This window comes from Shewanella sp. ANA-3, assembly GCF_000203935.1.
Lineage (GTDB): Bacteria > Pseudomonadota > Gammaproteobacteria > Enterobacterales > Shewanellaceae > Shewanella.
In genome coordinates this window covers 3,397,116-3,454,786 of the sequence record NC_008577.1, presented here as the reverse complement: position 1 = coordinate 3,454,786, position 57,671 = coordinate 3,397,116, and the positions used below count along the sequence as shown (strand labels likewise).

Below are 57,671 nucleotides of genomic sequence, written 5' to 3'. Positions count from 1 at the left end.
ATCTCGTCCTTCGGCCAGCTTCTTAGCTTGTTTCGCGCCAAGATTGGGCAGAGAAGAAAACAACGCCGCTAAGGTTCTGAAGGTTCGCAGCAACTCAGCCGCTGATTTGGGGCCTATGCCTGCGATACCGGGGATTTTATTACCGCTATCACCCGCCAGCGCCAGTAAATCAAGAAATTGGCTACGATCGACTCCGAGCTTTTGCTCAAGCTCTGTGATGTTGAGGTATTGCTGATTAAAATGATCCCATTGACTGATACGCGGATGATTGAGTTGGCTAAAGCCTTTATCGGTCGACACGATAACGGCTTCACCTTGGGCTTTGGCGGTTTTCATCGCAAGGGTGGCGATAACATCATCGGCTTCGGCGGCGGCATAAATTGATTGGATTTGTACGCTTTTAAGGTGTTCCTGCAGTGCAGGTAAGCCCGCGGCCAGAGGCTCTGGCATAGGTTTACGGCCCTTTTTATAATCGGGATAAAGCTGTTTTCGCCAAGACATCTCATCACCATCCCAGACGATAGTGACATGGGTTGGGTGGTGAATGCGCAGCAGTTTAGTGCAGGCGACACTCACACGCTCCGTTAAACTGTCCATATCGTTCTCATCTGGGATCGCCGCATAAATCCGGCGAACTAAGTTGAGACCATCGATAATTAAAAACTTATTCATTGGCGGTTATTGTTTTACTTCACTATTTGATAGCAGGGAATATAAGCGCTTCCCGGCAGTTTCATCCTATGTTGGGCGACAAAGGCCCCCAGCAAATTGTCCATCAGCTCCATTAAATGTGGGTCCCCTTTTATGTGGAAGGGGCCTAAGTGCTCAATCTGCTTGATGGTGTCTGATTTTACATTACCTGCCACGATACCCGAAAACGCTTTGCGTAAATTAGCGGCTAATTCCGCTTTATTCGCTTGAAAATGTAAATATAAGTTAGCCATCACCTCATGACTGGGGATAAACGGCAGTTGGAACTCGGGTTCTATCTTCAGTCCCCATTGATATTGATAGGCATCGCCGGTGGCGCGGCGATGGTTTTTCACTTGTTCCATGCCTTGCTTCATCACTCGGGCGACTTCGGCGGGATTGTCTATGATGATTTGATATTTTTGCTGCGCCTCGGCTCCTAAGGTGGCGGCGATAAACTCATCAATTTTAATAAAATAATCCGCGCTCTCACTGGGACCCGTCAGTACCAGTGGGAAGGGGGTTTCCTGATTTTCTTTATTGAGCAAAATCCCCAGAATATACAGTAGCTCTTCGGCGGTACCCGCGCCGCCGGGGAAGATAATAATGCCATGGCCTAAGCGCACGAAGGCTTCAAGGCGTTTTTCGATATCGGGCAAAATCACCAGCTCGTTCACAATTTGGTTAGGCGGCTCGGCGGCAATAATACTCGGCTCAGTAAGACCAATATAGCGGGCATTTTTAATCCGTTGTTTCGCATGTCCAATGGCGGCGCCCTTCATTGGGCCTTCCATCGCGCCTGGGCCACAGCCGGTGCAAATATCGAGTTCCCTTAGGCCGAGCTGATAACCCACCTCGCGGGTGTATTGGTATTCGACGGCATTAATACTGTGGCCGCCCCAACAGACGACCACATTGGGGTCTTTCATCGGTGCGATGGCGCGGGCGTTACGCAAAATATCGAACACTACGTTTGTAATGTGGCTGGCGTTGGTCAGATTGATATGTTTAAGGGTGTCGTACTTATCGCTGATGTAGAGGATATCCCGCAGCACCGAAAATAAGTGTTCTTGGATCCCGGTGATAATTTGGCCGTCGACAAAGGCTTGTTCAGGGGGATTGATAAGCTCTAGCTTAACCCCGCGTTCACGTTGCAACACATTGATATCGAAGCTCTGGTATTGCTCGAAAAGTGCTTTAGAATTGTCGGTCTTAAGGCCTGCGGCGAGTACGGCGAGTGAGCAGTTACGATACAGTTGATATAGGGCGCTCTTGGCGCTTTTTTTGAGGCGATCAACTTCGAGTTGTGAAAGCTGATCCATGCTGCCCTTTGGGCTGACTTTTACTATCATTTATCACTCCTTCGTCTCGACAGGAGTGATAAGAGGCGACGTATAGGCTGACTTTGTTATACGTCAATCACAACCCTGTCTCTGCTTTCATGTTTTGCTTTGTAGAGTGCTGCATCGGCGCGCTCGAAGGTTTCATGTATGAGCTCGTTCCCCATAACCTGCGCAGCCCCTATAGATACTGTAACTGTAATTCGCTGATTTTTAAATTTAAATGGAATATTTTTTACTTTTTCACGGACTCTGTTTAAAAGTTGAGCAATATCGCCGCCGTCAATTTCAGGCAGGATGAGCACAAACTCTTCGCCGCCGTAGCGAGCAACAAACTCGGTATCCCGTAGGGAGTTCTTTAATGCCATGGCGATAACCTGCAGGGTTTTATCGCCCGTGCTGTGACCAAAGCTGTCGTTGATGCTCTTGAAATGGTCGATGTCTGCTACTGCAATCCACAGCGGTGTTCTGTGGCGTTGGTAATTACGATACTCAAGCTCCATGCGCTCTTCGAGGGCGGCGCGGTTAGGCAGTTGAGTTAAGCTATCCAATAGATTGAGTTTTTGTTGCTCGAACAACCGTTCTTTATAGGTATTCGCTTCGCTACTGAGCTCATTCAGCTCTTTGCGCATGGTTTCCATTGATTTGCGCAGCAGGGCCTGCTCACGCTGTTCTAATGCTTCTTTACGGGCGAGGGCGGAGCGAATCGAGCTAAGCTGTTCGGTTAATTGTGCTTTAAGATCGACAATATCGTCGGTGTCGATAATGGCTTCACCTACGTTATCCACGCGCGAATTAATTTCCCGATTCAACTGAGTCTTCAGCTGGAAGCTGCGCTGATTGTGATTGTAGGATTCACTCACCACTTCACGCACCGCGGCTAAGGCATCGTTTAGTGCGTATAAAAATTCTTGCGAGGCCGATTTTTCGCGGGCGATGTTATCGAGCAGCAGGGATAAAATGGTTTGATAGGCTTCGAGCAGGGTATCGATTTCGACTTCTGAAGCGAGTAGCTCTTTAATGACCAGTACTTGGTCGCGTTGATCTTTACGGAACTCGATTTCCGAGATCATCTGCGCCAATTCGTGGGCGAGCTGCCTGTGTTTCGGTAACACATCGAGTTTTTCGGCTTCTTCAAATTGCTGCTGCAAAATGGTGTCATAGAAACCAATGATTTGTTTTACTTTAGGAATATATTCCCACACCGTATGGAAAGGTTTGGCGAGATCCTGCTTAAAGTAATTAACTTCTTTTTTGAGTTTATCTGGCGCTGAGTTTACCCGTTGAATTTGGCGAATGACTTGCGCAAGCCCAGTACGGCTCTCTTCAAGTTGTACCATCACATGGTGGTATTGACCCTTTAATAGGCGTTCAACATCGACTAATTCCGGCAACGCTTCATCGACTCGCTCAAAGGTATTTAAGTTATGGCGAAGTTTGGCGAGTTTATTATCCAGTTCTAAATTCTGACCTTTGCAGGCAAGACTTAAATGGCCAATAAATTGGAGTAAGGTTTGTAACTTAGCATTTCTATCTTCATTGACTTCATCGAGTGCCAACTTGGCAGAGTGAAGTTTCTGTTGGAGTAATGCCAGTTGTGAAACTGTCGTGTTGGAATCCTTCATCCGGAGTATTTTCCTAACTCAGCAGGGCTAAAAAGCATGACGTCCTCTGTCTAGATTAGCAGTTAACTCATATGCTACTAATGTTATAACAACGGCAGTGGAGTGCAAATCGGTTTGCCCATGTCCTTGTGATTAATAGTCGATATTGATCAAATATTTTCCAATAAATGCCTATCTTGGTTGTTTTCCCAGCAGGGCCAGGCAATCTGCTCCTTAGGTGCATCGGTGTCGACTCGAATAAGGCCGCGCTCAATCCCTTTCTCCAAGTGCAAGAATAGCGGGTTTGCAAAGAGTGTTGGCGGTACAAAATCCAAGGCCCTTAGGCACACATAATGGCTGGTATCATTCGGTAAACTTCGGGCACCCGCCAATGCCATTTGCACTGTTTCAAACAGTAATTTGGGGGCGATTTTAATTTCTGCTTTGGCTAGCAGAGGCAAATTAATCAAGCCAAGGTTAAAGCTATGGCTTAAGCCTTTGCCATCAAGGTATCTACGCAGCGTGTGTAATACTTGCTGCGGCTCTAGCGCCTCAGTAAATCTTACGGCAAATAAGCCTTGGCGGATCACATAGACGGGCATTAATAGACTATTGCCTATATGGTGAGTCAATTGTTGGGTAATAGCATTAGCAAAGTATTGGCCGTGATTCAGATCGGTATTGACGTGTTCGCCAAATTCAATCAAGGCGAGGGCAGTAGTGGACGCATTCGCAGGAGGCTGAGCCAGATCCTTTAAGAGTGCGGCATAGCCTTGATGCTGAGTAAAAGGCTCCTGCAAACTTACTGCGAGTAAGGCTGCGTTTTGGCGCCTCGTTTTACGGCGTTGATTTAATAGGATAACTATTCCCACTAAGAGTAGCGTGGCGATAAGACCACTCAAGGCAAGCAACTTGTTGGTATTTTTAGTGGTTTCAATCGCATCGTTCAGTTTGCCCTGTAGCATACTGAGCTCAAGTTTGAGTTGCTGCTCGGCCAGTACTGAGGAAGATACCGACGAGTCCTGCGCGGTATTTTCGGATGCTTGGCTTAATTCGATAATGCGTTTTTGTGTGCTTATCACCTTGGCTTGATCGTTAAGTTTTTCCGCCGACAGGGCGATTTGCGTCAGTGCCGACTTTTGCTCATCTTGCAATTTTAAATCGGTCGCTAGGGCCAAAGCGTTTTCGGCATGGCTCATCATCAGCGACCAATCTTCCTTAGCTTGGGCTATCTCACCGATCAGTAGCTCGTTATAAACTAAATAGTGATGACTTTGTTTTTCAACAAAGATTTGGTTCGCCATCAGTAAATATTTGAGGGCGTTTGCCTCGTCATCTAAGTGCGAATAGGCTTGGCCGAGATTATGGAAGTTCAACCCTTGAGCGATGTAGTTACCGCGTTTAGCATCGAGCTGCTGGGCATTGAGATAGTAATCGATGGCGCGGTTCCAATCCCCTTGTTCGCCATACACCATGGCGATGACCGTCATACAGCTGGACAGATAAGTGTCGTTGCCCAGTTTTTTAAAGCCAGCGGCGGCCTCATGGGCATTCTTTAAGGCTTCATCCCATTGTTTTAAATCCCGATAGACCTTCGCCAGTTGTAGCTGCAGATGGGTCTTCATCGAAGGATAATTGGAGCGATTAGATAGGCGAATCGCTTCGCTATAGTGTTGTAATGACTTAGTGAGTTGCTGATTTTTATTGTAATAATGCCCGAGCTTTGACTCGGCCGCCGCAATCAAATAATCGTTCCTGAGTTTGTAGGCGATATCGCGATAGGTATGAAAATGCATTAAGGCAGGCACATCCTGACGGATAACGAGGTGCAAACCGCCTAAGTGTTCATGAATTGTGTGCTTGAGCAGCATGGACTCGACATCGTAACTGTCGTTAATCCGTGTCAGCGCCTCATTATAAAAGGCGATGGCTTCTTGGTATTTTTGCTCGGTGCGGCCTATATAGCGGCCCTTTAACATGGCGACCGTGGCTTGCTCGAACGGCGTTTGCGCTATGCTTGCAAGCAATTCGATAAGGGTATTAGCGTCTTGAAACCCGACCTTAGATTTTACATTCGGCTCCATATTCAATCGCGCCAGTAGCTGCAAAATATGCTCGAATTCATCGCTGCTGTAGCCCTGCTCTTGGGCAGCACGTTCAAACTGTTCGCGGGTCTTAAAGGCGATAGGAAAAGAAAGGGATTGATTGAGCCTGTCGTACATCTTCTGTGGCGTTTCACGCAATTCTATTTCTTCGGCTTCGAGATCGGCAGCCTGTGTTTGAAACGAAATAGACATCAACAAGGTCACGAAAATAACAATGAATTTACGCATGTGTAGGTGGCCCTATATTCCCTAAGTCAAGGAACTTATTTTGTTAGCTTTTGTTAGCGCCTAATGAGGATGCTACATCGACTTGTTATACTTGGAAAAAATATAAGAAGCATAATAACAGAAGACGGAAGGAAGTCAGAGTGAAACCCAGTAGATTATCTGTTTTGATATTAAGTGCATTAGGTTCGACAACTGTTTTAGCCGATGTAGATTATAAAATTGATTTAAGCCAGCCAGAACATCACCTTGCGCAGGTGAGTGTGACTTTTCCCGAAGCTAACGCGGGTGAGTTAACGGTTAATCTTCCCGTGTGGCGTACGGGTAAATATCAAGTATTGCCCCTATCCGATGGTGTGCGTTTATTTACCGCGAAAGACAGTCAAGGCAACAGTCTTCCATGGAAACGTAGCGCCAGTGGCGAGTGGCAAATAGCCCTCGATAAACCCGCCAGTGTGACTGTTAGCTATCAATTATATGCTAATGAATTAGGTCAACGTGTGCGTCATATCGATGCGAGCCACGCTTATCTCGATGCCAGTGGCGTATTTATGTATAGCCCGCAATTTCGGACAGATCCAGTGGCCGTGCAGTTAACGGTTCCCGAAAATTGGCAGAGTTATTCCGGTATGTCATCGGGCAACGCGGCGCACTCTTTCGTTGCCCCCAATTATGATGTGTTGATTGATTCCCCTATCGAAACGGGAGTGAGTCTACACAAGCAATTCAGTGCCAACGACAAAGACTATGAACTCGTGTTTTGGGGCGAAGGCAACTACGATGCCGATAAGGTAGTGAAAGACTTAACCGCATTGAGTGGCCAAGCCAAGGCGATTTGGGATGGTTATCCCTTTGAGCGTTATGTGTATATGGTGCATGCCACCAGTGGTGCGGGCGGCGCGACCGAGCACTTAAACTCAACGGTTATTCAGCTGCCGCGCTTTAGTTTTCGTGAGCGTAAGGATTACCTACGCTTTATTAGCACGGCGTCCCATGAGTTTATTCATACTTGGAACGTTAAAGCCTATCGTCCGGCTGGTTTGGTCCCCTACGATTATCAGCATGAAAACATGACCGAACTGTTGTGGATTGCCGAGGGCTCTACCAGTTATTTCCAAGGTCAGTTATTGCTGCGTGCGGGCGTGATGACACCTAAGGAATTTTTAGAAGACCTCGCCAAACGCATCGAGAAGAGTGAGCTAACACCGGGGCGCGAAATTCAATCTGTGGCCGAGGCCAGTTTAGGGGAGTGGAGCAGCACGGGTGGTGATTATGCTATTAACCACAGTGTGAATATTTACTCCGAGGGTTATTTAGCCTCACTGGCGCTGGATTTCTCCCTGCTGACGGATTCGAAGCTCGCCCACTCGTACCGAGATGTGCACCGTAAGCTCTATCAGGATTACCGCGTGCCCAAGGGCTACACTGTGAGTGATGTAAAGCAGATCCTGAAGGACTTATCGGGTAAGGATTATGGGCCGTGGTGGCAGAGCCATGTGAATAGTCCGCTGAGCCTTGAGTTTTCAAGCCTGTTGTCTCAGGCGGGATTAGTGATGTCCTACGGTAAAGACTCCAAAGCTGAGCCATTTACTGGCATGACTTTAAGTAGCGAGCATGGCTCTTTAGTGCTTTCTCAAGTCTTGCGTAACGGCCCCGCTTGGCAGGCTGGTATTGTGGCAGGGGATGAGATCCTCGCGATTAATGGTTTAAAGGTCACGGCACAAGGTTTTGATAAACGCATTAAAGACTTTAAAGTGGGTGATAAAGTTGAAATCACCTTATTTAACAACGACAAAATCAAGCAAGTGGCGTTAACCTTAGGTGAGAAACAAAGCGGTAAGCTAGTGCTAAAAGGCGATGCAAAGGCGACTAAGCAGCAAAAAGCCTTCTTCAAAGCCTGGCTTGGCATTGATTGGCCGTTCGATAATAAAGGTGAGCTGCTGGCGAAAAGCTAGTTCGTTTGCGATTTGAGTGAGTGGGCTTTAGGTTGGCTCACTCGAATCGCTCCCTCGAATCGCTGCCAATGTGTTACTTCAGTTATAGAGTCTAAAAAGGCGCCGCAGTGAACTGAGTCCACTGCGGCGCCTTTTTACATTATTTCGCTTAGTTTCACTTAGGCTTGTTTGGAGCTTTAGCTAGGTGTTGCTCTGCTTTATCTGCTCACTTAAGACTTAAGCTTGAGTCTCTTCAAGGCCACCTAATGCCGAAACTAGTGCGTGCATTAGAGCTACTAACTCACTGCCCATTAAGGCAAAGTCGGCATCGAGGCGCGCCATTGGATCTTCATTCCCCAGCTCATCATTCCCCGCTCTAAATTCTTCGGAGAATTTTAAGCGTTTTACGCTGGCATCGGATTGCAGCAGTAGCGCAATCGATTGGCCAAAGTGCAGGGCGAGCTTGTGTACTTCTTTGCCTGTTTCGAGGTGGGCAAGTACTTCATCTTCTTTAAGATCTTGCTGCTTAAAGCGCACGATACCGCCTTCATCGGCGGCCGATTTCAACTCGGCTTCATCTTGCATTTCAAAGGGTAAGGGCGCGCTGCCATCCTTTAACCATTGAGTGAGGTTGGCTTCAACTGGCGCTTTAAAGCTTAATGGGATCACAGGCAAGCTGCCTAAGGCCTTACGTAATAAGGCTAACAATTCTTCGGCCTTAGTGGCGCTAGAGCTGTCGACGAGGATCATTTCCAGCTCAGGTAAAATCAGCGCGCGAGTTTGGCTGCGACGTGAAAAGGCGCGCGGTAATAGGCTAGTGATGATTTCATCTTTCAGCGCATCTTTTTCTTTTTTGGCGAGCTTACGATTTTCTTCGTCTTCAATTTGCGCCACTTTTTCTTCTAATGATTCTTTAATCACTTGGCCTGGCAGAATTTTTTCTTCTTTCGTCACACAGATAAGGTGACGATTGTTGGCGCTGTGCACTAAGGTGCTGCCCTGTTTACCTAAGGCATTGGAAAACCCAAATTTGCTGACGTCTTGGCTGCCGCACGGAGAGAATGTGAAATCGGCGAGTGCGGTTTCAAGTGCTTCTGTTTCGATGGAAAAAGGTTTATTGAAACGGTAAAGAGTAAGATTTTTAAACCACATAAGATGCGCTCATTGGAAAAATAAAGTCGCAGTTTACGGCATAGTTGCAACGGGGTAAACCTACCTTAAATCGTTAAATTTTGCCTCGGTTGCAGAATTCATCAAAATGTAACATTGAAAAAAGTCCGGCTGTAACCCTTGGTATATCTCGGTTTTATCTTTGAGGAAGAAGGCGGTTTCGTGGTGGTTGACCCAAGTTGTCACAATTGAAATAAAACTGAAACAGATTCATTGCAAACTTTCGGTCGTTCCAAACCAATAACCAAGACGAACATAACGTCGAAAGGATTAAATGATGAACGTTTTTTGTAAAACTCTACTTGCTTCTGCGCTAGCTTCTGCAACTCTGGCTTCTGCTTATGCCGCTGAGCCACTGACTGTTTATGGTAAGTTGAATGTTACCGCTCAATCAAATGATGAGAAAGGTGATTCTACAACAACTATTCAAAGTAATGCTTCTCGTTTTGGTGTGAAGGGTGATTTCGAACTGTCTAGCTCGCTGGAAGCGTTCTACACAGTAGAGTACGAAGTTGATACTGGCGCTGCAACAAGCGACAACTTCAAAGCCCGTAACCAATTCGTTGGTTTAAAAGGTGCATTTGGTTCTTTCTCTGTTGGTCGTAACGACACTCTGTTAAAGATCTCTCAAGGTAACGTTGACCAGTTCAACGATTTATCTGGTGACTTAAAGAGCCTGTTCAAAGGTGAAAACCGTTTAGGCCAAACGGCAACTTACCTGTCACCTTCAATCGGTGGTTTCGTATTCGGTGCAACTTATGCTGCTGAAGGCGATGCTGACCAACAAGCTCAAGACGGTTTCAGCTTAGCCGCTATGTACGGTGACGCTAAACTGAAAAAATCACCTTTCTACGCCGCTATCGCTTACGATTCTGACGTAAAAGGTTACGAAATCCTGCGTGCATCGGTACAAGGTAAAATCGCTGATTTAACCTTAGGTGGTATGTACCAACAACAGGAACAAACCTACAAAAACTCTTTACCTGTTAACACTGACAGCGTGAACGGTTACCTGTTAAGCGCCGCTTACGATATCAACGCAGTGACCTTAAAAGCTCAATACCAAGACATGGAAGACTTAGGCGATTCATGGTCAGTGGGTGCGGACTACAGCTTAGGTAAGCCAACGAAAGTGTTTGCTTTCTATACTAACCGCTCTATGGAAGCGTCTAACGACGATGACAAATACATCGGTGTTGGTTTAGAACACAAGTTCTAATTTCAGCATTAAGGTTGAATTAAGGAGGCTTAGGCCTCCTTTTTTATTGCGATAAACAAACAGTTATATAAACTTAATATGACAATTATCGCGACAATATCGCTTTTGCGGCATGCTTATTCATAAATCTGTAATAAAAATGACTAATAATAGCCGTGTTGACATTCACTGACAGAAAATCACTTATGACTGCAAGGATATTGATAGTAGAAGACGAGTTAGCCATCCGCGAGATGCTGACTTTTGTAATGGAACAGCATGGGTTTACAACCTCTGCGGCGGAAGATTTTGATTCGGCCATTGCGCTGCTAAAGGAGCCTTACCCCGATCTGATTTTGTTGGATTGGATGTTTCCTGGTGGAAGTGGTATTCAATTGGCCAAACGACTCAAGCAGGATGAGTTTACCCGTCAGATCCCCATTATTATGTTAACCGCTCGCGGTGAAGAAGAAGATAAGGTTAAGGGTCTCGAAGTGGGCGCCGATGACTATATCACTAAACCTTTTTCACCCAAGGAGCTGGTGGCGCGTATTAAGGCTGTGTTGCGCCGTAGCGCGCCGACTCGCCTCGAAGAAACCATCGATGTACAAGGATTGTTACTCGACCCAGTGAGCCACAGGGTGAGTGTTGGCGATACCGTACTCGATATGGGGCCAACGGAATTCCGTTTATTACACTTCTTTATGACACATCCTGAACGTGTTTACAGCCGCGAACAGCTGCTCGATAACGTTTGGGGAACCAATGTGTATGTAGAAGACAGAACCGTGGATGTGCACATCCGTCGCCTGCGTAAAGCGGTTGAAGAATCGGGCCATGATCGCCTCATTCAAACGGTTCGTGGTGCAGGTTATCGTTTCTCTACACGCATTTAGTGCCAAATAAGAGATAGGCACAGGTTAGCTTTTAAGCTATCTTGTGCTCCTCCTATTTAGCCTGATGTCTGGGTTTATTTATGTTTGACTCTTATTCAGGGTACCGGCTGTTTTCGCGCTTAGCGGTGTTTTTACTGCTTTGTTTGCTGATTGGTTTATTGGTAGGGAAACCCCTCTGGATACTTATCATTGGATTGCTAGGACTGGTGTTCTGGCATTACCGTCAGTTAGCGCGTCTCAATTTCTGGTTATGGCGAGATAGAAAATTAACACCTCCCCAGGGCAGTGGCAGTTGGGAAGGGGTGTTTAACGGCATATACCGTCTACAGGGCAAAAATCGTCGTCGAGTGGGTCAACTAGCCGCCTTGCTAGGACGTTTTCGCCAAGGGGCCGAGGCCTTGCCCGATGCGGCAGTCGTGCTCGACTCTGAGCACAATATCTTATGGTGTAACAAGTTAGCTCAGCTGATATTAGGCTTTGTCTGGCCACAGGATAATGGTCAACGCATCGATAACTTGATCCGCCATCCTGATTTTTCGGCCTATATCAAAGCCGGAAAATATAAAGATCCCTTAGAGCTGGCCTCGCCCGTGTCCGATAGACGGCTGCTGGAAATCCGTATCATGGCCTATGGCGATCGGCAGTTATTGCTCATTGCCCGCGATATTACACGGATAAGACAACTCGAAGGTATGCGTAAAGAATTTGTCGCCAATGTGTCACACGAACTGAAAACCCCGCTCACTGTATTGCAGGGTTATTTAGAGATGATGCAAAGCATGGCGGAACCCGGTTCGATGAACGCTAAGCCCTTAGCCTTAATGCAGCAGCAGACACGGCGAATGCAGTCGATGGTGGAGCAATTATTGGTGTTATCACGCATCGAAGATGCGGCGGATATTAACCTTGAGAACACCGTAAACATGGCGCAGCTGATGGAAGTCTTAAAGGAAGAGGCTAAGGCGCTGGCGCAGGACAAGTACGAGCTAAGCTTCCACTGTGAAGCGGGACTTAACTCCCATGGCAATGAGTTACAGCTTAGAAGTGCTTGTTCTAATTTGATTTCGAATGCGATTCGCTACACAGAGCCCGGCGGCAAAATTACCGTGCAATGGCGCAGTGTGGCAACCGGTGGCCTCTTTAGTGTGACGGATACCGGTGAGGGGATCGCGCCGCAGCATATTAGCCGCTTAACCGAGCGTTTTTATCGCGTCGACAGTGCGCGCTCAAGGCAAACCGGTGGTAGTGGCCTTGGCTTAGCCATTGTGAAACACGCTTTGAGTCATCACCACAGTGAGCTCAATATCAGCAGCGAATTGGGTAAAGGCAGTACCTTTAGTTTTGTGATCCCATCCCATTTGATTGAACGCAAAAAATAATTGTCATAGAAACGCATATTATTTTTACATATAAAACAGGCCATTATGGTCTGTTTTGTTTTTTAAACCTCAAGAGTGCGAGGTTTTTTTCAAAAAAATGCGAAAAATGTGTTTTGTCATCTAAGTGTCACATCTTGGACATAGGATTGTCATTGTAGCGATTGATACTGGCTGCGTCTGAAGAAACTTAAGTTAGAAATTAGTTAGCTTATTACTGGAGCACATAATGAAACTGAAAAAGCTTGTCGGCGCGATGACCCTCACAGCCGCTGGTGTATTCTCTGCCACTGCAATGGCATCTGTTGATCAATCTCTGCCAACTTACGAGAAAGCAAGTGGTGTATCAGGCAACCTTTCGTCTGTAGGTTCAGATACTTTAGCCAACATGATGACTCTGTGGGCTGAAGAATTTAAACAGATGTACCCTAACGTAAACATCCAAATTCAAGCTGCGGGCTCTTCTACTGCGCCACCAGCATTAACTGAAGGTACTTCACAATTCGGTCCAATGAGCCGCAAAATGAAGCCTAACGAAGAAGAAGCCTTCGAAAAACACTATGGTTACAAGCCAACTGCAGTTCGTGTTGCGATTGACGCTTTAGCGGTATTCGTACACAAAGATAACCCAATCAAAGGCTTAACTGTTGAACAAGTTGACGGTATTTTCTCTTCTACTCACAAGTGTGGTAGCAGCGATATCCAACGTTGGGGCGACTTAGGTCTTGACGGTAACTGGTCAGCAAAAGACGTACAATTGTACGGTCGTAACTCAGTATCAGGCACTTACGGTTACTTCAAAGAGCACGCTCTGTGTAAAGGTGACTTCAAGGCCAACGTAAACGAGCAACCAGGTTCTGCTTCTGTGGTTCAGTCAGTGTCTCAATCACTGAACGCTATCGGTTACTCAGGTATCGGTTATAAAACTGCTGGCGTGAAAGCTGTTGCCATCGCGAAGAAAGGTAACGAGTTTATCGAAGCGACTGCAGAAAACGCAGCGAATGGTACTTACCCATTATCACGTTACTTATATGTATACGTGAACAAGCAACCAAACAAAGACTTAGCACCAATGGAAAAAGAATTCATCCGTTACGTGCTGTCTAAGCAAGGTCAGCAAGTGGTAGAAAAAGACGGTTATGTGACTCTACCTAAGAGCGTAGTTGCTAAAGATTTAGAACAGTTAGGTATCCGCCTCTAATTCTTAATCGCTAAACCTTAAGGGTCTCTTCGGAGGCCCTTTTTGTTTTTGGGCCCTAAATCACGAACTTGAGTAGGGGGTTATCATTTTGGGGTGATTGGTATAAATGGACATAAAAAAAGCAACCTAATAAGGTTGCTGTAAATTCCAATTCGGAATCCGGGGACGGTCGCGCTAGAAACCATCTAAAGGAGAATGATGATGAACGAAGAAACTCTTGCAAAGATTCGGTTCATAATATCTGACTCAAGGGCGTGAAATTAGTTCAGCAAAAATAGAAAATATTTGAAAATATTTTTTATGTTTTTCTTTATGCATTGAAAAGTATGTGAATTTTAATCTTGCAGCTTAACTCAAATAGATTATGACAAGAGTTGAACTCAAGCATTGTTACAAAATGCGGATGCGGGGAAGGTTTATTCGATTGCGCGTTGGTAAATCAGCGGCTGATAATATGGTCAGATAATTTTCCGTCCACAGGTTAGCTAAGTGATGCCGTTAGAAAATCAGCAAATGCCAATCGCACCTGCAGCATGGGATTTAACCCGAGATTACCATTCCTTTGCCAACAGTGACCAAGTGCAGGTCACGCACTTGTCCCTCGCGCTAAAAGTCGATTTTGCGACTCGTACTCTGCTCGGGGAAGCAACGCTGTCACTGCGCTATCTTGAACCACAGGTTGGCGAGCTATGGCTCGATAGTCGCGACTTAAGCATTTTATCGGTCACGACGGATGAAGCCGCGCTGGTATTTCATCTAGAAACAGCCGATGACATTCTCGGACAGAAATTAGTCATCCAGTTACCCCAAGCGCAGTGCGAACGAATCTATATTCGTTACCAAACCTCACCGGAGGCTGAAGGGCTACAGTGGCTTACGCCTGAACAAACAGCGGGCAAAGCATTACCTTATCTCTTTAGCCAGTCTCAGCCCATTAATGCCCGCAGTTGGATCCCTTTGCAGGATTCGCCCAAGGTGCGGATCACCTTCGATGCGCACGTCGAGGTGCCAAAGGGCATGCGCGCCGTGATGAGTGCAATGAACGACCCTGATACACCGCTCGAGGGGCAATTCCAATTCGAGATGGAAAAGCCCATTCCGACCCATTTGCTGGCCTTAGCGGTGGGTGACTTAGCTTTTCAAGCCATAGGTCCACGCAGCGGCGTGTATACCGAGCCTTGCATGTTGGCAGCCGCAGCGACTGAGTTTGCCGATACCGAACACATGCTGGACGTGGCGCAATCCCTCTTAGGCCCCTATGCCTGGGGACGTTATGACATGATCATCTTGCCACCAAGCTTTCCTTTCGGCGGCATGGAAAACCCGCGTTTAGCTTTTTTAACCCCAACTCTGATAGCGGGGGATAAAAGCTTAGTGTCGACGGTCGCCCACGAGTTGGCACATTCGTGGACAGGCAATCTGGTCAGTAACGCGACTTGGCGCGATCTCTGGCTAAATGAAGGTTTTACGACCTACTTTACCAATCGGATTGTCGAAGAAGTCTATGGCAAGGAGCAGGCCGAGCTGGAATGGGTCATTGAGTTTGGCCGACTGCAAGAAGAAATGGCGGCTTTACCACTCCACAGGCAAACGCTGCCCGCCAATGTGCAGCTGGCCGATCCTAATCTGGCCTTTAACCGTTTTACCTACGATAAGGCATCGATGTTCGTCCATGAGTTAGAGCATCGCCTCGGCCGCGTCGAATTCGATAAGTTTCTGTTTGCCTATGTGCAGCACTTTGCCTTTGAGGCGATCACCACCGAAGTGTTTGTCGAATACACGAAAGTGGCTTTAGTCGAAACCTATCCCGATAAAATCAGCGAAGCCGAGCTGTTGGAGTGGATTTATGGCGAAGGTTTGCCTCAAGGTTATGTGGGGCCCACATCGCGAAGTTTGGATAAGGTTGATTGCGCCTTGGATGATTTCTTACAGGGCAAAGCGGCCTGCGAGCTAAAGGCAAAAGGTTGGCGAGTTCACCATTGGCAGTACTTTTTGACCCAATTGCCCGAAGTGTTGTCTCAGGTGCAATTAATGGATTTGGACGATACCTTTAAGTTGACCGAGTCTAGCAATGCTGAAATTGCCTGCGATTGGTTTAGGGTCGCTATCCGTAATCATTATGATCCTGTGTTACCCGCCTTAAGTGCTTATTTGCAGCGCATTGGCCGCGGCAAGTTTGTTCGTCCACTTTATGCGGAATTGCAAGTTGCTGGCTATCACACTGAGTTACAACAAATCTATGCCAGTGCGAGGGCGGGCTACCATCCTTCGATTCAAGTGCAATTGGATAGGATGCTGAAGGGGTAAAAATACAGATAAAAAAATGGCAACCTAAGGTTGCCATAAAAGAATCAAAGTAGGAGACAAAGGAATGCAGTGCGCTAGCGTGTATTCGATTGCTTCCCAAAAGGGAGATGATGATGAACGACCAACCAATTCGACTCTATGCATTAACTTGAAACTGTTTCATTGAATTAAACGGCGTATTTTATCCATTTAATCCTTTGCTAAAGTTTTCATTTAGCAATCTATTCTGCATTAAAGCGGATTTGTTAATCCTTACATATAGTCAGACTAAGACCTTTTGATAAAGTTCAGTTGGCGGCTAAAAAATTTTAAATTTATTTTTGGCCTTGCTGGCCTCAGCATATTGAGCTGTTGGTGCGTAGCTACATTTATTTTACATATAAAACATAGGCATAAAAAAAGGCAACCAATCGGTTGCCTAGTGACCTATTCCTAGGTCAAGGGGGCTGCGCTAGAAGCCCCAGGGAGAATGATGAACATGAAAAAGACATTCGCTGTTCAATATGTTTGAGGGGCTTATAGAATTAAAGTTCCATCGAAAATAAAAAATAACTTAAATTTTTTATTTAATAATAAAATTTCAATAGGATAGCGTGTGGATTATTTTAAAAGCGCTTCTATCTTGTCACTAATGGCCTCTGGTTTTGTGGTTGGCGCAAAGCGAGCGACCACTTCGCCCTGACGATTAATTAAGAATTTAGTGAAATTCCACTTAATGCGTTCTGTGCCTAATACGCCCGGCGCGGCTTTTTTTAGGTACTGATATAAAGGGTGAGTGTGCTCACCGTTTACCTCTATTTTCGAAAACAGCGGAAAACTCACGCCAAAGTTGAGTTCACAAAAACTTTGGATGCCTTTCTCATCAGCTTTTTCTTGGGCACCAAACTGATTGCATGGGAAGCCTAAAACCACCAATCCCTGTGATTTATATTTTTGATAGAGCGCTTCTAAGCCCTTGTACTGTGGTGTAAAACCGCACTCACTGGCGGTATTCACAATTAAGATCACTTTGCCTTGATATTGTGCCAGTGCCGTTGGATTGCCTTGAATGTCGTTTGCGCTATGGCTATAGATAGTCGATGTCATCATTACCTCCTTAGGTGTGGTGATTAGCATAAATAATAGTTTGGTTGTTATCAATTTATTTGTGTACAATTTATTTTGTGGATTTGCTAATCTTCTTCAATATCAATATAGTTACGCTAATTTTTATCTCAGCAGAAGGGCGTTTATGTGACTGAACATGAAGCCGAATACGAAACAAACACACAGGCCGATGTCGGGCAGGTTGTTCAGCAACTCACTGAAGTTGAAGGTGAAGAACAGGCTGAAGTGTTCAGTGAAATCTTAAATGAAGCTGAGCCTGGCACGGTTGCCTTAGTGCTGGAGTCTTTACCCTTAGACGAGCGTTACGAGCGTTGGCAACAGGTTGAGTTTAGTGACCGTGTGACAGTGCTGAGTTTAATGCGCGCCGATCCGCGTATGGGGATCCTAAAGCAGATGCCCGACAATGAGGTGGATCTGCTATTCGCGCAGCTTAGTCCTGAGGATTTGATTGAGTGGAGTGATTATCTCCCCGAAAGTTTTACCGACCGCGCCTTGGCGCAAATGGGCGAACGTCAGCGGCAGCGCTTCGAGCTGTACGACCAATACTCTGAAAATGAGATTGGTCGTTATACCGATCATCAAATGTTAGTGCTCAGCGATAAGGCTACTGTGGCTCAGGCGCAGCGGTTTTTCAGGCGAATCGAACTCGACTGTAACGACAACTTATTTATTGTCGATGAGGCGGATAAATATCTCGGTACGGTAAGACGTTATGATATTTTCAAGCATTACCCCTCTGAGCCGCTGATTTCACTGTTATCGGAAGACAGCCGTGCCTTAACTGCGGATACCACGCTACTCGATGCCGCCGAGGCGATAGAACATAGCCGTGAAATTGAGTTACCCGTTATCGATGAGGCGGGGGAGCTGATTGGCCGTGTCACCCTAAGGGCCGCCACCGCCTTAGTGCGTGAACATTACGAAGCGCAATTAATGGCGACCGCGGGTATGGATGAGTCCGACGACTTATTCGCCCCGATCATCAAAGGTGCGCAGCGCCGCGCCGTATGGTTAGGGATTAACTTACTCACGGCATTTTTGGCCTCGGCAACCATTGGGTTATTTGAGAATGTCTTATCTCAAGTGGTGGCACTTGCGGTGCTGATGCCGATAGTGGCATCCATGGGCGGGATTGCGGGGAGTCAGTCGCTCACCTTGATGATCCGCGGTATGGCGATGGGGCAGATTTCTGCGGGTAACTTATTCTCTTTAATGAAGAACGAGTTAGGCATTGGCTTAGTCAATGGCACCCTGTGGGCGATTGTGATTGGACTGGTGGCGGGCTGGTGGTTTGCCGACAGCACCATAGGCATAGTGATAGGCTGCGCGATTTTGATCAATATGGCGGTCGCGGCGTTGGCCGGGGTGTTTGTCCCTATGGTCTTGCAGCGATTTAACCAAGATGCGGCGCTCTCTGGCTCGGTGATTTTAACCACAGTGACCGATGTGGTGGGCTTTTTCACCTTCCTCGGTATGGCGACGATACTGTATCTCTAAGTGGCTTTTGGTTGTTTAACTCATTTGTATGAATCAAAACGATATTCAATTTGTCCTTTGCCAAAACGCAGCCGAATTAGCGGCTGCGGCGGCATTAATCGATCGGCGGGATGATAACGCGCATCCCCTCGACCATCAGTCCTTTACTCAGTCCCGCGCTGTCATATTGGCGAAAACCCTCGAGGGTGAGATGGTTGGCTGCGCGGCGATTAAGGCAGGTTCTGGCCCCGTGGGGGAACTCGGTTATCTGGTGGTCTCGCCTTTGTACCGTCGCCGTGGCATAGCCCAAGGGCTTACTCTTAAGCGGATTGAAGTGGCTAAAGCACAGGGGATTGCCCTGTTATTTGCCACCATTCGAGATGAGAACAATGCCAGTCGAGTGAATTTACTCAAAGCTGGATTTCACTTTTGGCGGAACTATTTAAGTATTAGAGGCACTGGGAATACCGTAGGTTGGTATTACTTAGCTTTGCAGGAAAGTGTCGATATCGACGGCATAATGCAATCTTTAGTTGGAGATCGGGTGCCTGCACCCTAAATGTTTTCGAGTTGTTTAATTTAGGTTTTATTGGTGTTTTTTACCGGTTTTCGTTTGGTTTCAAATTCAAAAATCTTCGCGACTCTCAACTAAATATGCAGATTTTCTTTTTTTATTCGGTATGATCCGCGCCATTACCCACAGTCATTATTGAGGTGTTTTTATGGCTAAGTTCAGAGTAGCAAGTGTCTTATTATTGAGTGCAGCCGCACTGCAGGTGAATGCGTCAGAATTTAATCTTGGGTTAAACAACGATGTGGTTTCTACCGAGTTAGAGCTGCAAGTGAATAAAGATGTCAATGCAGTATTAGGATATATTTATTCAGACGACAGTGGTCATATTGCCCAAGGCGCAATGCACATGACCCATGATGTTGGCGTACACCACTTCGAAGTCGGTGCTAAGTTAAGCCAGTTATGGGCAGATGATGCGCCAAACGGCAGTGCCGTGTCCGTGGGCGGTCGTTATGCCTTGGCGTTAGGGCCAAATATCTCTTTGCATGCCGCCGCTTACTATGCGCCATCGGTATTGTCTTTCGGTAATGTCGATGGTCAATACGAGTTAGATTCAAAGGTGCAGTACCGCGTGAACCCTAATATGGCGTTCTATGTGGGTTACCGTAAGATTGCCTTCGAATATGATCACGCCCGTGACTTTACCTTCGAAGATGGCGTTTATATCGGCGGTAAATTCCGCTTCTAATCTCGCCTTTATTGAGTGGCCCGTGGCCACTTTGATTTCAAAGCCGGCCAAGGTTAACTTCGCCGGCTTTTCCATTTGGCTTTCAGTTCACTGTAGCTTGGCAGGATGGAGGAAAAAATCACCAGTCCTATGCCAATACACACCACAATGCTTAAGTGCTCATCCAAAAACCACCAACCAAACAATGCGGCAAAAATAAGGCCTGTGTATTCCACTGGGGCCATTTGGCTGGCATCGGCGCGCCGATAGGCGTGGATGATGAGGTAGGTCATACCAATATAAAACAGCCCTAAGGTTAAGCCAACTTGGGCAACGGGCAGGCTAAAGTCGGCACCCTCGTACCAAGTTGCCGGTATCAGAAAAACCATCGCAAAGGCATTAGACCAAAAGAGTGTTGAAAAGGGATGCTCATGGGTTGAATATGCCTTCAAAATCAGGCTGTTTGTTGCCGAAGTCATGGCACCAAAAAAGGCTAGACCGATATAGAGGTTAAATTCCGTCGGCTGACTTATCAGCAAAATGCCCGTAAAACCAATAATCCCCGCAACGGTGCGACGATAACCAATACGCTCATTTAAAAAGAAGGCGGACATCAGCAACAGTAACAATGGCGAGGTATAGATCACCGCCGTCACGGTTGCGAGTGGTAAGTGTAATACCGCCAGCATAAAGATGGCATTGCCTAAGCCGATTAACAGCGCTCGGCTTAAGTGCACTTTGTAGAAGGGGCTTAACTTAAGGTTCCCCTGTAGGCGCCAGACAAAGGGAAGCACCAAAAGCGTGGCAAATAATTGGCGATAAAGCACAAGTTGAAATACGGGCGCATTGGTTTCAAGCAACTTAACCAATAGGTTGCCGCTGGCAATCAATAATTGTGCAGCTAAAATCATCAATAATGGTGCCATAGGTATCCAAGTGAACGTCTGATATTGAGGCTAAGGTGTTGTCCCTTAAGTTAACGACTAAAATATCATCATAAGGCACCCAATTGCCGACTAATTTAGTCTAATCAATTGTAAAAAATAAAATGTAGTCATAAAGTTAACACTTTAAATTGATTTTCTGCGTGGAACGAGACGCTGGTATATAAACTTAGATACCTATGAGTAAACCTAACTTGCAACATTTTTGGTGCTTTTTGCTGCTTCTTTGGACATTTAGTCCGTTTGCCCATAGCGCTGAAATTGCGTTGGATTCCCCCTATTTATTCCATGCCGATGCGAAACAGCTCCCTCCCGAGCATTTTAATGACGTGACCCAGTGGATGGGGCCACTTGAGGAGGCTCGGTCAGTCAGCCTTGCGGGCGGTGACTATTGGATGGTATCACCCGTGATGGTCAATAGCCGTCAAAGCCATTGGGTGGTGGATGCCAGTAATTCGATTGTGGAATCCGTTGATTATTGGTTACTTGGCAGTGATGGCTCAGTGCAAACGGCCCATAGTGGTTACTATGCGCCCTATGAATTTTTATTCGATTACGGCCGTAAAGTGCGGCTGAATATGGGGACCGATTATTGGTTAGTGACTCGGCTCAGTAGCCGCTATTATTCCTCCGCGCCCGAATTGGCTATAGAGTCGGAAGAAGTGCACCAGTTAACCAACGACCGTGTGGCCATGGCGATACTGATTTGTTTAGGGGGATTGCTCTTTATCGCTCTATACAATCTACTGATTTACATCTCTATTTTTGATAAAGCCTTCTTATACTATGGTCTTTATGTATTGACCTATTTTGGTGGCTGGGCACTGACCTTCCATTTACCGGCGCATCTATTTAACTTCCATCAGCTTGAATTACATCATCTGTTTTTTATCAGCTTGCCGATATTTAACATCATGTTCTACAAGCACTTCTTACAGTTACCTAGCTATTCGCCTAGATTATGGCGGCTTAGCCAATATTTATTAGTCGCGTGTATTTTAGCCTTGCCGACCAGTATTTGGTTATTGCCCTATACCGCGATTATTGCCTCTGTCTTAATCATGCTGTGGATTGCGTTAGCGATCACCTGTGGCAATGTGTGCTTGATGAAAGGCTTTGCCCCCGCGCGCTATTTCATCATGGCCTTTAGTTGTTTGCTGTTGCCTGCGGTGATTATTCTTCCGGGCAATATGGGGATCACCCCTGATTTTATTGAACATGCCGAGTTTGCGACACTACTGGGTGGCACTGTGGATGCTTTGCTGTTATCTCTTGCGTTAGCGAATAAGCTCAAACTGTTGGCCGAAGAGCGCAAGGCCCACATTGAAGAACTCGGTATCGCTTGGGAGAAGGCCAGACTCGATGGTTTAACTCGAGTCGGTAATCGTTATGCCTTTGATGAATATATGAATTCGCAATTAACCTTTGCCGATAAGGTTGTACAACCAACGGCCTTGGTGCTGCTTAATGTCGACAGTCTTAAAATGGTGAACGATACCTTAGGGCATCAGGAAGGAGACCGTTTACTGCAAAATCTAGTGCAGTTTTTACAGGCGACCAATATTGCTCACCTTAAGATTTACCGGATCAGCGGCGATGAATTTGTGCTTATTCTGCCCGCAAATGGCATGGGGATCTTAACCAGCAGCTTAAAGGGATTAACGGCGCAATTTGCCGCCGAAGGCTTAAAGGATTGTCAGTTTAGTTTTGGCTTTGCCATCAATAGCGATGTGGCCGAACCCCACGAGTGGCTACGCTGCGCCGACAGCAATTTGTATCAGTCACGAATGGAAAAACGTCGTCAAGAATTCGCCGATACCCGCGCGGGTGAGATAGTCTCTATTTAAAAAACGGCTTATTTAAAAGAGTCTCGATTTAAAAGACGGCCTATTTAAATTTGAATACACAATATCTGGATAAAAAGGGGCTGCATAACGCAGCCCCTTTGCATTTAGGCGAAGTCTTTTTCGCCTTTGATAATCGCCGGATGGCCGCAGATGGCTTTGGCGGTATGCATGCCCGCCATCGTCGCGGCCTCCACACAACCGGCATTGAGGCCAGTTTTAATCCAGTCACCCGTCATATACAGATTGTCGATACCTGTGCCATCCGTGGTGATCCTATATTGTGAGCTGCCTTCCACAGACAGGACATAACGCTCCGAAGGATCCACATTGGCGCGCCAATATTGGCTATCGAATCGCGCTTCGCCTTGGCGGTTTTGTTCATCGTGCAACCATTCCCAGGGGAAGGTGTCGCCAACCTGTTGCCACAGCTTATGAATTTCTGTATTGAGCTGATTGATGGCGCCAGCCTTGGCTTCGGCGGTTTTGCGCTGCTGGAAACCGATATCCGTGCGCGGAGGATAAGCATCCACAGGCAACGCCGAGCAGAAATAACTGGCATTTTTAGGCTCTATGCCGCGCCAGTCTTCTTTATCGAGCAATTGATCCATTGATGCCCACGTATCGAAGGGTTCGGTAAAGCCTGATAGGACAGGCTGCTCGCCATCCTCAGAATAGTTTGGCCAACCAATACCATTAAGATCTTGATTCATCCACAGTTGATAGGCTTGGGTCGCGACTGTTTGTACTTTGTCGACACAGGTTTTGAGCGCCGGACTCTGCGCCATCACCTCGCTCGCCACATGGGGGACTGATCCTAATGACAGACCAAAAATCACTTTGTCGAAGTCTACGCCTTTTTGCAGACGTTTTTTCGGTAGCGCTTGACCAAATTGCGCCTCGTACAGGTTGTCCCAATCGCTCCAGAAGTGCTCAAGATTAATGTCATGGGCTTTTAGCAATGCGGCTTGCTCTGGCTCGAGCTGATCATAATTGGGGGTGCTGGGCCAGCAGGCTAAACCTTTAACATCCACGAGTGGATTGTAGTCTTTAACCGAAGGCGCAAGAGCGACTTGTTCTGTGATTTCAATCGCTTGAATGCTGTTGTTGCGACATTCTAAATTATCGACCCGATTGAAGAAGTGGAAATTAACCCCGCGCCGTTTTAGCACTTCATAGTAGGGGGTAAAGACCACATCGCCCATACCCGCCTGCATTTTCCACATGACGCCGCCTTGATAACACAGGGCGATACGCAGCATGGAGCGAATAATGGTCCCCGCTTCGACATTCGGTTTGTCGAAGTTGCCTTTTTCGTAGGCAAATACCAGATCATAAAAACCACGTACCGGCGCGCTGTCGACCGTGTATTTTTGGCTGGCACCGTGTTTGGTTAACCATTCGCGGTAATCGTAGTCGTTGATGGCGTCGAAACCCTTTTCGAACACATTATCGGCAAACATCCCTTTTAAGATGGTTAAACCTAAATCGACGGCGATATACAGATGGCGTAACTCGTCGTTAGTGTCTAAACGGTCGCTAAAGCGTTTAACCAGCCTTTGGTGCAGGGCATCGACGGCGGACTCGACCAAACCATCGTCACTCTCGCTGTGGACATGCTCATCACATTCACGGCCAATCATTTGATTAAAATGGCATTCGAGCTTGTCACCTAGGGCGTCTAGGGACTCCATCGCATCATCGACCGAATCCTCTAGCTTATCCTTCAGCCGTTCAAACCAGCCGATATCGAGCCAGTTTTTCGGTGTCGCCATAGCTTTTTCATCGGCGTCCAGCAGTGAGTCCATGTCCTTTAGCCATTCTTTTATCCAAGCAAAGGCGGCCTTAACTACCTTCCAGAAGGTTAAGGTTTCGGTACCATCTCCAGGGATCCCTGGGAGCGTTGGAAAGGTGATTGGCCAGCTAACGGAGCGACCATTAATTTCTTCCTGCAGCACAATAAAATTATGGGGTTTAAAGGCATCGAAGAAGGTCGCCAGTGGCGCTTCGGGCGGGCGGTCTAGTTCTTCGTAGGCTTTACGCATCAAGGCGCAGGCATTTTGGTAAAAACCAAACCAGATATGCAGGCCATGCTCTTCAATCCGTTGCCCCATCGCAGCATTACGGCCACTTGCGCCCTTGCCGCCGATACGCCAGCCTAATTGATAGACATCAATCTCATATTGATTCTGCCAGCCGGGTCTGTCTGTGAGATAACAGGCGGCGGTCATGGCGGCGACACCTCCGCCGAGAATGGCAATTTTTTGTTTTTTGACTTCAGAGTTATCGACCAGCACTTCGCCCGGTGGCACTTCAAAATCAAAGTTCACATGGTAGGGCAGTAATACATGCTGTTCGCCCACCTCGACGCCTAGGGTCTCTTTGAGTGGGAAGCTGGCGTTATCAAAAATGGTGGCAACAAAGTCATTTTCCAACAGGGCGACACTGTGCACTTTGTTGACCCGTGCGGGCGCCGCGGTAATCGCCTGATAAACCGCTTTTTGGCCTGAAGCATCCGGAAACTGTTTTAAAAACACTTGGTCGATGGCAGGCTTAAACAGCAAATGAAACAGTTGCTCCTCACCGAGTTTATCCAGCTCTGGAATAAAATCCGTTTGTTCTTTAAAGAGTTGCCAGGTTTGGGCTATGGCCTCTAGCGTGGTGAGCTGCGCCTCGGGCTTGGCATTGCAATTCACCTCAATCAGCGGGTGCATGGCAAGCTCAGTGTCAGGGCTAAAGTGTAAGAAGCTCTTTGTTGCCAAGGAGAGCCGGGTTAATGGCTCACCGACCGCGGGCATAGTGTATTCACACAAATACTTGGGATAACCGAACAACTCGCGACCATTGATCAGGGCCATCGCATCATTTACCCAAATATGCAGCGGCTGAAAATACACATGGCTGATGGCTGTGCTGTTGCTATTGTCTTGGCGACCGACCATGACCCAAGTGATGATGTCGGTTTCTTGGATCCAACCCTTGGCCCTGTCGGTTGGGTCCTCTGAATAGGCTTTCTCGATTTGGGTAAAGGTTGTCAGTACATAGGGCGATAGCACTTTAAAGTACATGGCGCTTCCGGCCACTTGATTGAGGGTTTTATCAATGGAGCGCTGCAGATTGGCGAGTTTTCCCTTGAGGAAAAAACCGTACATATCGGCTTTATTCAACACTAAGGGCGAGTGCATCAACATACTGCCTGGGGGATAGATAAAATCGGGGCGTTGTTTTTCCATGGGATCATCCTTTAAACCCGTAAAGATGTGTCAGGTGGTTTGGTAAACAAAAGGCGTTAATAAATCCTAAAGAGCATAGGGTAAATCAACTCATTAGCCTATTGATTTTACAATTGAATCAAAACGGGAAGGATGAAAGATAACTTGGACTAACTAGCAAGTTGGAGGTTATCCAACTTGCTGGGATTTGACTGGCTTATTAAAGCACGAATTTGCTAAGGCAAACGGGTAATTTATCGGTTACTTCGATTTATGCTGATAGAAATCCACCTCTGCATCATCTGAATAACGGCGCTTAGTATCCCTGCGACGTTGTTTTACGCGTTTGTTTTTTTGCTTACCTTTGACGTTATCGCCCCATGGCGCATCATCGTCGTCAAATTCATAGGAGTGTGACATGGTCAAAATTCCAAAAATACCTGTGCCATTCTCAGCACTCGATCTTTTTACCCAAAGGTGAGATTAAGCTAAAGCGAAATATTTAATCACTGATGGTGAAAAGTTTTGTCCAAGAAGGGGCGATACGACTCAATGTAATTGCGTTAGCGATTTTACCCCGCGCCGTAGGGTTTATCTTGATGATTATTAAATGAATAAGTGGAAAAGCACATTCATATTGTATGGAAGCAAAAAGAATGGCACTCAAAATATGAGTGCCAAGTTCTGATAAAAAATAAGGAGTTAGTGCTAGGGCGTGTTGACGTTTCGAGATTAGATTTTGTTCGTTCTGGCAAGCACGTGCTCGCGAAACGAGGAATGATGTGTAGTTATTCTACTCAAATGACGAGTGACAAAGAGCAAGGGCTTGCCAGACGAACCCTTCGGGCAGCATTTGGCTGGCTTTTCTGCCGCGTTATCGTCCGTTTATGTAGAATAACTACACTGCACGGACTTTGCCTTGCATAAAAGCCAGCCAAACTGCTGAAAAAATAACCCTGAAACGTCAACACGCCCTAATAATTGCGCTGCATGCGCGCCACAAACATTCCATCTGTGTTGGCCTCGAAGGGCCACACGGTCAACATTTTTGTTTGTTCGCCGGTAAAGGGGTGGCGGATCGGCACTAAGCTGAATTCGGGATGTTGTTGTAAAAAGGCGGAAACCACTTGCTCATTTTCAACAGGCGACAATGAGCAAGTGGCATAGACTAAGCTTCCGCCCTGTTTTACCGCCTTGCTGCTGCGGCTTAAAATATCCAGCTGGAGAGTGGCTTTATCAGTGACGGCATCGAGGCTGTCGAGCCAGCGCATATCGGGATTACGGCGCCAGGTGCCCGTGCAGCTACAGGGCGCGTCGACTAATACCCCATCAAAATGGTTGGCATCGACCGGCAGCGCATCACTGCGCCAGCGAGCAATGCTGATGCCATCAAACCTTGCCCTCTGGGCACGTTTGCTGAGTTCTTCTAAGGCGTGGGCGCGAATATCCGACGACACAATTGAGCCTACTAATGGGTTTTGCTTAGTCGCGGCCGTTTGCATCAGTGATCGCAATTGCAGGGTTTTTCCGCCTGCGCCACTGCAGGCATCCCACCAGTGTTGCCAGGGATCTGGTGCACAAATTTGACCTATTACTTGCGAGGCTAAATCCTGGATCTCAATTTTGCCCTCTTTATAGAGTGATATTTCATTGAGATTCATGCTCTTAGTGCCAAGGTTAAAGGCATCTGCAAAATACGGGCTGAGGCTCGCATCAATCTCTAGCGCTTGCAGTTGTTTAACTGCCGTTTGGCTGTCTATTCCCTGCGCACGTCCCCAAATCGGTGGGCGGCTAGACATGGCTTCGATGAGATTTGGACGTAGCTCTGCGGCAATTGGGCATACCTGCCAAAACCATTCGGGTAATAAATCTGTGAGTTCGAAGGACACTTCGGGAAATTGCTGCCGTACCAGTGCTAACTTATCCGTTAATCTGTTAACGCTAAGAGATTGAAGTTGTTGATAATCAACTGGCGATTGGGCGAGTTCATGCCAAGCTTGGGCGATATCCTGCCATGGATGGGCTTCGATTAAGGCGCTCGCACTGAGCATGGCAAAAAATTGGGGCGCCTGTTGATGATCGCCCGTGGCTTTAAACCAGCCCCACCAACGGAACAGGCTAAATAAGGATTCGCGGATCACTTTGCGATCCTTTGAGCCGTGCTTTTTATGTTCCCTAAAGTAGTTCGCAAGCACTCGGTCGGCGGGTTGCTTGGTATTTAAAATCTCATCGAACAATAACTTAATGGTATTGGCATAACTTAAACCGCGTTTTTGCGCGAGGGTTTGCGGTTCGATATTCACTGTTGATGCCATGATTGCTGATGATAAGCCGTTTGGATTGCCCATAAAGTTAGCCTGAAAAGGGGCTCGGCCGAATGACATTCATCCGATGGGATGAATATGGCCAAGCAAATCAATAAGTGGCGCAGAGTGTAGCAGTTTTACGTATCGCTAGCAGTAAAAAAGCCCCAATGCTGAGTTGGGGCTTGATGGGGAAAACGAATGCGTTAGGAAGTGATGACCTACTTAGTCACCATCTTCTGGATTTGCTTAGCGCGCTCTTCATCACTCAAGACCGAAGGCGGAGGGGTCACTATGCCTTTTTGGCAAGCGGGGCGCAGGGCTAGCTCGTCTAACCAACGCTGTAAGTGAGTGAGTCCTTGCATATTGATGCCGCTCCATTCATGGATGCGAACCCAAGGCCAAGTCGCGATATCGGCAATGGTGTATTCATCACCGGCCAGATATTGATGTTTGGCTAACTGGGTATTCATTACCTCAAACAAACGTCGGCCTTCTTTTTGGTAACGTTCAATGGCCGCGGGAATTTTTTCAGGGAAGTAACGGTAAAACACGTTAGCTTGACCCATCATTGGGCCGACACCGCTCATTTGGAACATGAGCCATTGAATGACCTGTGAGCGCTTTTTAGGATCGGCTGGTAAGAACTTACCGGTTTTTTCCGCCAGATACAGAAGAATTGCGCCGGACTCGAACACCACAAAGTCCTCGTTATCTCGGTCGATAATGGCCGGAATACGGCCATTGGGGTTAATGGCGAGAAACTCAGGCTGTTTCTGTTCGTTAGTGTTGAAATCTAGCTTATGCACTCGGTAGTCGAGACCCATTTCTTCGAGCGCGATGGAAATTTTAAAACCGTTCGGGGTCGCGGCGGTATATAAATCAATCATAGTTATCCCTTAAGTCTTAACTGGTTAATGCTTAACTTGGGTACCCAATAGGGCATCGCTGTCAGTTTTTTGGGGTAAGCGACACTATCGCAGGGCGCTGGGCCACTGTCGAAAACCATGCCTGAATGTGGGGCAAGGTGTCATCCACTAGAATATCTAAGTTTTTAATAAAGCTAATAAAAACGTATGCAGAAATATCGGCAATCGTAAAGTTATCGCTCGCCACATAGCTTGATTTGGCTAATTGTTGGTCTAAGGTCGGCAGGAAGTCAATGATCCGTTGGCGTGATTCTGCGCCCCAGGCTTCGACACAATTTTCCCTGTCTTTGTAAATACCCGTCAGGTTTCTAAAGGCTTGAAAGCCGACCATCAACCCTTGTAGCTCGATAATGCGCTGCCACATTTCGACTCTGGCACGCTCTAGTGGACTATTACCAAAGAGTGATGTTGCACTTGGATGGATTTCTTCTAAGTAGCGGCAAATAGCAACGGATTCACATAGATAGCTACCATCATCGAGTTCGAGCAGGGGAATACGGCCGTTTAAGCTTTTGGCTTTAAATTCAGGGCTGAGGTTTTCGCCGCCGCGAATGTCTACATTCACACGTGGGATGTTGATGCCTTTTTCGGCGAGGAAAATACTCACGCGTCTTGCACTTGGCGTAGGGGCTAATTCATAAAGCTTCATGCTCTTTCCTTCTGTGAATCTGTAAGTTTGGCCAAATAGGGCTTTAACGGAACGATCGGTTAGGATAGAATTTACGCCATATCTAAACGGTCAGTCAAGAATGTTTTTACCCCGTGATATTCCGTTTAATGCAGGCATCAATCTAGGTTTGGACCATGGCACGCAGTTGTAATTTTGATAGACAGGAAAAGCTTATCCAGGCGATGGAGCTGTTTTGGCAGAAGGGATTTGCCGAGACCTCGATTGCCGATCTGGTCGAACACTTAGGGATTAATCGCTTCAGCTTGTATAACAGTTTTGGTGATAAACAGAGCTTGTACCGCGAATCCCTGCGCTTTTATCTCGACCATTATTCCTTCGGCGCGAAGGAGCAAATTCTGCACGCACAGGCTGGGCTGAGTGAAATCTTGACCTATTTAGCGCGATTTGTGGCCTTGCAGCGTGAGCAAGAGTACGGCTGCTTTATGCAGAATGCGGTGATGGAAAAATGCCTCGACGATGACTGCGTGCAGCAGGAGTGCCAGCGTTTATTTGCCCAGTTGCTGACTAATTTCACCGATGTTTTACGCTACAGTCAGCTGCAGGGCGAGTTGCCTCAATCGGTTCAACCTGAGTCGCTCGCGGCTTTTTTAGTGCTTCAATTACAAGGGATTAGAGTGCTAGGCAAAGCGAAGGAGTACGTCCTGTTGGATAATGCATTTAAGGTTTTAAGAGAATACCTTACGAGTCTCGCATTAACGCCACTTAAACCCGTCGATGTGAAATAGCCCTTAAGCAAAACCGAAAAGCATGAGGCCAAGTGAATGCTTGGCCTCGTCAACAGCAAAAACTAAAAGTCTAATTCGAGGGCGAAGCACAAGTAGGCCATCAATTGGCTACAGTGGGCGAATTGTTCGGCGCAGTAGCGGGCGGCATCGGCTTGGCAGAGTCGCTCGAAGGGGATTGGTTTTAGCGCGATAAAGTCCTTACGTTTCAGCTCGTCTAGCATTGGGTGATGTTTATCGAATCCCTTAGGCGGGCGAGTCAAACTATCACCATCCATCACAAATCCTTGACTGGTTAAGGTCTGCAGCGCCTTTTTATAGCCGTTGGGGTTTTCATCGATACAAGTCCGAATGGCATTCAGCACCTTGGATTCGGGATGCCAAATACCGGCGGCAATAAAACATCCATCCTCGGCAATGTGTAAATACAGCCCTGGTGCATGCACATCTTTGCCCTGAAAATGCCGAAACTGGATCCCCACATTGGTCTTGTAGGGCGTTTTGTCGTTGCTAAAGCGGCTATCGCGCTGTGGGCGCATTAAGCTGCCACCGACTTTTTTGGCAACCGCCGTTAATCTTGGGGAAATAGCAACAATATCGGGCTGAATTTGCTCGATAAAACGCAGCGCAGGGGTTCTGACCTTACTTTCATATTCTTCCTGATGGGCTTTAAACCAGTCACGGGAGTTATTGAGCGCCAGCAGTTTGAGAAAATCTAAGCTGGCGGCCGTAAATGCCAACTCGGTTTGGGGTTGTGCGGTTCGCTTAGTCATGTCCATAAAACCTTTGAGGTGCTTGAGACTGGGATTCCGACCGTTAATCAAAACAGGCTAGTGCGAGTTGAACAAATGCGCGTGGATATTGCAAATTCTTCGAGCATTTCCCTGCAGTTACCATCAGTTTGTGATTTACATGTAAAGCTAGGTGAGAATTATTCTCATCTTTGGCTTTGATGCCTATAATGCCGCCCTATTTTTTACACTATGTAACAGGGGATGGGGAGATGGGATATCAACCTAAGAGCAGGATATCAAAAGCAATCATGGGCTGTTTGGGCTTAAGCGTATTACCCGCGTTGCCACTCAATGCCAAGGAAGTATTGGGAGCGCCTAAGGTCGAGCCAATCGAGATTTTACAAGTACATGGCCAGCAATACCGCCGAGCGACCACAATGACTAAGCCGGGCGAGGCGATCATCTCGATGGAGCAGATTGAAGAGATGCAAGCGACCACATTTGCTGAAGTCATCGATGATATGGCTGGTGCCCATATTGATGGCGGGACTCGCAGTGGTGGCGAGCGCATCAACCTGTGGGGATTTGGCGAAACCGAAGATTTTAATATTTATGTCGATAACGCCCCCGTGGGATTTGAGCAGTATCGTTATGGCTCGTTCTTCTTAGATCCCGATTTAATCAAGCGAGTCGAAGTGATTAAAGGGGCCCACGATGTCCGCTCGGGTAATGGCGGATTTGGCGGCTCCATGTATGTTGTGACTAAATCTGCCGATGATTTTTTAAATTACAATCAAAACGTTGGTGCCCGAATCAAAGCCAGTTACGCCAGTAATAACGACGCCCAAAGCTACACAGGAACCCTTTATGGACGAGCTAATAAACAACTTTCAGGTTTATTGCATGTCACTCGCCGTGATGCGGGGGATGTGACGCTTGCCAATGGTGACGAATTTGAATACTCAGGTTATGAGCAAAATAATTACCTCGGCAAACTGGATTACGAGCAGGGCGACCATCAACTCATGCTGAGCCTGACCCATTATCTCGACGAAGGGCGTAAGCCATGGGCCAATCGTCGTGGACCTATGCCCGCAATTTCTGACTACAACATCCGTAAATATGGCTCCTATGAACAGGCGCTCTATGCCACCACGGCCTACAACACCTATGAAGACAATACTTGGTCGGCGAATTATCGCTATTCACCGAGTAATCCTTTAATTGATACCCAGATAGTGATTTCTCATTCTGCCAATGCGCGTCACTGGATCAGGCCGCCAATCGCGTGGGAAAAGATGACCGTCTCAGTCGGCAATTTCGGCCATGAATCTTGGTTGGATTACAAGCGTGACTACATTGACATCAACAACTTAAGTGTTATTGGGGATCATGAGATCACCACGGGGTTGCAGTTCCGCAGTCTCGATAGGGATTCAATGGTGTTTAACAAAAGTTATGAGAAAAATCCCGAGAAAAACTACGGTTGGTACACCCCTTACTATCAGCCCGAAGGGCGTCAGGATACCTATGCAGTGTATTTGCGCGATGCGATTAGTGTGACAGATGAGCTGACTATTACTCCTTCGCTACGCTATGACTTTATCTACAGCATTGGCCGTCCCAACATTGCCCCCGATTACAACGATATCGAGGCAGGGCACGACTACAGCTCGACCCACCATTCGGGCTTTTCACCGCGATTGGGAATCGACTACCAGTTAACTGCGAATACTCGAGTGAATTTCGATTACGCCTACAGTTTACAAGCGCCAGTGGTCGATGAAATCTATGCGGTGCAATACGCCAAGGCGAGCATTACCGGCACGAGTCGAGATATCGATGTAGAGCGTCTGCACGCCTTTAAACTGGGCTTGATGACACAGCAAATCAGCCTTTTTGCCGCCCAAGATACGCTTTCAACCCAAGTGACCCTCTTTGCTAACTTAGGGCGGGATGATATTGCCCAGCGCCGCGGGGCAAAGTCCGACCCCAATCAAGTGATTCAAAGTGGTTACACCAATCTTGACGGCTATGAGATCTACGGCGCCGATCTCGAGTCCCAATACCGTTATCAGGATTTCTTCAGTGACTTAGCCGTTTCTTGGTTACAGGGCGAACACAGGGGATCGCTCAGAGACAGCCAAGGCGAGGACGAATACCTTGCCAATATTGCGCCGCTGGATATTCGTCTGCGTGTGGGCATGTACATTACCGATGACATTTCAGTCGCTTGGCAAGGTACTTGGTACGATGCGCAGGATAATGTGCCTCAGGGGGATATCTTTAACGCTGAGTCCCCAAGTGAGAATTACTTCTTACAAAATATATATTTAGCCTACGAGCCTCAAGAAACACTGAAAGGGCTAAGTGTGCGCTTAATGGCAAAAAATCTGACGAACCAGCAAGTGACGCCGTTTCTGTCGGATGGCATCCCCGCGCCGGGGCGAGATGTCAGACTCAGTTTAGCTTATGAATTTTAAGGATTAAATGGCAATTTCAAGGATGGATAAACAGATAACTCATATAAAAAATAGGGTTATCTTGCCTTCCCCCCTGCCGTGAAAAGCCAATTTATGGCATAATCCGCGTTTTATTACGCATGTAGACAGAAAAAATGACTGAAAATGAATTGCTAACTCGCTGTGGCGGCAAATGTGAACTCTGCGCAAGTGACGTCGAACTCTCTATTTATGACTTACCGGCTTCCGATGGTCATGAAAACGAGATCATGATTTGTGAAAATTGCAGCAGCCAAATCGCCGCGCCGGATACCATGGACATGAACCACTGGCGTTGTCTGAACGACAGCATGTGGAGCCAAGTCCCAGCGGTTCAAGTGATGTCATATCGCATGCTGAAACGCCTAAGCAGCGAAAGCTGGGCGCAGGATTTACTGGATATGCTGTATCTGGAAGAGGATTTGCGCGCTTGGGGCGATGCCGAGGCGGCTGCCGCGAGCGATGATACGCCTCCGACCTTAGACAGCAACGGTGCGGTACTGAACGCTGGCGATACCGTGGTTATCATTAAAGATCTCAACGTCAAAGGCACCAGCTTTGTCGCAAAACGCGGCACAGCGGTTCGCAATATCTCGTTGACCAACAATCCAGAGCATATCGAAGGCCGTGTGAATGGCACTCGCATCGTGATCCTGACCTGCTTTGTGAAGAAGTCTTAATCGACTCGCGTTTAAGCTGTTAGCTTGATACCTGAACCGCCCAATTTTTACAAATTGGGCGGTTTTTTATGTGCTTAAATCCTAGGCTATCACTTGTCGATAGTGCTGGGCATAGCCGCTCGGATTAAATTGCCGCGACAGCAGATAAGCGATGACACTCAGCGCCGCAAGTAATAACCAGGCCATATTAAAGCTTTGGAAATTATCGCGAATAAGTCCCGCTATCCAAGGTGAGATAGCGGCAATACTGTAGCCAATACCCTGCACAAAGGCGGTTAACTTACCCGCTAACAGCGGATTCTGTTGATGATCCATAGTCACAATCAAACTCAGCGGGAAAATACCACCAATCCCGAGTCCCGCCAGTGCGGCCCAGAGGAATATCGACACCTGTGGAGCGAGGGCGAATCCCATAAAACCAATGAGTTGCAACAGACACAGTAAGGCAATAATCGCCCGTCTATCCGTCGATTTGCTGGCAAGCCAAGGAAAAACTAAGCCTGCGATCACTTCCATACTGGTGAGGAAGCCTAAGGCTAATCCTGCCTGGGTTTGGCTATAACCTAACTCGATGGCATAAGGTGCTAACCAGGCGAGCACGCAGACATAACAACTTGTTCCTAAAGCAAAAAACAGTGCCAATAACCAACTGCGGCGATAGCGCCAAAATGAGTATTCCGCCTGTTTGTCGGTATGACTCGGCAGGGCAAGATGTTTTCGGCTGACAATCCATAGCAAGATGGCGATGAGGGCTAACCAAGTCCAATGGCCTAAGCCTGCTCGCCAGCCTAAATCGGCCGCTATAAATGGTGCGCTGCTGGCGGCCAGTGCCGCCCCGCCCATAATGGCGGTGACATATAAGCCCATCATCAACGGCGTTTTGTCGGCAAAGTTTTGTTTAATCAGAGTAGGCATTAAGGTTTGGATGAGAGCGATACCCATGCCAGCTAAAAGTGCAGAACAGATCAGCGCATTCGCCGTCTCGACCCAAAAACGCATCGCAGTTGCAATCAGCAGAAATAGCAGCGATACCGTCACAGTGTTTGCAAACCCCAAGCCTTTAGCAATCTTAAAACCAACGAAACAACCCATTCCCATGGCGAGGACTGGTAGTAGGGTGAGCATAGAGGCGAGGGCAAAACTTAAGGAGATATCCTGTTGAATACTCGGCAGTAATGGGCCAACAGAGGCAAGAATGGGGCGCAGATTAAGCCCGATAAGTAACAGACTGACGCCTATCATCAGTTGATTGCCCCTAGTGGATAAAATATGAGACATCGCATACTCCTATGCTGGGTCGAATAAAAATGGCTAACACAATCCGTTGAACAGTTTGCACTGTGAAACTGATTTAAACTTTATGAAAAGTATCTTTATATAAAGATATATGAATTCTGCGGCAAAATGGTTAGCATGTAAAGAATCTTTATGTAGAGATAAAACCATGGCAGAAAATCAATCAGCACTCGATACTCAGCAGGCACTCGTAACGTCTGAAGACGGATTGGATATCATCCTTGGGCAGTGGCAGGCTCAAGGGGTGACAGAGGATTTGGTTCCGATGGCGGTGTTAGGACGCATCGCGCGCCTGACCAAATATATGGAAAACGCCATCGCCCTGTGTCACGGCGAATTTGGCCTAGGTCAGGGGGAATTTGATGTGCTCGCGACCCTCAGACGTTCAGGCGAGCCTTATATGCTATCGCCTTCGCAGCTGTATCAGAGCATGATGTTAAGCTCTGGCGCCATGACCAGTCGCTTAGACCGACTTGAAAATAAAGGGCTGATTGCCCGTGAGCACAGTAAGGAAGACCGCCGCGCCGTGCATGTGTCGCTCACCGCAGAAGGCAAGGCGTTGATTGACGCGGCGTTGCCCAAACATATTCAATGTCAGAGCGCGTTATTGGCAGGGGTGCCTAGCGCCGAGCGCGAAATATTACAGCAGATTTTAAAGACTTGGCTTGCTCACTTTGAACGGTAATCGGCCCAGTTTTTGGGGCGAGAGACTAAGTGCCATTTGGCGTTTTTAGGGATAACATCAGGGAGTGACTATGGTAAAAAAACGCGAAGCGTTTGAAATTGAAGGCAAGCGAGTCGTTGCGGGCACGCAAATGGGGATAAAACTACCCGCCGCTAAGCTCTATACCGATACCCAACTCGATATTCACGTGGAAGTGTTCCATGGCCTCAAACCTGGCCCGACACTGTTAGTCTGCGCCGCCATCCATGGCGATGAGCTCAATGGTATTGAGATCTGCCGGCGCTTGCTTGGGCGCGTCAATCCTAAAAATCTAGCAGGCACTTTGATAGTGGTGCCCATAGTCAATGTGTTTGGTTTTATTCAACAATCTCGTTATCTCCCCGATAGGCGTGATCTCAATCGTTGTTTCCCCGGCTCGAGTAAAGGTGCACTGGCGAGTCGTTTAGCCAACCTTTTTGCGACCCAATTACTGGTGCATGCGACCCATGTGATTGATTTACATACGGGCGCAATCCATAGGGATAACTTGCCGCAGATCCGTTGTGATACTGGCGATGAAACCATGTTAGCCATGGCGAATGCCTTCGGCGCGCCACTTATCATGCACTCCAAGGCGCGCATCGTGTCGATGCGTGGCTATGCGAACCAGCAGGGCATTCCCTGTATTTTGTATGAGGCGGGCGAGGCGCTGCGCTTTAGTGAACTGGCGATTAAGTCGGGTCTTAAGGGGGTACTCAATGTGATGCGAAGCCTTGGTATGCTCAAGGGGCGAGTCAGTAACAAGGTCGCTAGTGTCAGTGCAATACGCAGTTATTGGGTTCGCAGTGAGTCCGATGGTTTAGTGAATATGAAGCTTAAACTCGGGCAGCGGGTCAACAAGGGGTATATCATCGCCCATATTGTGAGTCCGCATGGGGGCGATAGTGTGGCCATTCGCGCGCCCACCGATGGCATTATCATAGGGATCAGCAATATACCTGTGACCAACGAAGGTGAGGGCATGTTCCATATTGCGCAGTTTGAAGGGGATGAAATTGAAATTGCCAACGAACAACTCGATGAATTTTTAATGGAATACGCCTGATATTTACTGTGCCTTAGCTTTACTGCCAATAGCGTAGCGTAATGAGGAGTCAAATGAAGACTGTTAACGTCGGTGATAAACAGATTTGCCCGAGTAAGATTCTGTGTATTGGGCGAAATTATGTCGACCATATCCACGAGCTGGGTAATGACATTCCCGAAGACATGGTGGTGTTTTTCAAGCCAAACTCGGCTATTAGCACTGTGCTGCATGCTGAGCATTTAGGTGAGACGCTGCACTATGAAACTGAGCTGTGTTTTATCTATCAGCAGGGACGTTTTAGCCATGTTGGGGTTGGGCTGGATCTCACGAAGCGAGAGCTGCAAAGTAAACTGAAAACCAAGGGATTACCCTGGGAAAAGGCCAAGGCCTTCGATGGCGCGGCGCTATTTAGTCCCTTTGTCGCTATTGATGATGCCAGCGCGGCATTTGAATTCAGCTTAACGATAGACGGGGCGTTAACCCAAGCGGGTCATATTGAGTTAATGATCTATAATCCGCAGACGATTCTAGAAGAATTACAACGCTTTACTACCTTAGAAGACGGCGATATTGTGATGACGGGCACCCCAAAAGGCGTCGGCATCATTCCACCGAATCGCGTATTTAAGGTGGCCTTAGGCCTTAAGGATGCGCCACACCAAACGCCCTTGGTCGAATGTGAATGGCAAAGCCGGTAATGAAATGACTGTGCACTCTGCATCGACTCATCAGGCGGAAACTGAGCAGGCAATCCAACCCCTTTGGCAATATTTACTTGCTTTAGGGGCCGAGCCCGAGCGTTTAGCTCCGCTACTCACACAAGCAAGGGCGCTTTCATATCAGCCCGGCGAGTGCTTGTTACCCCAAGGCGAGCGTCAGCCCTTTGCCTATTTTGTGGTGGATGGCATAGTGCGCGCTTGCCACTATACCCAAGAGGGCAGTGAGCGCTGCAAGGAGTTTTACTTCGAAGGTGAGCTTTGTTTCTTATATAGCAGTTGGTTAAAGCAGGATATTGCGCCCTATCAGTTAGAAACTGTCACTGCTTGTCGGCTAGTGCAAATGCCACTTGCCGTATTAAACGAGCCAACGATGCAGCGAGTACAACTTGCGCTACTCAAACAGCAATTATTGTATAAAGAACAAAAAGAAGCCTTTTTGCTGCTCAATACACCTGAGCAACGTTACTTACATTTACTCCAATACTTTCCCCTCTGGGTTGAGCGTTTAACCCATGCCCAACTGGCTAATTATATTGGCATTACTGCGATTAGCCTGTCGCGGATCCGTAGACGTTTGCAAGATTCACTATAAACATCCAGTCAGTTAACTTAAGTTAATGCACTTTTAGGTCATCCCCTGCATGCTCCTCGGCGCTAAGTTTGAGTCGCAGCTGATGTATCGGCTTATTTTATAAGCTGATATTGATATTTAAAGGAGCCTATCTTGAGTGCTTTTACCCTGTCGCAACTATTGGTGGCGATTGCCATCGTTTTCGATTTGATGTCGTTTCAATTTAAGGCGCGTGAGCGCATCGTCGCCTGCTTATTCGTCTCGGGCATCCTAATCTCCATCCATTTTTGCTTATTAGCACAATGGACTGCCGCGGGCCTGATGGGGATTGCCACCGTGCGTTACCTCACCAGCATTTTTACTACGTCTAAAAAGGCCATGTGGGGTTTTAGCGGAGCGGCGGTGCTGATGAGCGGCTTGACCTACAGCGGGCTTGTGAGCGTGATAAGTTGTATTGGAACGCTGTTTCAAACCCGCGCCGCCTTTTGTCAGGCGGATAAAAATCTGCGCTTATTGATGATAGTCGGCACCAGTTTTTGGTTGTGCCACAATATCTTAGTTGGCTCGCCCGTGGCGGTATTGATGGAGCTGCTGTTTATTGGCAGTAATCTGGTGGGATATTACCGCCATTATTTACACGGACAATTACGTTAGATACCCGCTACAGCTTCTATATCCAGCTCTATATCGGTACAGCCCTTAGGGCAGAAAATGCCTGCGGCTTGATCGGCTTTAGCCGTCTCCGGCAAGATGACTTTGAGGGTTTGATTGCAGCTTGGACATTGCACTGGCTTGCCTTTAAAGACCCGTTTAATCAGGTTTTTCTGTTCATTAAACGAGTTTGCAGTGCTTTGGTTTAACACCGCAAAAGGGCTAGTCGATGCATTGGTCATAGGCAATCAGATCCTTAAAGGTACGGTTATATGTGGGCTATGTATTTAGCGGAAAGAATTATAGCCTGATTGGGAACGGGAATGAAAAGTCTAAATCATATATATCAGCATGTGTCCACTTGCTGAACTTAGGCTGACTAAAAGCAAAAATAAGCGGTTTTGACCTTGTCGGAAGGGGGATTTTTTGATGCTATCAGCAAGGCGGATTTTATCATAAGAGTGAAATATACCGCGACTAGGATATTGGGGGAGATAATGAGTATGTTTGTTAAATTAACGATAGCGGCGACTGTCCTTGTGCTCAGTATTCTTGCCGCGGGCATTTATCGTTTTAACATGACCAATGATGATATCTACATGGTCATGGAAGATGGTCAAGTACTGCAATACGATGAGGCCATGGCGCAGGCCGATGCAAAGGCAAAAGCCAAAGAGGCGGCATTATCTTCCAGTGAAGATGCCATCGAATCTGTCGTGCCTAGTGAGGTCAAACCGGTGGCGAATGCCTCCGAGGTGATGCTGAAACTCTTTAGTTTGAATACGGCCAATCCCTTTGAAGTGAAGCTGCCCGATAGCCAACTGCCAGTGGTATTGACGCACTTTATTAAAATCAAGCAAACGGAATTTGCGCTGGGGGATTATCAACAAGGTGAAGAAAAGGGTCGGGTATTGCTGGATTATATGCGGATCACGCCGCTTAATTTTGACCCCGCATTAGAGCCCGATACCCAAAGTGATGCGCCATTGCAGGACGATCCTAAGCAGCAAACCATGCCCTTTGTGGCGCCTTATATCGTCACGAATCAAGGTTCGGGGGTATTTTGGTACCTTGGCTTGTTTAGCTTAGATTATGCTCAAAATCGATTAGTGCACTTAGGCAGTGTGTTTATTGGCGATCGTATCGAAGTTGATAATATCGAGCCCGTGTATCCCTTTGAGGCGCCATATAAAGTCGCCATTACCTACCGTGACAGGGCGGCGGGCCAACCTATGACAGAGGAGCCTAACGTGGCGAAAACCCTTGAAGTCGGTGTGAGTGAATCGGAAATCAAAGCACTGCATTAGGTTTATATCTGGGCTTATGCTAAGTTAATTTTACCTCAGCTACGGCTGAGGTATTTATTTCACCTAGCGGCTGGGAAAGCTAAGGTTTTGGCATAAAGCATAAAATTAAAACAAGGAGCGAGTCATGGAAATGACCAAAGTCACGGGCAAATTTGATGTTAAACTCAATCCCGAGAGTGCCTATGCCACAGGTGTAGGCGGGGTGAACTTGGGCAGAATGACCTTAGATAAAAGCTTTTATGGTGAGCTTGAAGCCCGCAGCCAAGGCGAAATGCTCAGTGCCATGACGGCGGTAAAAGGCTCGGCAGGTTACGTGGCGATAGAGCAAGTCGTGGGGAAACTGTGCGGCAGGCAGGGCAGTTTTGTGCTGCAACATTTCGGCATTATGACCGATGGGCAAAACCGTTTACACCTTGAGGTTGTCCCCCATTCTGGCGCGGGTGAACTGGTTGGGTTATATGGCACTATGGCGATAAGCATCGAAAATGGCCAACATTTTTATGAATTTAGCTTCTGCCTCGAACAGGAAGCCTAAGGCACGATGAACATAACATTGCTCCAATAAAACAAAACCAGCCGAAGCTGGTTTTGTGGTTTTTGCCCGAGTGACTAATACCAACAGCTGAGTTACCAACAGCTGAGTTATCAAGAGCTGAATTAGCAAGGGCTGAATTAGCAAGGGCTGAATGGTCGGGACCATTATGAGGTTTTGACTTTGATTTTATCGACGACCTTTTTCACATCATCGGTATTTTTAGCAATGGTCAGGGCTAATTGACGCTCGGCGTCGCTAGCCACTTCACCCTGTAAGGTCACTACGCCATCGGCAACATCGACATTAATTTGGGTGCCCGATACGTCGGTCGAGAACAACAGACGGGTTTTTACGACCGTTGCGACCTTAGAGTCGGTTAAGGTCTTCACCACCTCATTGGTGCCTTCGTCTTCTTTCATCACGGTTAACTTGTTATCGACCCCTTTTACGCCATCTAAGCTTTTGATGAGCTCAGCGGCGAGCGCCTTATCGACACTGCTCTCCACTTGACCGGTTAAGGTGACATGGCCGTTTTTCACGTCGGTCATAATGTCAAAGGAGTTGAGGTTAGTATTGAGCAACAAAGTCGTTTCGGCCTTGCCATCTAGCCAAGCATCTTTGGCATCGTCTTTCCAATCCTGTGCGGCGGCCACATTTAAACTGATAGAACCGACAAGTAAGGTGGTTAAAGCTAAAGTTGTCGTGTTTTTCATAATGATATCCTCCGTTGTTATCTCGAAGGAACTAAAGCGTGAATCGTGCCAATGTTTTTATCCTACTGATTTTAAATATGATTAATTGGGTGGTGACTAATTTTAGGTGTTTGGCTTAATCGCCAAATCGGCGCTTTTTACCGACAAAATGTAAATATTACCGAGGGTGATTAAGCTTTTTGGCTTAAGTGGGATAGGCGTTAAGAATCGATAGATCGCAGGCAACAAAAACGCGGCTAAGTTGGCCGCGTTATTGGATGGCATTGCTGTCTTACAGGGCTTGGCTACGCAGGTGTAGGGTATCCAAATGGATTTGTAGCCAGGCAATATCCTCGGCCAATTGGCTGATTAACCTTGGGTGATTGGCCTTTTTAATTAACTGTTTGAGGTGATTAAGGCGCTGACGCTCAAGCTCGCAGAGCACGGCGAGGGCATCGGCGAGTTGTTGTTTAATAAGTAAAGCATCGACATCGGCATAGGGCCGAGTCTGCGACGGCGGCACTGAGTGCGCGCCAATGTGCGAGCCCATTTGTTGTAATGTTTGGGCGAGCAGTTGCCTAAATCGCGCCAGCATCCCTTGATACGTCTTGATTTGGGCAATAAAAATGCGTTTTAGGCTGTAGTCATCGACAGTGGTATTGGCCCGAGTATAAAAGTCCACGCCGGTTTGGGTCAGCTCGATTAACTCATTAACCAGCTTAATATCGGCGCTCAACTCGGTCTGATGTTGCGCAACATTAGACGTCATAACGACCTCCTGTGGTAGTTTGGGCTGCTCCGCCGACACGGATTGCCCAACATTTTATGGAAATTTCAGTTTCATTCAGCTTCTATGCATATTTCGTTCACTTTTTAATGATAAGTTAATGGCTTGATTTAAATGATGATATTTATCCATTGTCGCCAGTGCCTCGCTTATTATCGGCAACTCTTACCGTTGAGATTGTTAAAATTTCACGGCTGGCATACAGTGGTGCTTCATTCACAGGGAGTGGCACAAGATGATCCGACCAACGCTTTTCTATCATCTACAGGACTTCGAGACCGAGCAGGCATTAGTACAGCTCGAGGGCGCGCAGACCTACAACAAGCTACGCAGTACCGATGATTTATCTTGGATTAGTCAGCTGGAGGCCAATCGTATCGATGTGGCGATCATTGAGCTGCCCCGTCTAAGCCGTGAAGATTACTTAGCCTTACTCGAGTCCAGCGCCATTGCGGATGTGGAGTTTATTTTCCTCTCCGATGGCCTACCGAATCCTCATCTCGATAAACTCTTATCCAAATACGCGGGCTACCATTTCCGTAAGCCCATCGATATGTCGTTGCTGTGCGAAACCTTAGCGGATTTTGCCCAGCATTTGGTTGCCAACACTTCGACGCGCATTCGCCCCTTTGCCAGCGAATTAGACCAATATGGTCTGCTGGTGGGCTCCTCGTTACCTATGCACCGCTTGTATCGCACTATCCGCCGGGTGTCGGCCGCCGAGAGCAATGTGTTGATTATCGGCGAGAGTGGCGCGGGTAAAGAACTGGTCGCCAATACCATTCACTTAGCCAGCCCGCGGGTGAATAAGCCCTATATTGCGATTAACTGTGGCGCCTTGAGCCCTGAATTGGTTGATAGTGAACTCTTCGGCCATGTAAAAGGCTCTTTCACTGGCGCGAATCGCGATCATCAAGGGGTATTTGAGCAGGCCGAAGGCGGCACCTTATTCCTCGATGAAGTCACCGAAATGCCCCTAGAGCATCAAGTTAAGCTGTTAAGAGTGCTCGAAAATAATGAATATCGTCCCGTCGGCAGCCCTAAGGTGCTCAAGGCCAATGTGCGTATTGTGGCGGCGACAAACCGCGATCCTTTAGTGGCGATTGAGCAAGGACAACTGCGGGAGGATTTGTACTTTCGCTTAGCGCATTTCCCCATTCAAGTGCCGCCATTGCGGGAGCGTGGGGAAGATATTGTCGGACTTGCGAAGCATTTTCTGGCCTATCGCAATGCGGCGGAAAAACAGAGCAAAGTGTTCTCGCCCTCAAGTTTAGAGGCGATTGCGGCTCACGCTTGGCCGGGGAATGTGCGCGAGTTAAAGCATGCTATCGAGCGCGCTTATATTCTGGCGGACCATGAGATTACCCCTGAGCATTTACAGCTTACGCCCAGTTTGGATAAAGAGGCGGCTGCGGAGGAAAATGTCGTGATCCCCCAAGGTATGCGCCTTGAGGAGCTGGAAAAAATCGCCATTTACCAAGCGCTTGAAACAAGTCAGGGCAACAAGACCGACACCGCCGAGCAGCTTGGGATCAGCGTTAAAACCCTCTATAACAAGCTCAGTAAATATGAGCAGGAGTCAGATGCTCAAACTGTTGTTGATGCCGTTAGCGAAGATTCCGTTAGCAATAGCGTCGCCAAGTAGTGACCTACATAAAATGCCTGAAAATAAGCTAATGCATTGATTCAGATTTGATTCATAGGTTGATTCAGAGTTGATTTTAAAAGTGTTAGCTTATTTTGGATTCTGACTGCGGTTCAGCATTTTGCGCTTGATAGGGCACAAACACCTTCAAAGAGGCGGGCAGGATATCGATATTGAGTTCCTCCGGCTCACAAATCTCGCCATCAATCACATACTTGCATGGGGGCTGACTGCTGATCTTCACCCTTTTAGCATGGGCATGTTTCACTTTGCCCGTGTTGGCCGAGGGCGCAGAGTCGCTATTGGTGGCCTCTTTAATCCAGCCGGTAAAAGCCAGTTCAGCCAGACTGATAAGCTGTTCATTTGGCTCATTATTTGAATCTAACCAAGTGATATCCAACAAGCCGTCGGTCATATTGGGTTCGCCCTTACCTTGGGCGAGTAAGCTGGTAAAAGGTGCGGCATTGGCAACCACTAGGCTGTGGGTTTGCACTGCCATTGGGGCTTGGTCATCTAAAGTCAGCTGCAACTCGAGGTTGGTGTCGGTGTTCACCGCGCGCCACAAACCATCGAGGTAGGCGAGTTGGCCGAGGGCATTTTTACGCTCGCGACTCGCCGACTCAATCATTTGCTGCTCAAACCCAATGCCGACCAGCAGTAACACCAGCCGCTCATTGCAACGCGCCGTGTCTATAGTCTGTGTCTGGCCTTGGATAATATTATCAAGGGCTTGGGAGACGGCATTGAGCTTACTGCTTAAACCAAAGAGGGCGTGTGACAGGGCATTAGTGGTGCCTAGCGGGATAATGCCTAAGGTGATATCGGTGTCGATAATCTCCGCCGCGACCTCTGTGACTGTGCCATCGCCCCCGCAAGCGATGATGATATCGGCGCCCTGAAGTCGGGCTTTTTTCGCTTGGGTTTGGGCGCTAATCTCTGGCGTGGTGAGCGCTAACTGCACCTCAAAATAGCGTTTCAGCTCAGTGCAAATTTGTTCGCCATGGCTCTGCCATTTACCCGCGCCAGAGACGGGATTGGCGATAATCCAGGCTCGCTTATGCAGTTTGATTTCCCCTTGAGTGTACATCTGCTCCAGCGCTTTGAGTTGCCAGCGATTTAACCCTGCGGTTTTACGAATGCTTTTAATCTGTTGCAGCACCTCGGCGAAGCTGAGTTCGGGACGGCGGCACACAAGATAAGCGGCCAGCACCATTACGGAGCGCCCGCGGCCGAGCGCACAGTGGATTAATACCCGCTTTTGGGCGCGTACTTGACGGTGTAACCAGTTAATCGCCTGATTTAATTGGGCGCTAGTCGGCACGCTGTGGTCAAGAATAGGGATATTCAGATAGTCGATATGCTCTTCATACAGGGACACATCGAGGCCGTCGAATTCGGCGGTGACATCTAAAATAGCGGTAATGCCATAACGATTCAGTTTAGGTAAATCGGCAGCGCTTAAGCGGCTACCCAAGTATAGATATTTATCAATGGCTTGCATTGAAGGCACGCTATCGCGGCGCCGCGCCCAGAGATTATAGAGTCGGCATCCTAATAAAAACGGAATAAAGCCCCAGCGAATATACCAAGGGATGGAGCCATCCTGACGTTTTCTAAAAATACTGGCGAGATTAAACCAATAGGCCGAGCCGACAAGGGCGAGGGAAAGGCTGCTCCATGCCCAAATAAAGGTGAGAATGGGAGAATGCCCCGTTACGGCAAAATAGCCAAATAGCAGCGCTCCGAACAGATAGAAATACTTAATGTGGACCCTACTCAGCATTGGCATCTTCTCCATCGATAAACGGCGAGCCTCAGGGAAACCCACTTTATCGTAACCAATGTCTGTCGCGATAAAGTGGCTCTGTGGTACTCACTCGAACTGTGGTTCCCCTGATAGGCTTGTTTGCGCGACTTATTACTCTCCGTCATCCGTCCTAGCAGCGGGTATCTTTCGCTTTAACGCCTTCTTTCAGTTCTTCACAGGCATCTTCAATCGCATTGCCAGTATCTGTGATGGCTTCATCAATTTTTTCGCCTGCGTCCTCGGCGTTGTTGTCGCTACAGGCTGACAGTCCAAAGGTTAATAATAAGGCTAAAAATGCAGTGGTAATTATGGTCATAGGTTTCATATCGATTCTCCTTTTATCCAATTTAAGCGCGTGGTGCCTTGCCCTTAAGGGCGTTGACCAGCAGGGAAATCACAAGTAATACAATAAATCCGTCATTCCGCACCTAATTTTCGATTTAAAAAACTTGACGGCGATCGGTCATTCTGATCTATTACTCTCTTTTGCAGGTAATTCATCATGGCCGCTCCCGCTATCTCTATCCGTAACCTCGACCACCTTGGTTTGGTCGCTGCACTTTGCCAAGAACTCGGCATTGCTCGCATGATTGATGCGGTGCTACCCAAAACGCCGCCCTACAAAGTCTCACATGGTGAAGCGTTGGTGGCGATGATACTGAACGGTCTTGGCTTTCATAGTTCGACCTTGCACATGTTCCCGCAATTCTTTGCCAACAAGCCTGTAGAACGCCTGATTGGCCCGGGGATCTGTGCCGATGACCTCAATGATGATGTGCTCGGCCGCTGCCTTGATGCCCTCTTTGAGGCCGATGTCAGCACGCTTTATCAGGTGATGGCGGAGCAGGTCGTTGAACGATTGGGGCTCAAAAGTACTGCAGTACACCTCGATATCACCAGCTTCCACGTCGATGGCGCCTATGACCAAGCCGATGGCGAGCAGCTCGGTAAGTTGCAATTGGTACGGGGCTATAGCCGCGACCATCGGCCAGAGCTAAACCAGGTTATCCTGGAGCTTATCTGTGAAAATCAGGCCGGCCTGCCCATCTACATGCAAGCCTTGAGTGGTAATATTAATGATACCAAGGCCTTTGCCCAGACGGTACGGCGCCACTTGAGCAGTCTCAAGGCCGCGCAGGAGAGTCGTTATCTGGTCGGCGATGCGGCGCTGTATTGCGCCGACACCTTGCAACTACTGGCACAACAGCAACAGTTGTTCGTGACTCGTGTGCCTGTCACCCTCAATGAAGCCAAGCGAGCCGTGGCAACCATTGGCACCCAGTCGCTGGTTGCGCTGGGCAATGGCTATCATGGCTGTTGGCAAAGCGCCAATTATGCCGACGTCGCGCAGCGTTGGTTGCTGGTGCGCAGCGAACAGGCCAGCCACCGTGAGCAGCAAACATTAGCCAAAAACCTACTGAAAGACAGCACGCGTGAACTGAAAGCCTTCAACAAATTATGTGCCCAGCGTTTTGCCTGCGAGACCGATGCGCAGGCTGAATTAGCCCGTTTTGCTGTCAGCTTAAATCTGCTGCAACTAGAAGCAGAAGTCGTGAGTGAACCTATCTATGCAGGGCGCGGAAGGCCCCAAAAGGGTGAAATGCCGGTGAACTACCAATTTCACATCAAGGGGTTAGCCGCAAGTAGCTTGGCGCGGGTGGCTGAGGCGCGCAACCAGACAGGGGTGTTCATCCTCGCGACCAATGATCACAGTGAAACGCTCACCATGGCTGAGCTGTTGGCTACCTATAAAGCCCAGCAGAATGTCGAGCGTGGTTTTAGGTTTCTGAAAAGTCCCGAATTTTTAACCTCCTCGTTATATCTTAAAAAACCGGAACGTATCGAAGCGTTGCTGATGGTGATGACCTGTAGCCTGATGATTTATGCGGCGCTGGAGCACCGGATCCGGCAGGGCTTAGTAGAGCAGAACCGGAGTGTGGCGGACATGAAAAAGAAACCCACGCAAAAACCGACTGCGCGGTGGATTTTTTTACGCTTTGGCGGGGTGCACGAGTACCAGTTGGGAGAGGCGCCACCTCAAGTCACAGGACTCACAGTGGACCAGCAGATCATTCTCGACGTGTTAGGCGAACGGTATCGGCAAATTTATTCCTAAATCAGGTGCGGAAAGTCGGATAAATAGGAAGAAAATAATCTTTGCGATCCCCGCTGCGGCGCCAGCGATCCCCGTAAATCCAAACAGTCCGGCGATAATGGCCACAACCAGAAACATTAAGGTCCAACCTAACATAGCCACCTCCTTTGTCTTATTTCGGTTTTTCGGTCTTCTTCACTCTGTACGATTTCGTCGAGCGAGCTAGTTGAGTTCGTTGTTGAGAGCGAGTTGAGTGAGCTAGGTTACGTCTTACATCCCGTTATCACTCAATCCCGCAATAAACTCACAATGGGGATATTGCGAGCTTAATGCCAATTTTGAAGTTATTTGCTAATGTACTGATTATTATTGTAATTTTTAAATGCTGTATTGGCGAGAGTATTGGCTGATATAAGTGTGATAGGCAATTTTTACCTACGATTCGGTAAGAGTTGCAGTGGGGAAATCGAGGGAAGCAGCATAAAAAAGCCGATGTCTTTTGAGTATCGGCTTAGATTAAGGTGTTGATTGCTAGATTGATAATACGGCAGACAGTACCTTGCGGAAAGTTCTTAGCTCTTGCATCTGCACAAACGCTAACAGTCGCAATACAGCTGTGATGTGTCTTATCACTTAGGGTTTGAATGATATCTGTTAGACATTACGATAATAACTGTACAGGAAATACCATAGAGCGCACCAAGACTTCCATAATGAATCCCTGCTTCAGCGGACATAATATCTCCTGATGTAAAAGATATAGATATTCCAATATAGGCGCTCAAAATACCCACAGTTGCACCAGCTAGCCCAAACTTACAACCTCGATGACTGGATGCTAAGGTGCTGGCTGCGGTGCTATTAATATCCAGATTACTAACGTTAATATCAAAAGCTGCCGCTAGCGCTCTTTTGGATTCTAAGGAGCCAGATCCTTCACTCTCTACTCTCTGAATAGTACGAATGCTCAGTCCTGAGATTGTGGCGAGTTGATCTTGGGACCAAGAACGTTCGCTTCGAAGCTTTTTCACTAAGTCTTTGTTTATCATTTGTTCCATTTTCTAGTTCCTAATAATAATTGCAGTAGGCGAATCATCATCTAGAACCCATGATTTTAGTTATGACAACCTTACGTCAAAGCTACGACAGTAGCCCGCCAAGCCGTTTTACGCCGACAACAGTGGGAAAACATGCGGTTTTCTGCGCTAGGCTAAGGTGATACTGTTTGGCTAAGTGAAAACCTGATAACCAAACTGAATTCCTACTTGATTAATGATGTCTGTGCATTGTGATAGGAACCGCGTAGCTAATGCTGTTGGCTCATATTTGCACATAATATTAATTTTAAACTCTCTCCCACGTGAATCTGGATAGCTTTCAAATACCTCGCCAGACTCGAGAAAAGCCAAGTAGATATTAATCTTTTCCTGAAGGAGTAAGAGATGCTTATCATCCCATTCCAAATGATCTGAGATGGTTAGCACGACGACACCTTCATTATCTATTCCAATGGCGTCAATTGAATCTTGATCTTCTATGCTCATAGATATTCAACTCTAATGGATTGCGGCAAATCTCACCTTCAATAATTTGAAGTGGAAAAACTCAAGGTTATGATTTAACTGTTTATTTTTTGTTGTGATTCATTTCTATCAGAGCTGGTGCATCAGTTCAGTTCTTTGGATTTTGTATAACGAATTGTTTGTAATGTATTGAATATTAAGGCTCGATAATAAGGATTATTTGAAATAATGTGCAAAACGATACTTTTGAATGATAAAAATCCTTATTAACAAACAATGCTTTATATAAAGTTTTGGGACGATTGCATTTATCAACGTCTCCCACCCAATTTTAAATCTTGCCTCATGTATTGGATTGATTGTAGATAAGTGTTGCAGGCGAGCATTGTCACGGCAGTGGACATCGGGAAAAGGGATTTTTCCGTTGAGCCCCCAAGGATGGGTTTACGGTGTGCCACTGAAGTGACAATGCTGAGCGGAAACGGAACTCCAATCGGTTTTTGGCATTATGTATTCGATTGATTGATAGCAACCATGCCGAGCGGAAGTTGACCCATAAATGAATCAAAAATTGAAGTCAAAAAAAGCGGGTTAAGTTTTCACTTAACCCGCTCAATAAGGTTTAGCAAAGCGAATTAGCAGCGTTGCAGTGGTTTCCAGCGTTGCAAGCTGACCGGAATACTTACCCCTTGGGATAACAACAGGTTAATCCGTGCTTGATAGGCAGCGCCTTGCATTAAATGTTTCGCCAAATCGACCGCATTGCGCTCGCGGTAATCATCTAAATAACTGCCTTTGGCCCAGGCATTAAAGGCGCCGAGGGCGGGGCCTGCCCAAATCTGGTAATCCATTTCGCGGCCAACTTCGCCTGTATTCGACCAGCGGCTCGAAAGACCCAAATACCAACGGAAAATCAGTGCCATTTTGCGTTTTGGGTTATCCAGCGCGCGTTCAATTTGCTTAGGATCGCGCTCATTAAAGTGCGCCACAGTACCTGCCCAAATCACATCTAGTGAGGCGCGAAACACTTGCTCTTCTAGCTTTTGTCTTTCCTCTGCCGGAATCGCCTCAATCGAGTCGTAGCGGGTGTAAATCTCATAGAGTTTATTGGCACGCATCGGGAATAGGGTGCCGCGCTTAACCACTTGTAACTTAACGCCCATTTCGAACATATCGGCGGCGGGCGCCATAGTCACATCGGCCATTTCGGTGGTGGCGAGTAACTTGCGGGTATGTTCGCTGGCTCCCGCCTCAACACAGGCTTGATTGATTGAGCCGGTGACAATAAAGGCCGCGCCCATATTGAAAGTTGCCAGCGCCGCATCGGGCGTGCCGATCCCACCACCTGCGCCCACACGGATCGGCGTTTTGTACTGGTACTTGGCTTGAATGGTATCTTTGAGCGCCAAAATGGTCGGCAATAGCGTGACCAGAGGGCGATTGTCGGTGTGGCCGCCAGAGTCGGCTTCGGCGGTAATGTCATCGGCCATGGGCACAGATTGCGCCATCAACATTTGCTCTTCGCTGATAAGCCCTTCGTTCACTAATTGTTGCAGCATCTTAACCGGGGCGGGCTCCATAAACTTGGTGGCCACCTCGGTACGGCTGATTTTAGCAATCACTTTGTTGCCAATCACAATCTCGCCGTTGGCATCGCGGCTCAGACCTGCGGCGCGGTAATAGACGATTTGCGGCGTTAAGCCCAAGAAGGCCGAAGCCTCAACTGTACGCACTTGATGCTTAAGGAAGAGTTCGACACTGCCACGCTCAAGCGCTGGCTCGCTCGGGCTGTGGATCAGGTTAAAGGCGTAGGGGCCATTGGGCAATGCCGTTTGAATGCGTTTAATCGCGGCTTCAACGCGCGATGGAATTAACCCTGCCGCGCCAAAGGAGCACAGAATGCCCGCCTGACCTAAGGCGATAACTAACTCTTCCGAGGCGATGCCGTTGGCCATGGCGCCGGCGTAGTAGGCGTATTTCACCCCATGCACGCGGCGAAAATTACTGTCACCCAAGCTTTGGGTGCCAAGGGCGGGGGCGAAGGCACTCACAGGATGCAAACCATTGCTTTTGTGTAAGCTATTGCTGGGTTCTGCAAGACCCACCACCTCGGCGCTTTGGGCTATGCCTAAACCTTTTTCGGCATGATTGACTAAGTAACAGGCTTGATTGAGATCTTTAAGTTTTTTGCCAAGGGAATCGATATCGAAACTGATGGCGGCTTCATCAACCTGCCATGGCCAAGGACTGAGCTTTTTATTATCGAGTGTGGTATTCGTCATTTGGGCTGTTCACTTTTGGGTGTTTGGGGCCTGAATTTGTTTGCCGCAGTGGGGCTATTCCCTTGCACTGCGGTAGTCTATTGTTCTGAAACCAATTGTTCTTAAGCTAACTGTCGTTAATGCTGCAATGTAGGTGCCAGCGCTATGCCTCTTCGATGCAGATTGCGATATCGGTTACCTCATAAATGCGCAGGCCATCCTTACTCAGGTTGGCATCGCCCTTGATGATGCGTTTACCGTCTTTATCTTCAATGCTGGTGATATGCACATCCAGCGACATCTGTTTGTTTAATGGATTAATTTGACCGCGATACTTCCATTTTATTTCTGACAGAATTTGGCCAAATTTCGGATTATTAAAGCCTGCACCTAGGTCTTGGTCTATGGCATAGGTTTGCAGCAGTTCGATAATCGCCTCGACGCCGAGGGAGCCTGGCATCACAGGATCCTGATGGAAATGGAACTGGAAGAACCAATCGCTCGGATCAATAGTGCGCTCGGCGTACAAGTATCCCAGACCCTTCTTACCGCCAGTTTTTACAATCTCAGCCTTGTCGATAAAATTCAGCTGACCACCCGCGAGGCGGTAGTGTGGCTTGCCCAGCGGCGCCACAAAACTGCGGCCGTTTTTATCTAACAGATTGATTTGGCTGTCGGCTTTAATACCGCGCTCAAGGTGCCAAGCTTGGGTAATTTTACCATTGTCGATACCCAACTGGTTTTTAAGCGCATCGGCCTTAAAGTAACCGAAAACCGCATTACCACGGTAGAAGGGCTCGCCATCGCAGCTCAGTTCGAAACTAAAGTTTTGAATGATATTGCTGCCAGCAATCACGGTGGACAGTAGGCGCGAATCGTTGACTATGGTCTTACCGCGTAAATCCACTTCGCGCAGTAACTTGCCACTGCCGTCGAGGTTGCGGAAGAATAACTCCTGCCCCGGGAAGCCTAAGGTCGTACCCATATAACCCGAGATAAAGCCATTAGGTTGCAGGGAAATTTCCATCAGCACAGAGTAAGGCATCACGCTTGGGTGACTGTTTTTAGCGTAATACCAAACGTTGCTGGGCACTTCATACTCGGCAATACAGGAGGATGGCTTTTTCAGCTCGCCACGCTTGCCCTCAATGGCCACCACTCGGGTGGTGAGTTGCAGATCGCCACAAGGCGTGCGCGGCGGGATTAAGCCACGGTAAATACTAAAATCGGGGCCGAAGCAGTTTTCAATATCGCCGGTGGCAAACTCAAACAAATGATAGGGCGTAAACGGCAGGGTGTCGGGCACGCGGTTGGCGTACTTAGAGCCTGTTGGCGCAATTGGCGCACTCACATGTTTAAGCGGCACAACGCCTTTATTCAGGGGAGCTGCAACATCAGGGATTTGCGCCATCAGTGGCGCTTGTTCCGCTTGGTTGTCGATATTTGCTGCTTGGGGAGCATTACTCTGTGAGGAATGGCTTTGCGAATAACCGCTCTGCGAATAGCGGGTGCAATCTGCTTCTTCTTTAATCATCACCCCGAGGTTTTGGAAATCCACCACCACTTTGCCATTGAGCAGGATATCGATATTCGCCTTGGCATAGGGGCGAGGGCTCATGCCAATTTCGGTGACTTCCATGCGATAGGTGAGTGTGCCAGATTGTGGCAATACCTGACCGCGGCAGCGTACTTTTTGCGATGCGTTTTCAAGGGGTTGGAAACGACCGTTCGTGACGCCACCTGCTTGTGTATTTGCGTGCATACCAATATGCAACATAAAGAATTGCAGTAACTGGCCACAACCTTCGGCCATGAGGGAGCCGGCCATCACTTGGTCGCCCTTGAAATGGCAAGGGAAATACCAATGGTCGGGGGCTAATTGCTTGTGACCTTCAATCAAGCCTAAGCCCCAGGCGCCGCCATGCACTTCGAGCTTGCTGACTTGCTCGATCATCAGGAATTTTTCCGAGGCGAAGCACAGTGAAGGCTGGAGGCCAAACTTTGCTTGATGGGCCGCATGTTCACCGCCGAAACAGCCGCCAATGTCGGCGCTCAGCAGGCGATGGATTTGGCCGTAGCTGAAGGCCGTTTGCGCGCAGTTAAGTAGCGGTGTGAAGCGCGGCTTATTGCCGTTTCGGGCATATTCATTGGCCAGTGCAATTTGTGCCTGCTCCCTTGCCTTAATTTCGGCCTCGGTGCGGATCACCCCTTTGCCATCGGCCAGTTCTTTATCGGTAAAGAATCCCGCGCAGCCGCCGTCCATCTTGAGGATCAGCTTATCGCCCACGAAGCATTCGTAGGAGAAGAAAAACAGCAGGGTATCGCCATTGCGGGCAAAGTGGTTGATGGAGATATCATAGCGCAGGGTATCACCGCCGCGGGGCAGATCCCCAAGGAAGGTGAGGGTGCAATCTAGTAGGCGGTAGACGCGCTCGCCTTTGTTTTCAAAATCGATACCTAAGTAACTGATCAGCATTAAGTCGCATTGGCCCGATTCGACTGCCACCGCCCAAGGAATTTGGCCATCGACCAAGAAGGGCGCATCCACGGGAATGTCGTACTCAGTCGTCATAGTGCTCGGCTGATAGCGATTCATTTGCGCGTTGAGCTTAGTCACCCGCGAGACCAGCAGATAATCCGAGGTTGGCAGACGCACGCGGCGTGTGTAGCTGTCGATAATGGCGTAATCGGCGCCAAAGACCTTGGCAATGTCACCCTCGGCGTATTCCACCAGATCCTGATAGTTCCAAATGCAGGGCTTAGCCGCAGGAATGGGTGGCGTATAGGGAGCGACATTCGCGTGATCAGGTTTTAACTCTGGTTTTAATTCTGATTTTAGTTCTGGGACTGATACAGCTTGCTGCGCAGCAATGGGAGCGGTATTGGCGCTGCTGGCAACATGGGGTGTAACAGAACCCATTTGTGTTGTTTGGGATAATTGCGCTTTTAACAGCGCATCGGCCAGTTTGAGCCCTTGCTCACGGCTCTGTAAAAAGGCTAAGTGCGCCTCGCGGGCCAATTGCTGGTTTTGCAACAGTTGCTGGTTTTGTAACAGTGCCGCGCTATCCTGCGACGCCCTATCCTGCGCCAAGGGAGCCGCCGGATATTGGTGTGGTGCGTTAGATGACATACCGCTCTCTACTGCTAATGGTGTGGCAAATGGGGTGACGTTTTCTGCCCTGATATCAAGTGCTGCTTGTTCTGCGGGCTTAGTTTGTGTCGCATGCGGTGCGACAGGCTGCAACTGGCGCATTTTGCCTTGGATGGCGGCAAGTGCGGGCAGTGGTGTATCCACAATATGTTGATAGATATCGCGGCCACCGAGCGTCACTGGTTTGATTAAATGCTTTTGCTCACTTAGGGTTAAGTCCTGCTCAAGGCGCTGTTCTAGCTGTGCCGCCTGCGTTGCAGTCTGGCTTAACAGCAGCAGCGAGCTCACGCCTTGGCTTTGGGTAGAGACTAATGCCTGTTTATCGGCGTTTTTATCCGTACCCGCAGCCCTGTTCTTTAGGCTTAACAGGGCTCTCAAAAGACTGGCCATACCCGCAGCGGCAAAGCTATGGCCAAGGGTATTGGCGACTCGGCTGCATGGCGTCCCCATAAGATTAAGCTGCGCTAATAGCTGCTCCGCTGGCAGTCGCTCTTCTGGGGCAATACATTGCTCAACCATATGAATGGCAGCGGGCACTGAAGGATTGGCGATAGCCGTTTCGGTTATCAACGAATCAAGCAGCTTTGGCAGCTGATGATGTGTGCCAAATGCTTGACCACGAATTTGGCCGTAGCCCTTTTGAGAACTGTTACTCGCTTGTTGACTGTTGCTCGCTTGCTGGCTGGTCAGCACGATAGCGCCCGCGCCTTCACCCACCTTCCACTGTGGATTCGTGCTGTTGGCATCGAGATCAACGGCGATTTGAGCATTTTTCAATATGATCTGTTCAATACTGCCGCTTAAATCCACGGCGGCAATCACTACACCATCGAGCCTCTCTTGGGACAGTAGGTTTTGCGCCACATCGATACAGCGGGCGACCGATTGCTCTGCGGCTGAAATGGTAAACGCCGGGCCGTTAAAGTCCCACAGCGAGGCGATGCGCGACGCCATAATATTGCCAATAAAGCTGGTGTATTGATTGAGCTTGGCGGCATCGAGCACGCTGTCCATGGCGATGGCTTCGAGGGCAAGGTATTCATCATTGGAGAGGTGAACGCCTTGCTGCTTTAAGCTATCTGCAAGTTGGGTGTGCAAATTCACGCGGCCACGGAATTGGTGCAGTTCAAGCTCAGTTTCCATCGCCACTAACACGGCGACCTTGCTGCCAGCGGTTAACTTAGCATCGCGAATGGCTTCATCGGCGACTTTGATCAGCAAAAGCTGCTGGGAGATAAGCCTGTCATCCTCATTGGGCGGCACTTTAAAGCGTAAAAAGTCAAAGTCAAACTGCTCGATATAGGCGCCTTTGGGCGCGCGATTTAGGCCAAATTGGTTAAGGATATCGGGATGTTTATCTAAGCCTTTCCAGCGGTTAGGTGGCAGCGGGATAAAGGCATCCGTTTGCGCTAATAGCGCCTTATCCAGCGCATTGATGGAGGCCAAAGGCCCAAAGTGCGACGCCATGCCGATAACGGTTAATGCTTGCTGTTGATAAACAGGTTTGTTGGCTTGCTTCTCGGCGCTGTGAATTGTTGGCTGATAGGATTCCAACAACAGATGGGCATTACAGCCGCCAAAACCAAATACAGACACCCCCGCATGGCGGCGTTCATTGCCTGTTTTATCTGGCCAAGTCTGCAACTGAGTAGGGATATTATTACTGCTAAACAATCCCTTAGGCGATGATATCGGCGCCTTAAGGTTGATACTCGCGGGCAGTTGCCCTGAGCGCATAGCGAAGATCATTTTCATGATCCCAGGCATGCCTGCAGCAGTGAGTAAATGCCCAAGGTTGGATTTAGCCGAACCTATCAGCGGCGCCTGAGTGCCGCCGAGTTTATCTTCGAAAAAACGCTCCATCGAGGTGAGCTCAACCTTATCCCCCAGCGGCGTGCCGGTGGCGTGGCATTCAATCACTTCGATATTGCTCGGATGCGTATTGGCAGCGGCATAGGCACGCTCGAAGGCCTGCACTTGGCCCTTACTGTTGGGGCTTAAGACAAATTGGCCTTTGCCATCGTTCGATAAGCCAATACCACTGACCACGGCATAGATATTATCGCCATCGCGCTCGGCATCCTCTAAACGCTTAAGCACTAATACGCCTGCGCCTTCGCCTGCGAATAAGCCTTTGCTATTGCTATCGAAAGGCGCCGAAATCCCATGGTCTGGATAGGCGTGGAAAATCGAGAATCCCATATTGATAAAGAAGGGATCGGCGCCCGATATCGCGCCCGCGAGCATCATATCGGCCTTGCCCGTAGTTAAATAATCGCAGGCCAATTTGAGGGCATAGACAGAGCTGGCGCAGGCGGCATCGAGGCTGAGCTGTGCACCGCCAAGGCCGAGGGCATCGCTTAACAACTTAGACGCCGTGTGGGCGATGGCGCCATTGGCGGCCTGTTGCGTGCCCGCAATCAAACCATTAGCGAAGGGCGCGAGGGCAA

The 57,671-nt window shown here is 48.0% G+C and carries 47 protein-coding genes (2 of these 47 cut by a window edge); 22 read left to right on the top strand and 25 right to left on the bottom strand.

Annotation, left to right across the window (positions count from 1 at the left end):
- The 4 genes from xni to SHEWANA3_RS15155 form a co-directional block, all read right to left on the bottom strand.
- Positions 1-672, bottom strand: partial view of a flap endonuclease Xni gene (gene xni / locus SHEWANA3_RS15170; RefSeq protein WP_011717752.1) — the 5' portion only. Its footprint begins 111 nt before the window's first position; the window shows 672 of its 783 coding nt (coding positions 1-672); it begins with the start codon at positions 670-672; its stop codon lies beyond the left edge, outside the window.
- 14 nt (positions 673-686) lie between these two features.
- Positions 687-2,042, bottom strand: a complete 1,356-nt coding sequence (ppnN, locus tag SHEWANA3_RS15165) for a nucleotide 5'-monophosphate nucleosidase PpnN (protein ID WP_011717751.1) — start codon at positions 2,040-2,042, stop codon at positions 687-689.
- 56 nt (positions 2,043-2,098) lie between these two features.
- Positions 2,099-3,655 (bottom strand): GGDEF domain-containing protein, encoded by a 1,557-nt coding sequence (locus SHEWANA3_RS15160; RefSeq protein ID WP_011717750.1) that lies wholly within the window; start codon positions 3,653-3,655, stop codon positions 2,099-2,101.
- Between the two features lie 149 nt (positions 3,656-3,804).
- Positions 3,805-5,967 carry a tetratricopeptide repeat protein gene (locus tag SHEWANA3_RS15155; RefSeq protein ID WP_011717749.1) on the bottom strand — a complete coding sequence of 721 codons (2,163 nt, stop codon included), beginning with the start codon at positions 5,965-5,967 and terminating at the stop codon, positions 3,805-3,807.
- A gap of 140 nt (positions 5,968-6,107) precedes the next feature.
- On the opposite strand from SHEWANA3_RS15155, the gene SHEWANA3_RS15150 reads away from it, so the two are divergent.
- Positions 6,108-7,919, top strand: coding sequence for a PDZ domain-containing protein (locus tag SHEWANA3_RS15150; RefSeq protein WP_011717748.1), 1,812 nt, complete (start codon positions 6,108-6,110; stop codon positions 7,917-7,919).
- Between the two features lie 216 nt (positions 7,920-8,135).
- On the opposite strand, the gene rdgC is transcribed toward SHEWANA3_RS15150, so the two are convergent.
- A complete protein-coding gene (gene rdgC, locus SHEWANA3_RS15145; RefSeq protein ID WP_011717747.1) occupies positions 8,136-9,050 on the bottom strand; it encodes a recombination-associated protein RdgC in 915 nt (304 codons plus the stop codon).
- A 292-nt stretch (positions 9,051-9,342) separates the two neighbouring features.
- On the opposite strand from rdgC, the gene SHEWANA3_RS15140 reads away from it, so the two are divergent.
- The 5 genes from SHEWANA3_RS15140 to SHEWANA3_RS15120 all read left to right on the top strand — a co-directional run bounded on the left by SHEWANA3_RS15140 (position 9,343) and on the right by SHEWANA3_RS15120 (position 16,046).
- The gene (locus SHEWANA3_RS15140) at positions 9,343-10,287 is read left to right on the top strand and encodes a porin (RefSeq protein WP_011717746.1); all 945 of its coding nucleotides are present in this window, start codon (positions 9,343-9,345) and stop codon (positions 10,285-10,287) included.
- Between the two features lie 185 nt (positions 10,288-10,472).
- Positions 10,473-11,162 (top strand): phosphate regulon transcriptional regulator PhoB, encoded by a 690-nt coding sequence (gene phoB / locus SHEWANA3_RS15135; RefSeq protein WP_011623460.1) that lies wholly within the window; start codon positions 10,473-10,475, stop codon positions 11,160-11,162.
- 80 nt (positions 11,163-11,242) lie between these two features.
- Entirely contained in the window at positions 11,243-12,541 is a 1,299-nt protein-coding gene (phoR, locus tag SHEWANA3_RS15130) for a phosphate regulon sensor histidine kinase PhoR (protein WP_011717745.1), read from the top strand.
- Positions 12,542-12,767: 226 nt separating this feature from the next.
- On the top strand, positions 12,768-13,739 hold the full coding sequence (locus tag SHEWANA3_RS15125; protein ID WP_011623458.1) for a phosphate ABC transporter substrate-binding protein PstS family protein: 972 nt from the start codon (positions 12,768-12,770) through the stop codon (positions 13,737-13,739).
- A 492-nt stretch (positions 13,740-14,231) separates the two neighbouring features.
- The gene (locus SHEWANA3_RS15120; RefSeq protein WP_011717744.1) at positions 14,232-16,046 is read left to right on the top strand and encodes a M1 family metallopeptidase; all 1,815 of its coding nucleotides are present in this window, start codon (positions 14,232-14,234) and stop codon (positions 16,044-16,046) included.
- 600 nt (positions 16,047-16,646) lie between these two features.
- On the opposite strand, the gene SHEWANA3_RS15115 is transcribed toward SHEWANA3_RS15120, so the two are convergent.
- On the bottom strand, positions 16,647-17,132 hold the full coding sequence (locus SHEWANA3_RS15115; RefSeq protein WP_011717743.1) for a glutathione peroxidase: 486 nt from the start codon (positions 17,130-17,132) through the stop codon (positions 16,647-16,649).
- Between the two features lie 147 nt (positions 17,133-17,279).
- Here SHEWANA3_RS15115 and SHEWANA3_RS15110 point away from each other — a divergent pair, with 147 nt between their 5' ends.
- The 3 genes from SHEWANA3_RS15110 (at position 17,280) to SHEWANA3_RS15100 (ending at position 19,891) form a co-directional block, all read left to right on the top strand.
- On the top strand, positions 17,280-18,650 hold the full coding sequence (locus SHEWANA3_RS15110) for a magnesium transporter (RefSeq protein ID WP_011717742.1): 1,371 nt from the start codon (positions 17,280-17,282) through the stop codon (positions 18,648-18,650).
- Between the two features lie 28 nt (positions 18,651-18,678).
- Complete coding sequence (locus SHEWANA3_RS15105) at positions 18,679-19,188, top strand: GNAT family N-acetyltransferase (protein ID WP_011717741.1); 510 nt, start codon at positions 18,679-18,681, stop codon at positions 19,186-19,188.
- A 163-nt stretch (positions 19,189-19,351) separates the two neighbouring features.
- Positions 19,352-19,891, top strand: coding sequence for a YfaZ family protein (locus SHEWANA3_RS15100; protein WP_011717740.1), 540 nt, complete (start codon positions 19,352-19,354; stop codon positions 19,889-19,891).
- Between the two features lie 53 nt (positions 19,892-19,944).
- Here SHEWANA3_RS15100 and SHEWANA3_RS15095 read toward each other — a convergent pair whose 3' ends face one another.
- Positions 19,945-20,796: a DMT family transporter gene (locus SHEWANA3_RS15095; RefSeq protein ID WP_011717739.1), complete on the bottom strand. Its 852-nt coding sequence runs from the start codon at positions 20,794-20,796 to the stop codon at positions 19,945-19,947.
- A 197-nt stretch (positions 20,797-20,993) separates the two neighbouring features.
- Between SHEWANA3_RS15095 and SHEWANA3_RS15090 the strand changes: the two genes are divergently transcribed.
- On the top strand, positions 20,994-22,661 hold the full coding sequence (locus SHEWANA3_RS15090; RefSeq protein WP_011717738.1) for a diguanylate cyclase: 1,668 nt from the start codon (positions 20,994-20,996) through the stop codon (positions 22,659-22,661).
- Between the two features lie 104 nt (positions 22,662-22,765).
- Here the strand turns inward: SHEWANA3_RS15090 and SHEWANA3_RS15085 are convergent, their stop codons facing one another.
- The 5 genes from SHEWANA3_RS15085 to SHEWANA3_RS15065 form a co-directional block, all read right to left on the bottom strand.
- A complete protein-coding gene (locus SHEWANA3_RS15085; protein ID WP_011717737.1) occupies positions 22,766-25,891 on the bottom strand; it encodes an NAD(P)-binding protein in 3,126 nt (1,041 codons plus the stop codon).
- A 240-nt stretch (positions 25,892-26,131) separates the two neighbouring features.
- On the bottom strand, positions 26,132-26,290 hold the full coding sequence (locus SHEWANA3_RS15080) for a hypothetical protein (RefSeq protein WP_011626757.1): 159 nt from the start codon (positions 26,288-26,290) through the stop codon (positions 26,132-26,134).
- 554 nt (positions 26,291-26,844) lie between these two features.
- Positions 26,845-28,218, bottom strand: a complete 1,374-nt coding sequence (locus tag SHEWANA3_RS15075) for an RsmB/NOP family class I SAM-dependent RNA methyltransferase (RefSeq protein WP_041412699.1) — start codon at positions 28,216-28,218, stop codon at positions 26,845-26,847.
- 176 nt (positions 28,219-28,394) lie between these two features.
- Positions 28,395-29,063 carry a glutathione binding-like protein gene (locus SHEWANA3_RS15070; RefSeq protein WP_011717735.1) on the bottom strand — a complete coding sequence of 223 codons (669 nt, stop codon included), beginning with the start codon at positions 29,061-29,063 and terminating at the stop codon, positions 28,395-28,397.
- A gap of 61 nt (positions 29,064-29,124) precedes the next feature.
- Positions 29,125-29,751 (bottom strand): glutathione S-transferase, encoded by a 627-nt coding sequence (locus SHEWANA3_RS15065; protein WP_011717734.1) that lies wholly within the window; start codon positions 29,749-29,751, stop codon positions 29,125-29,127.
- Between the two features lie 155 nt (positions 29,752-29,906).
- Here SHEWANA3_RS15065 and SHEWANA3_RS15060 point away from each other — a divergent pair, with 155 nt between their 5' ends.
- On the top strand, positions 29,907-30,518 hold the full coding sequence (locus tag SHEWANA3_RS15060) for a TetR/AcrR family transcriptional regulator (RefSeq protein WP_011717733.1): 612 nt from the start codon (positions 29,907-29,909) through the stop codon (positions 30,516-30,518).
- 62 nt (positions 30,519-30,580) lie between these two features.
- Here SHEWANA3_RS15060 and SHEWANA3_RS15055 read toward each other — a convergent pair whose 3' ends face one another.
- A complete protein-coding gene (locus SHEWANA3_RS15055; RefSeq protein WP_011717732.1) occupies positions 30,581-31,288 on the bottom strand; it encodes a DUF2461 domain-containing protein in 708 nt (235 codons plus the stop codon).
- 230 nt (positions 31,289-31,518) lie between these two features.
- Between SHEWANA3_RS15055 and SHEWANA3_RS15050 the strand changes: the two genes are divergently transcribed.
- Complete coding sequence (locus tag SHEWANA3_RS15050; protein ID WP_011717731.1) at positions 31,519-33,732, top strand: TonB-dependent receptor; 2,214 nt, start codon at positions 31,519-31,521, stop codon at positions 33,730-33,732.
- A gap of 134 nt (positions 33,733-33,866) precedes the next feature.
- The gene (locus SHEWANA3_RS15045; RefSeq protein ID WP_011626751.1) at positions 33,867-34,430 is read left to right on the top strand and encodes an alkylphosphonate utilization protein; all 564 of its coding nucleotides are present in this window, start codon (positions 33,867-33,869) and stop codon (positions 34,428-34,430) included.
- 81 nt (positions 34,431-34,511) lie between these two features.
- Here the strand turns inward: SHEWANA3_RS15045 and SHEWANA3_RS15040 are convergent, their stop codons facing one another.
- Positions 34,512-35,708, bottom strand: a complete 1,197-nt coding sequence (locus SHEWANA3_RS15040) for a cyanate transporter (protein ID WP_011717730.1) — start codon at positions 35,706-35,708, stop codon at positions 34,512-34,514.
- Between the two features lie 166 nt (positions 35,709-35,874).
- Between SHEWANA3_RS15040 and SHEWANA3_RS15035 the strand changes: the two genes are divergently transcribed.
- The 5 genes from SHEWANA3_RS15035 (at position 35,875) to SHEWANA3_RS15015 (ending at position 39,421) form a co-directional block, all read left to right on the top strand.
- Positions 35,875-36,411, top strand: a complete 537-nt coding sequence (locus SHEWANA3_RS15035; protein WP_041412698.1) for a MarR family transcriptional regulator — start codon at positions 35,875-35,877, stop codon at positions 36,409-36,411.
- A 70-nt stretch (positions 36,412-36,481) separates the two neighbouring features.
- On the top strand, positions 36,482-37,495 hold the full coding sequence (locus SHEWANA3_RS15030; protein ID WP_011717728.1) for a succinylglutamate desuccinylase/aspartoacylase family protein: 1,014 nt from the start codon (positions 36,482-36,484) through the stop codon (positions 37,493-37,495).
- 53 nt (positions 37,496-37,548) lie between these two features.
- Positions 37,549-38,175, top strand: coding sequence for a fumarylacetoacetate hydrolase family protein (locus SHEWANA3_RS15025; RefSeq protein ID WP_011717727.1), 627 nt, complete (start codon positions 37,549-37,551; stop codon positions 38,173-38,175).
- A 4-nt stretch (positions 38,176-38,179) separates the two neighbouring features.
- Positions 38,180-38,788, top strand: a complete 609-nt coding sequence (locus SHEWANA3_RS15020; protein ID WP_011717726.1) for a Crp/Fnr family transcriptional regulator — start codon at positions 38,180-38,182, stop codon at positions 38,786-38,788.
- A gap of 132 nt (positions 38,789-38,920) precedes the next feature.
- Positions 38,921-39,421 (top strand): YgjV family protein, encoded by a 501-nt coding sequence (locus tag SHEWANA3_RS15015; protein WP_011717725.1) that lies wholly within the window; start codon positions 38,921-38,923, stop codon positions 39,419-39,421.
- Here the strand turns inward: SHEWANA3_RS15015 and SHEWANA3_RS15010 are convergent.
- Positions 39,418-39,660, bottom strand: a complete 243-nt coding sequence (locus SHEWANA3_RS15010; protein WP_011717724.1) for a hypothetical protein — start codon at positions 39,658-39,660, stop codon at positions 39,418-39,420. The two genes, SHEWANA3_RS15015 and SHEWANA3_RS15010, sit on opposite strands and share 4 nt — an antisense overlap.
- Positions 39,661-39,915: 255 nt before the next feature.
- Between SHEWANA3_RS15010 and SHEWANA3_RS15005 the strand changes: the two genes are divergently transcribed.
- Together SHEWANA3_RS15005 and SHEWANA3_RS15000 are read left to right on the top strand one after the other, a co-directional pair.
- Positions 39,916-40,725 (top strand): hypothetical protein, encoded by an 810-nt coding sequence (locus SHEWANA3_RS15005; RefSeq protein WP_011717723.1) that lies wholly within the window; start codon positions 39,916-39,918, stop codon positions 40,723-40,725.
- Positions 40,726-40,849: 124 nt separating this feature from the next.
- Positions 40,850-41,260 carry a DUF3224 domain-containing protein gene (locus SHEWANA3_RS15000; protein ID WP_011717722.1) on the top strand — a complete coding sequence of 137 codons (411 nt, stop codon included), beginning with the start codon at positions 40,850-40,852 and terminating at the stop codon, positions 41,258-41,260.
- A gap of 164 nt (positions 41,261-41,424) precedes the next feature.
- Here the strand turns inward: SHEWANA3_RS15000 and SHEWANA3_RS14995 are convergent, their stop codons facing one another.
- The 3 genes from SHEWANA3_RS14995 to SHEWANA3_RS14990 form a co-directional block, all read right to left on the bottom strand.
- The gene (locus tag SHEWANA3_RS14995) at positions 41,425-41,973 is read right to left on the bottom strand and encodes a BON domain-containing protein (protein WP_011623427.1); all 549 of its coding nucleotides are present in this window, start codon (positions 41,971-41,973) and stop codon (positions 41,425-41,427) included.
- A gap of 102 nt (positions 41,974-42,075) precedes the next feature.
- Positions 42,076-42,237 (bottom strand): hypothetical protein, encoded by a 162-nt coding sequence (locus SHEWANA3_RS23630; protein WP_166485358.1) that lies wholly within the window; start codon positions 42,235-42,237, stop codon positions 42,076-42,078.
- Between the two features lie 7 nt (positions 42,238-42,244).
- On the bottom strand, positions 42,245-42,721 hold the full coding sequence (locus tag SHEWANA3_RS14990) for a hypothetical protein (protein ID WP_011717721.1): 477 nt from the start codon (positions 42,719-42,721) through the stop codon (positions 42,245-42,247).
- A 253-nt stretch (positions 42,722-42,974) separates the two neighbouring features.
- On the opposite strand from SHEWANA3_RS14990, the gene SHEWANA3_RS14985 reads away from it, so the two are divergent.
- Entirely contained in the window at positions 42,975-44,384 is a 1,410-nt protein-coding gene (locus tag SHEWANA3_RS14985; protein ID WP_011717720.1) for a sigma-54 dependent transcriptional regulator, read from the top strand.
- Between the two features lie 85 nt (positions 44,385-44,469).
- Here SHEWANA3_RS14985 and SHEWANA3_RS14980 read toward each other — a convergent pair whose 3' ends face one another.
- Positions 44,470-46,167, bottom strand: coding sequence for a diacylglycerol kinase family protein (locus SHEWANA3_RS14980; protein WP_011717719.1), 1,698 nt, complete (start codon positions 46,165-46,167; stop codon positions 44,470-44,472).
- A 154-nt stretch (positions 46,168-46,321) separates the two neighbouring features.
- Positions 46,322-46,516 carry a hypothetical protein gene (locus tag SHEWANA3_RS14975; RefSeq protein WP_011717718.1) on the bottom strand — a complete coding sequence of 65 codons (195 nt, stop codon included), beginning with the start codon at positions 46,514-46,516 and terminating at the stop codon, positions 46,322-46,324.
- A 177-nt stretch (positions 46,517-46,693) separates the two neighbouring features.
- On the opposite strand from SHEWANA3_RS14975, the gene SHEWANA3_RS14970 reads away from it, so the two are divergent.
- Positions 46,694-48,307, top strand: coding sequence for an IS1634-like element ISShes12 family transposase (locus SHEWANA3_RS14970; protein WP_011715680.1), 1,614 nt, complete (start codon positions 46,694-46,696; stop codon positions 48,305-48,307).
- Here SHEWANA3_RS14970 and SHEWANA3_RS23250 read toward each other — a convergent pair.
- The 5 genes from SHEWANA3_RS23250 to SHEWANA3_RS14945 all read right to left on the bottom strand — a co-directional run.
- Positions 48,275-48,442, bottom strand: coding sequence for a DUF1328 family protein (locus SHEWANA3_RS23250; RefSeq protein WP_041412697.1), 168 nt, complete (start codon positions 48,440-48,442; stop codon positions 48,275-48,277). The genes SHEWANA3_RS14970 and SHEWANA3_RS23250 overlap by 33 nt on opposite strands.
- A gap of 473 nt (positions 48,443-48,915) precedes the next feature.
- Complete coding sequence (locus SHEWANA3_RS14960) at positions 48,916-49,344, bottom strand: helix-turn-helix transcriptional regulator (protein WP_011717717.1); 429 nt, start codon at positions 49,342-49,344, stop codon at positions 48,916-48,918.
- Positions 49,345-49,515: 171 nt separating this feature from the next.
- On the bottom strand, positions 49,516-49,830 hold the full coding sequence (locus tag SHEWANA3_RS14955; protein WP_011717716.1) for a DUF6572 domain-containing protein: 315 nt from the start codon (positions 49,828-49,830) through the stop codon (positions 49,516-49,518).
- Between the two features lie 614 nt (positions 49,831-50,444).
- On the bottom strand, positions 50,445-52,091 hold the full coding sequence (pfaD, locus tag SHEWANA3_RS14950) for an eicosapentaenoate synthase subunit PfaD (protein ID WP_011717715.1): 1,647 nt from the start codon (positions 52,089-52,091) through the stop codon (positions 50,445-50,447).
- Between the two features lie 142 nt (positions 52,092-52,233).
- A protein-coding gene (locus tag SHEWANA3_RS14945) for a beta-ketoacyl synthase N-terminal-like domain-containing protein (RefSeq protein ID WP_011717714.1) crosses the window boundary here: on the bottom strand, positions 52,234-57,671 show its 3' portion. Its footprint extends 532 nt past the window's final position; the window shows 5,438 of its 5,970 coding nt (coding positions 533-5,970); the start codon falls outside the window, past its right edge — the gene reads right to left on this strand; the stop codon is at positions 52,234-52,236.

Excerpts from the sequence above, each read along its gene's own strand:
- SHEWANA3_RS15075 (WP_041412699.1), bottom strand. The coding sequence starts at position 28,218 with ATGGGCAATCCAAACGGCTTATCATCAGCAATCATGGCATCAACAGTG.
- SHEWANA3_RS15160 (WP_011717750.1), bottom strand. The coding sequence starts at position 3,655 with ATGAAGGATTCCAACACGACAGTTTCACAACTGGCATTACTCCAACAG.
- SHEWANA3_RS14960 (WP_011717717.1), bottom strand. The coding sequence starts at position 49,344 with ATGGAACAAATGATAAACAAAGACTTAGTGAAAAAGCTTCGAAGCGAA.
- SHEWANA3_RS15120 (WP_011717744.1), top strand. The coding sequence starts at position 14,232 with ATGCCGTTAGAAAATCAGCAAATGCCAATCGCACCTGCAGCATGGGAT.
- SHEWANA3_RS15140 (WP_011717746.1), top strand. The coding sequence starts at position 9,343 with ATGATGAACGTTTTTTGTAAAACTCTACTTGCTTCTGCGCTAGCTTCT.
- SHEWANA3_RS23630 (WP_166485358.1), bottom strand. The coding sequence starts at position 42,237 with ATGCCATCCAATAACGCGGCCAACTTAGCCGCGTTTTTGTTGCCTGCG.
- SHEWANA3_RS15005 (WP_011717723.1), top strand. The coding sequence starts at position 39,916 with ATGAGTATGTTTGTTAAATTAACGATAGCGGCGACTGTCCTTGTGCTC.
- SHEWANA3_RS14980 (WP_011717719.1), bottom strand. The coding sequence starts at position 46,167 with ATGCTGAGTAGGGTCCACATTAAGTATTTCTATCTGTTCGGAGCGCTG.
- SHEWANA3_RS14990 (WP_011717721.1), bottom strand. The coding sequence starts at position 42,721 with ATGACGTCTAATGTTGCGCAACATCAGACCGAGTTGAGCGCCGATATT.
- phoR (WP_011717745.1), top strand. The coding sequence starts at position 11,243 with ATGTTTGACTCTTATTCAGGGTACCGGCTGTTTTCGCGCTTAGCGGTG.
- SHEWANA3_RS15020 (WP_011717726.1), top strand. The coding sequence starts at position 38,180 with ATGACTGTGCACTCTGCATCGACTCATCAGGCGGAAACTGAGCAGGCA.
- SHEWANA3_RS14985 (WP_011717720.1), top strand. The coding sequence starts at position 42,975 with ATGATCCGACCAACGCTTTTCTATCATCTACAGGACTTCGAGACCGAG.
- SHEWANA3_RS15125 (WP_011623458.1), top strand. The coding sequence starts at position 12,768 with ATGAAACTGAAAAAGCTTGTCGGCGCGATGACCCTCACAGCCGCTGGT.
- SHEWANA3_RS15090 (WP_011717738.1), top strand. The coding sequence starts at position 20,994 with ATGAGTAAACCTAACTTGCAACATTTTTGGTGCTTTTTGCTGCTTCTT.
- SHEWANA3_RS15065 (WP_011717734.1), bottom strand. The coding sequence starts at position 29,751 with ATGAAGCTTTATGAATTAGCCCCTACGCCAAGTGCAAGACGCGTGAGT.
- SHEWANA3_RS15000 (WP_011717722.1), top strand. The coding sequence starts at position 40,850 with ATGGAAATGACCAAAGTCACGGGCAAATTTGATGTTAAACTCAATCCC.
- SHEWANA3_RS14955 (WP_011717716.1), bottom strand. The coding sequence starts at position 49,830 with ATGAGCATAGAAGATCAAGATTCAATTGACGCCATTGGAATAGATAAT.
- SHEWANA3_RS15050 (WP_011717731.1), top strand. The coding sequence starts at position 31,519 with ATGGGATATCAACCTAAGAGCAGGATATCAAAAGCAATCATGGGCTGT.
- SHEWANA3_RS15080 (WP_011626757.1), bottom strand. The coding sequence starts at position 26,290 with ATGTCACACTCCTATGAATTTGACGACGATGATGCGCCATGGGGCGAT.
- SHEWANA3_RS15045 (WP_011626751.1), top strand. The coding sequence starts at position 33,867 with ATGACTGAAAATGAATTGCTAACTCGCTGTGGCGGCAAATGTGAACTC.
- SHEWANA3_RS15105 (WP_011717741.1), top strand. The coding sequence starts at position 18,679 with ATGAATCAAAACGATATTCAATTTGTCCTTTGCCAAAACGCAGCCGAA.
- SHEWANA3_RS14975 (WP_011717718.1), bottom strand. The coding sequence starts at position 46,516 with ATGAAACCTATGACCATAATTACCACTGCATTTTTAGCCTTATTATTA.
- SHEWANA3_RS15030 (WP_011717728.1), top strand. The coding sequence starts at position 36,482 with ATGGTAAAAAAACGCGAAGCGTTTGAAATTGAAGGCAAGCGAGTCGTT.
- SHEWANA3_RS15035 (WP_041412698.1), top strand. The coding sequence starts at position 35,875 with ATGGCAGAAAATCAATCAGCACTCGATACTCAGCAGGCACTCGTAACG.
- SHEWANA3_RS15010 (WP_011717724.1), bottom strand. The coding sequence starts at position 39,660 with ATGACCAATGCATCGACTAGCCCTTTTGCGGTGTTAAACCAAAGCACT.
- SHEWANA3_RS15100 (WP_011717740.1), top strand. The coding sequence starts at position 19,352 with ATGGCTAAGTTCAGAGTAGCAAGTGTCTTATTATTGAGTGCAGCCGCA.
- phoB (WP_011623460.1), top strand. The coding sequence starts at position 10,473 with ATGACTGCAAGGATATTGATAGTAGAAGACGAGTTAGCCATCCGCGAG.
- rdgC (WP_011717747.1), bottom strand. The coding sequence starts at position 9,050 with ATGTGGTTTAAAAATCTTACTCTTTACCGTTTCAATAAACCTTTTTCC.
- SHEWANA3_RS14970 (WP_011715680.1), top strand. The coding sequence starts at position 46,694 with ATGGCCGCTCCCGCTATCTCTATCCGTAACCTCGACCACCTTGGTTTG.
- pfaD (WP_011717715.1), bottom strand. The coding sequence starts at position 52,091 with ATGACGAATACCACACTCGATAATAAAAAGCTCAGTCCTTGGCCATGG.
- ppnN (WP_011717751.1), bottom strand. The coding sequence starts at position 2,042 with ATGATAGTAAAAGTCAGCCCAAAGGGCAGCATGGATCAGCTTTCACAA.
- SHEWANA3_RS15155 (WP_011717749.1), bottom strand. The coding sequence starts at position 5,967 with ATGCGTAAATTCATTGTTATTTTCGTGACCTTGTTGATGTCTATTTCG.
- SHEWANA3_RS15095 (WP_011717739.1), bottom strand. The coding sequence starts at position 20,796 with ATGGCACCATTATTGATGATTTTAGCTGCACAATTATTGATTGCCAGC.
- SHEWANA3_RS15060 (WP_011717733.1), top strand. The coding sequence starts at position 29,907 with ATGGCACGCAGTTGTAATTTTGATAGACAGGAAAAGCTTATCCAGGCG.
- SHEWANA3_RS23250 (WP_041412697.1), bottom strand. The coding sequence starts at position 48,442 with ATGTTAGGTTGGACCTTAATGTTTCTGGTTGTGGCCATTATCGCCGGA.
- SHEWANA3_RS15070 (WP_011717735.1), bottom strand. The coding sequence starts at position 29,063 with ATGATTGATTTATATACCGCCGCGACCCCGAACGGTTTTAAAATTTCC.
- SHEWANA3_RS15040 (WP_011717730.1), bottom strand. The coding sequence starts at position 35,708 with ATGTCTCATATTTTATCCACTAGGGGCAATCAACTGATGATAGGCGTC.
- SHEWANA3_RS15115 (WP_011717743.1), bottom strand. The coding sequence starts at position 17,132 with ATGACATCGACTATCTATAGCCATAGCGCAAACGACATTCAAGGCAAT.
- SHEWANA3_RS15055 (WP_011717732.1), bottom strand. The coding sequence starts at position 31,288 with ATGACTAAGCGAACCGCACAACCCCAAACCGAGTTGGCATTTACGGCC.
- SHEWANA3_RS14995 (WP_011623427.1), bottom strand. The coding sequence starts at position 41,973 with ATGAAAAACACGACAACTTTAGCTTTAACCACCTTACTTGTCGGTTCT.
- SHEWANA3_RS15085 (WP_011717737.1), bottom strand. The coding sequence starts at position 25,891 with ATGGAAAAACAACGCCCCGATTTTATCTATCCCCCAGGCAGTATGTTG.
- SHEWANA3_RS15025 (WP_011717727.1), top strand. The coding sequence starts at position 37,549 with ATGAAGACTGTTAACGTCGGTGATAAACAGATTTGCCCGAGTAAGATT.